This window comes from Mesorhizobium sp. M1078, from assembly GCF_040318615.1.
Classification (GTDB): domain Bacteria; phylum Pseudomonadota; class Alphaproteobacteria; order Rhizobiales; family Rhizobiaceae; genus Mesorhizobium.
Genome location: NZ_JAMYMP010000028.1, coordinates 1 through 57,089 on the forward strand (window position 1 = coordinate 1; position 57,089 = coordinate 57,089).

The following is a 57,089-nucleotide window of genomic DNA, read 5'->3' on the forward strand; positions in this document are numbered from 1 at the left end:
CTCCGGTAGCACCAGTCGCGCCGGTCGAGCCCGTTGCACCGGTCGCGCCGGTATCACCGGTTGCTCCGGTCGAGCCAGTCGCTCCAGTAGAGCCGGTTGCTCCGGTCGAACCTGTCGCTCCCGTATCGCCGGTCGCACCTGTGGCTCCGGTTGAACCAGTAGAGCCAGTCGCTCCGGTATCGCCGGTCGAACCTGTGGCGCCCGTTGCACCGGTCGAACCAGAAGCACCCGTCGCGCCAGTCCCACCAGAAGCGCCCGTGGCGCCGGTCGCGCCAGTTGCGCCCGTTGCACCGGTCCCACCCGAAGCACCTGTCGCGCCCGTCGCACCGGTCACACCTGAAGCACCCGTGGCGCCAGTGGCGCCCGTTGCACCGGTCCCGCCTGAAGCACCCGTGGCACCTGTCGCGCCAGTCGCACCCGCGCCTGTGGCGCCCGTCGCGCCGGTCGCACCCGTTGCGCCCGCGCCGGTCGCGCCTGTGGCTCCGGTCGGACCGGTGGGGCCTGCCGGGCCTGTCGCGCCTTGGCTCGTAACAGCCAGGTTGCCGCCAACAAATGTATCACCGTTTTTGCCGTTGTTGGTAGAATCGGGGCTGAACGCGAACGCAGTTCCGCCGGCGTTGTGTATAAGCGTGCCATATATGTTAAAGCCGCTGTCATATATTGCATAGTCATGCAAAGTATCTGGGATCGAAATCGTTATAGCAAAATTTGGGGCAACAGTATTAGCCGAGGATGGAAGAACGAAGCTGCCGACAACGGTGTTGGTTGTTGTATCGATAATGTAAAATGTATTGATGCTCTTACTGCTTCCGGATGAGACAGTACCAGTGAGCGTCAAATTGCCCCCTGCCAGGACCCCAGTGTAGGCCGCCACGCCAACGGATGTCATCGGCGGCAAGCGCGAGCCGGCCGAGTTTTCGGGCATCTCCCATGAGCCGCCCAGCTTGGCTGCGCCAACCAGCGACCTGGATGCGCAAACGTCCGCGCCGATGGCCTCTTGCAGCGCCGTTACGAAGGTCTCGCCCGCAACCCCCGATGCCGTCTCGCAGCTCCACAGCCGCAGTTCACCGTCCGCGGCAAGCGCCCTGCCGATTGCGGCAAGATCCTCAGCATCTTCCTTCAGTGTAGCGGCCGACCACTCTCCGGCTGTGAAGCTAACCCGGCCAGGCGCGCCATGCGCCATAATATGGATCGCGTCGAGCCCTTCATGCCCTGCGAGCGCCGCAGCGATCTGCCGCGCCGCCGGCCAGCGGCCGTCGAGCACAATCGCTTGAACCTCGGGGCGCACGTTGCCGAGAACCGTCTGCAGGTCGGAGACTGAAGGATCGACAAAAAGAATTTCAGAGGCACGGGCCATGACTGGCTCCTGTTGGCTTCGAACTCAGTTCAAGCGGAAACCGCCCACCGGCCTGGCCGGCGAGCGCTCGGGATCAGCGGCTTGAGAGGCCTCATCTTCCGGACGGTCCGACGGCGCCGTCGGGATGTTCGACAGCGGGGCTCTCTACGCGGAGGAAGCTGCAGGCCTGGAAATTCCCGCCATCGTCAAACGTGCCAATCGCCAATGAACCGGCTGCGGCCGGAACCTTGACGGTGACAGCGACGGCGAGGCTTCGCTTGACGGCCTTGGGAAGAATGACTTGACCGACGACGGCGCTCTTGGCGGTGTCCAGGATAAAATATGGCACATTTTCGGTCGTGTCGCCGATGGGCAAGACGCCTCTCACGGCAACTTCCATGACCGCAAACCCCGTTATATAGCTCATGATTTCCTCCTCCGTCGGCAGCGGCTGCGCCGCCGTTTGTCTTGTTTCGTGCCTAGGTTTCTATCGCTGCCGAGCGTCCGCGCCAGCTGAGGCCTGTCGCAGCTTCTACCGGCGCTCGAGCCGCGTGCATTGAGCAGCCAGCAGCTCCGCACACCAACGGGCGCCGTGCAGGGCGACGAGCAATACTTCTCAAGCGCCAGGCAATCTTTGCTGGCGGTCAGGTGCAGATAATTGGGGGATTGATCGAAGCAGAAACCTGCGTTGCGGACGCATCGTTTCGCACTTGGTATCACACCGACCACAGCCAACTCCCAACACGCGTGTCAACTTGCGAGGGAAATCGACTACTTGCGAGGGAACATCAGGTTGGGAAAACGTTGGATGACGTCTTCCTTGCGCCAAACACTTTCTGCGCCCTCACGCACGAAGTGGCACTTGCTCCAGATACTCTCCTGGCTTCGCAGACAGCGCGAACCGACAGGCCTACTGCCCGGTCCACGGAAACCCTCCCATACATAAGACATTAGTAAATTATAAAATTAGCAACTTGTAAATAACCTGTTTACAATTTGTTAATTGCCCAACCACGATTTACTACCTTGGAAAACATCGAGATGGCGCGGATACGGCCAAATGCATCGAAAAATCCGGGGCTTAAGATACACCACCTTCGTTATCGACGAACGCTTGATATCGCGGCGGGGGTGTACGTAGCGATCGAGCCTACAGGGCAATTCGCAAAGCCTCGCCCAAGGTGACCGCGAGACCCTTGCTGCGGCGGAAGGTGCTGGCTAACAATGGATCACGCTGAGGTAGCATCCAGATGGCCAAGGCAGGGGAAAATGTGCATGGGACATGAAGGCCGGATAAGTCCGCACTGGAACGGATCCCTGTCCCCGACGGCACCATGGCACAAATGTAACCGCTTCAGCCCGCAGTCATGGGGGTCGAAAGTCAGCATATGACAGGCGGTAAGCGCCTCTGCCTTAACATGATCGTCAAGAACGAGATGGCGAACCTTCAATGCTGTCTCGGGGCGGTTGTCGACCACATCGACTGCTGGGTCATCGGCGACACCGGCTCGAACGACGGAACCCAGGATTTCATCAAGGCGTTCTTTGCCGTCCACAACCTGCCTGGCGAGCTGCATGAGTTCCCGTTCCACAATTTCGAGCAGGCCCGCAACGCCGCGCTCGATCACGCCTATGCCTCGCCGCTCGCCTATGACTATCTGCTGTTCGACGATGCCGACATGGAGCTGATGGTTGAGGATACGGGGTTCCGCGAGGGGCTCGACGGCCCGGGCTACCGGCTGTTGCAGCGGTCGGATTCCGGCCTGGCCTATTGGAACACGCGCCTTGTCAAACGCGACGCCGGTGCCCGCTACCATGGCGTGACCCACGAATATCTCGACGTGCCCGGTGGCGTGCAGGAACTGAGGGGTGCCTGGTACAAGGACCACGCCAGCGGCTCGAACCGGGTGGACAAGTTCGAGCGTGATGCCAGGCTTTTGCTGGACGCCCTTGAGAACGATCCGGAAAATCAGCGCTACTGGTTCTACCTGGCGCAGTCCTACCGCGACGCTGGGCGGACGGCGGAGGCGGCGGTGGCCTACGCCAAGCGTGCCGCGATGGGCGGCTGGGACGAGGAGGCGTGGAATGCCCGCCTGCAGGAGGCGCGCTGCCTGCGCAAACTCGGCGACGAGGCTGGCTTTGTTCAACAGGCGCTTGCCGCCTTCAATCAACGGCCGCAACGCGCCGAGCCACTTTATGACCTGGCACGGTTTTACCGCGAGAAGGGGATGAACGACGCCAGCGTGTTGTTCTCCGAAGCAGGGCTGGCGATCAAGCGGCCGGAGCAGGACATCCTGTTCCTCGAGGATTTCGTCTACACGACAGGCCTGCGCGAAGAGTATGCGATCGCGGCGAATTATGCGCGCGACCCGGTGCGCAAGGATCGCGGTTTCGCGACGTGCAACTGGTTAGCGCTGGACCGTAGTATCGGCGATGGACCCAGGGATCTCGCGTGGTCCAACCTGTTCTTCTATGTGCAGCCAGCCAAGACAACGATGCCGTCGTTCAGCGCTCATCCGATCGTTTTCGCTGCGCCCGAGGGCTACAGGCCGTCAAGCCCCTCGGTGGCGCGCCTGGGCAAGGAGATTGTGCTTGCTCAGGCAGCGGTGAACTACACCACAAGCGAAGACGGCGTCCATCTCCGGACGAAAGGCGGCGAGGCGATCCTCGCTCGGAATTTCCTTCTGCGGTTGACCAATGGGCTCGCCGTCCGATCGACAACCGAGATGCTGCCGCCGACAAACATGCGCGAGGCCGGCGTCGAGGACCTGCGTCTGTTCGCCTGGAAAGGTAAGCTGTGGGGCTCGGCCTCCGTCCGCGATCTGGCGGACAGCGAGGGCAAGCAGGTCATCATGCGCGTCGGCGACAGCGAAACCGGCCACCACCGGATGACCGACCTGCGCGTGCTGCCCGCGACGGGGCCGAGTGCGCACGACAGGAAATGGATGACGCAGGTCACATCAGGCGAAGCCGGCGAGGAGCGGCTGCAGTTGGTCTGTTTCGGCGATCCAATTCGGGTGGCGGATGAGCGAGCTGAAACGATCAGCGAGACCTCTCCTGGAATTGCGGCCCAACGATTCGGCGGCGTAAGCCAACAGGTCGCTTTCGCCGGCGGTTGGCTAATGTTGATTCACGAGGTGCAATGGAGACCCTCCGAGAACAGGCGATACTGCCTGCATCGGTTTGTTTGGTTCGACGCAATGAACCTGCTGCAAAAGGTGAGCCGTCCCTTTTACTTCAACGAAAAGGGCGCCGAGTTCGCTGCCGGATTGGCTTGGCATCCCGATGAGAAGCGCTTGCTGATTTCCTACAGCGTTGCCGACAGCGAGTGCTGGATCGCGACCGTCGATGAGGCGGATGTGGGAGGGATGCTAGAGGATGTGGATCGCCTGTCTTCGGGGGTGGCTGATCCAGGAACGAAGCAGACACTGTCGACGCCGGTCTTTCGCGCCCCTCCAACGAAAGCCGCGATCAAGCCTGGCCGCGCCGACGGTGGGGCCATGGGTGATGCAAACCGGGCGCCGTTGGAAGGTAAGGACTTCGGCACCGGCAGCATGAAGTCGACAGAAGAGATCTTTCATGAGCTCGCGCCGTTTCTGCGCGACGTGGATTCTCCGCTGGAACGACGGCAACGATCGCGCCAGTTCGACGCGCGGATTTATCCCTTCCTTGGCAGCGACGACACCGCACTTCCGCAGATCAACTGCTTCTATGAAGTGATGTCCGACAAAGCTGAGCATCGTACCTTGATTGGCGCCACAACGTCGATGCGAGCGGCTGGCCATCCGGTGCGGGTGTGGAGCTATGCGCCAGAGAAGCTCGAATTCCTCGTCCGGCGCGGGATCGAGGTCCGCAATGCCGACGACGTCATGCCGCGGGCCCTGTTCGAGCGCATAGTCGCCGGCTCCGAGATCAGATATTTCAGCGATATTTTCCGCTACGCCCTGCTCTACGAACATGGCGGCCTGTGGATGGATTCCGACGTGATCCTGCTGCGGCCGTTCCCCTTTCGCGGCGATCACTTTTTCAATCTGCAATGGCGGGGAGCACACAAGGGCCACTTCATCTGCGGCAACGTCATATACGCCAAGCCCTACAGCCGCCACCTCAGGGCGCTATACGAATTGTCGCTCGAGCGTTTCCAAGAAGCGCGCGGCAAGGAGTTCGGTGACATCGGCCCGAAGCTGCTCTCCGACTACATCGCGACCGTAGCCGGCGCCGAGCTGCGCGACCGGGTATTCAGCCCGATGTTCTTCAACGCGATCGATTGGACCGAGATCGACAGGTTCGATAGGCCGTTATCGGAATTGACCGATTATCTGAACGATGCCCGCGTGTTCGGTATCCACCTGTGGACGGCCCGCAACGACGCCCGGCCGGGCGGCGAGGGGGCACCGTTGATCTCGCAGCTGATCAACCCACTCGATAGTTTCCCGGCATTCACAACTCTCGCCGACCGCTTCAATACCGACAAGAACCGGCATACGGGCAACCGTCATGCCTATGCCAGGGTCTACGATCGCCTGCTGTCGGGCAGAAGGCTGGCCATGCGGCGGCTCATGGAAATCGGGCTTTGCCGCAGGCTGGCGGACAACCAGAGCGAGACACCTTCGGTCGCGCTATGGCAGAGCTACTTTCCGTTTTGCCAGGTGGTCGGCGTCGACCTGACGGACTTTTCCCGCCTGAACAATGAACGTTTCAAGTCGTTCGTCGGCGACCAATCCAAGCTGGATGATCTGCGCGGAGTCGCGGCGAAACTCGAGCCGCGCTCGTTCGACGCGATCATCGACGACGGCAGCCACGCCTCGTTCGACGAGCAGCTCACCCTGCGCGAGTTCTTCCCGCTGCTCGCGGAGGGCGGCTGGTATTTCATCGAAGACCTCGACTGGCAGCCGCCGGGCGAGGATCTTGGCAAGATCACGCTGACGAAGAACTTGCTGCGGGAAATCCAGCAGTACGGCAGCGCGCGGTCGGTCGATCCGCTGGGCGTGAGCGCGCTTGCCGGTCAGTTCGCCGAGATCCTGTTCTTCGACAGCCACTACGAGTTGAATCGGGCGAAACTGCTGGGAGGCCTGGTGGCTATCCGCAAGGGCGCGTTGGGCATGTCCGCCAGGCGAAATCTTGCACCAGCGCGTGAGTGAGCAGAGCGCCGTGAAAGTCGCTGTCTACACCATCGCCTTGAACGAAGCCGCAAACGCGGAGCGCTGGGCCAATTCGGCCGTCGACGCCGACTATCGCATTGTCGCCGACACGGGCAGCACCGACGATACGGTGGAACGGCTGACCGCTGCCGGCGTTACCGTGCACAGGATAGCGGTCCGCCCATGGCGTTTCGACGATGCCCGCAACGCCGCGATGGCACTGATCCCGCACGACGTGGATGTGTGCTGCACAATGGACATGGACCGGTTCCTTGAACCTGGCTGGCGGGCAAAGCTCGAGGCTGTCTGGACTCGCGAGACGACAGCCCTTTATTGTCAGACAGTGTACAGAGCGAGCGTCGACGACCCGACCCCACTTCGCAACTGGCCAGCGAAAAACTTTCATCATCGCTGGGGATATCGTTTCAAGAGGCCTGTTCACGAAGCCCTGGTCTTCACGGGAGAGAGGGAGGTCACGGCCAGCAGCAGCGACATTGTCATGTTCGAGGTGCAGGACCTTACCAAGCCAACAAGGAGTAGTTACCTGCCGCTGATGGAAGTGGCGCACAAGGAAGACCCCGCCGACGCACAAATCTGCTTCTGGCTCGGGCGAGACCTGATGTGGGCCAACCAGAAGGATCGGGCTGTCGAGTTGCTTGAGCGCTATCTTGCCTTGCCGACAAGCACGTGGGGCGAAGAACGAGCCGAGGCCATGCGTTATATCGCGCGTATGCGCCCGGAACAGAGCTTGTCCTGGCTGGACAAGGCGCGGATGGAAGCGCCGCACCGCCGCGAGATCTGGGCCGACCTGGCCGAAGAGCTCCACGGCAAAGCGGACTGGTTGAATCTGTTTTGGGCTTGCACCAACGGTATCGAGAGGACGCACCGCACCGGAAGCTATCTGGACGATCAGAACTGCTGGGGATTTCGGCTGTTTGACCTCGGCGCCATCGCGTCATGGCATCTCAATGCGATGGACCGTGCGGTAGAATGGGGGCAAAGGGCACTTGAACTCGACTCAGTTAACCAGAGACTCAAGAACAATCTAGAGTTTTTCGTTCGGCTGCGGGAGGAGGAGCGGACCGGAGATATCGAGACACGAGCACCCACAGATGCCGCAGCCACGCAACGCGGCTGAGCCGCAAATGCAGATCTACTGCGAAGGGCTAATCTGGTTCATGCGACTCTGCGTGGGCGCCTGCTTCGCAGGATGTCACTTCATGTGTTGATCCGAACCGATTCCTCGGGTCGTTCATCGCTGATCGCCAGAGGTGGAAGGCACACATACGCTTTCAGCGACGGCATTACCCCATTCATGATGCAGTCAATTCCAGCATTGTTCAGCCTCAGGCCGAATCCCGCGAAATCGATGATCATCGGCCGTATTGGAAGGCACCAGTCGAGCAGCGCGCGTGCCCCGTTTGGAGAAACTGAATAACATACAAGACCCAAAAGATGGTGTGCTCGCAGAAGAACGGGTTCCGTTTCGGCCTCTTGAAAATCCTGGACATGTGTCATCACCTCTCCAGAAAAGAACTCAAGCCTCGCGCCAGTTCCGCCTGGGAGGGCATCCAGCCAAGCGTAACACCGCAGGCTTGCGCTCCAAAGGATGAAGTCCCAGTCACGAATGTTAGCCAACAGTGAATGCATGTGCGGTTCGAAATGACGAGAAAAGATGGCATCGTCTTCGGCCACGGTTATTGCCTCACTCCGTCGAACAGCTTCTTTCCAGAGCGCGACGTGAGAAACGGCGCAGCCCAAACTTCCAGCCGCGTAATCTAGATCCGGCGAGATGATTTTGTCCTGTACAAGCCGATCACGGTCCACAAGTCGACCATCAGTTCCAGGAAATCTCCGAATACTTCTAAGATGATCGTTCGTCTTACGAAATCTCTCGAGACGATCAACGCTGCGATCAAGGTTGATTACGTGAACGTGATCTATCATTCGTCTCACCGTATCCTCGCCAGGCAGTGATTTTCGTTCTCACATGTAACGGACTGAGCGCGACCAATTCAAAAATCGTTGACTGGACGACGCAGGCATCTCCGTCAAAAGTATGGATCAATCTCCAAGACCTCGGTAATTGTGGCAAACTTTCGCGTTGCCGACTCGGAAAAAGCGATAGCCCTGTCGCGCCGTTTCGTAAAAAGAGCGTCAAACTCAACGGCGTCGCCGTCGAAATGCGGAATTTGCTTGATGTGCCGTAGGGAAAATCCGAAAAGTCCAAGCATATCGATGATATCACCGAGTAGTTTCTGACCTTTGTATATAGGGACTACGTGCGTCTCCAGTTCGATGGCCAGGCAATTTTCCAGAAGGTGCCCAAAGCCCAGCAGAACTTCGTATTCAAGACCTTGAACATCTATCTTCATCACGTCCGGCGACGGAGCGGCGTGCCTTCGGAACAAATCGTCATATCGAACGCATTCGACGTCCTGCGTGCCGACCACGACAAAAATTGGCGCTACCGAATACTGCTGCAGCACGTCGAAGTTTGGCTCCCTCAAGGAGGAGCAGCTTGTATCCGCTGTAATGTGGAGCTTCTGAACGCCTGTGGTGTGGGCCAGCGCCTTTTCTATTACCTGAGCGCCGGGGATTCGGCCAAGGGTTTGCCTTAGCACTGCAGCCTCCGACGGTATGGGTTCGAAAACCACCGGCGTAATCTGATCGGCTCTCAGCATCCACTTGAGTTGCAGGCCCCCTTGGCCACCGACATCGACAAGCGTAATGCGCTCCTCTGCTGGCGTACGGGACAATTCAGGATACGCGTCAAACGTCTCAACCAGAACGCTGACGAGGACGAACTGTTCGCGTCCAGTGCCAGCATAGAAGGGGTGGCGGTTTTTGGAGCAGCCGATGGACAGGGTTGAATGGCAGCTCAGGAATGTCGCCTCTACCTCAAGTAGCCCCTCGGAACTCTTTTCAACCGCTATGCTCCTGCAAATGCCATCATTGACTATGGACCCGTCCGCAGAAATTTCCGCTACATCGATGGAGCCATAGTGATGGATGTAGAAATTGGCGGTAGCGTCAGGGCGAAATTTCAGCAAACATTTCAGCCTGATAGTTCTAAATAGAAAAGCTGAATTATGGAGGCGCAACAGGTGCCAGTTGTGCCGCTCCGTATCCGAGACGACAAGGGATCCGTCTTCAAGGCGAACTGATATTTCATTCGCCACCTGCCAACTTGAAAAAGCATCCCCTGTGTATGTTCGCGAAAAAATGGCCTCGCCCACTCCTCATCCCCCATTTCCCGAGCCTTCGCCTTCGTGGACTGACATGGTATTTTAAAACGTGGCGGTCGGATATTGGGAATCGAAGCGCGGCGGCGGGATATCGTTACACTGTTTGGGGGCGACAGCTTGATTTCCGCTGCGCTGACCGGATCGGACCCGCCAGCAATAACTATGCCGCCATGACGCGGCCGACCAGTGTACCCCCGAAGTTGCTTTGCGCTCCAATCGACTATCAGCCGCACCTTGCTGATCCTCGAAAGCGAATTTTGCCAACATAGACAAGAAAGGGTTCGGTCGGCGACCCGGTCTAGAACTCCCCCTTAACTTGTTGCCCTCATATCGGATGCCATTTCAACGGAGCGCACGCCATATTGATGGCACAATCGACATCGTCATGCGGCTTTGAGGCCGAAACACGAAAGTCGATAGTGTCAATCAAAAGTGGATAACAACTGGGTACCGAGACCTTGGGGTTATCGAATCGTAGAGATCTGGTTCTTCTTTGCTCAAAATTGGACACAGTCGTGCTAATGTACGGGCTGCGCGCCGATCGGTCGCACAGGATGTCAAGTCGTCGTCCGGCATCGGCAGTTGATACTACGCACACATCGATAAGTGACCAAATACAAAGGCCGTGGCGGGGGCAAGTTGATGGGTGTCGATATATACGTTATGGATTTTCTCCTGAAATTCCGCGGGCGGTCTCTTGGCGAAACCTTGTGGTTAGGACGTCAAGGTTACCACATTCACGACAGCACCTTGGGAAACTCCGTCCTTCGTTCATATGACAGACGAGTATCGATCGAAAATATCAAGGGAGAAACGGGATATTGCGAGGAATTATTCAAGTATCTGGGAAGCAAGGCGATAAGGTCACTCGATTATTCTGACTTCGAAGGAGCCGAGATCACTCACGACTTGAACGATCCGATTCCTGATGAACTTGCAAATCAATTCGACTGTATTTTCGACGGCGGGACGATTGAGCATGTGTTTGATACGCGAATGGCATTTTCGAACGTAAAGAGGATGCTAAGAGTCGGCGGCATATTCTTGATGGTGGACGGCGCAAATAACTTTCTTGGACATGGCCTTTACCAGTTTAGTCCTGACTTGTTATGGCGAACATTCTCTCGCGAAAACGGGTTCGAGATAGAGCTGATGCAATTGGTCGACGACGTGGGGAAGCCCAATCCACGAGACGTTCCCGACCCGGCTGTTCTCGGACAGCGCTCAAACATGACAATGAGCACTGCTAGAACATACGTCCTCATGGCAGCCAGGAAGACATTCGAGATTTCTGACGGCGAGCAGAAAGTTTACCAAAGTGATTACCTTGCGGCGTGGCAAAGGTCAGGAACGGATGATTGAGCGCGCAGCCAGCAAGGCGTTCGCAAACCGCGGCCAAAAGCTTGTTTGACACGCGCCGTGCGTCCCGACCCTTTGCCTTACGGATCAGGTATTCTAAGTTCGAGCGGTCGGACATCAGGAACCCAATTGCGGCGACGAGATTTCGTTACACTGTTTGCGGGCGCAGCGATCCGCAACTTGATCCCAGCGGCATTGACGCAGCCGGGAAGAGCAGGCACAAGCTACGCGGTGTCCGTGCCGCCCCTTGCCGTTCCCTCCACCCTACTAACCGCCCCGATCGAACTCGCCGGCGACTGGGGTCACATGCTTCCGCGCTCCGCAGATCAGGTCGTCGAGCGCACGCGGCACGCCTGCCTGGATGGCGTCCGCCTGCTCTCCGATCGCCAGCCGACGCGACTTCGTGTCGACGAGCACACTTCCGGGCAGCCGGCGATCTGGCTGCACCCCGACGGCAGCAGCATGGCGTGGATCATTGTCGACATAGGCGAACGCGACTGGTCAAAGCTCGCCTACCAATTCGGCCATGAGCTCGGCCACGTCATGGCCAACAGCTGGCAGGCGGACGCCAAGCCGGCGCCGCCCTGTCAGTGGCTCGAGGAGGCGTTGGTCGAGGCCTTCTCGCTGCGCGGTCTCGGTCGCTTGGCAAAGGACTGGAAAGAGAATCCGCCATTTGCCGGCGACAACGCGTTCGGCGATGCCATCGCGGCGTATCGCGACAACATCGTCCGCGGCTACGCGGCGCTCGCCGACAGCCAGGGGCTGAGCCGCGACGCCGCTGCCTGGTTCGGCGACCATCGAGGCGAGATCGAAATACCCGGCCTCAATCCGTTTGCTCAAGCAATGTCCCGAACCATCCTGACTGAGTACGAGGCGGCGCCCGACTGCATCGAGGCGCTGGGCGCAATCAACCGATGGCCCGGCCGCACAGGTGTACCGATCGCCGAGTATCTGAAGCGATGGGAGGCGAGTTGCGCCGAACTGCAAGCCTCGCCCCGACTGCCGGTCCGGCTGCGCGAACTGCTGCACATTGCTTGATCGGTAAGGGGGTGACGAACAAACCAGCCATCTCTGATCTTCGGAACTGCACCGAAGGAGGCAATTGCGAGCGTTGACGCGCACGAGACAGCATCCTTCCGCGAAGCCTTGCACGGGCCGCGGCAGACCAATGGCGGCCATTGAGGCTTCCTTGATCGTCTCCCGAAGACGTTCGACTTGGCCGGCATGATCACCGGATTGATCCGAAGCAGGCACTCCCCCCTTTGCGAGCGTACTGCTTTAGAATGATCTAATATAGTCGATTGCATGGCAGTCGTCGTTCCCGGAGCGGTATATGGTGTGTAATCGTTGGTTGCCAAACCATTAATTCAAAGTGGTGCGCCGGGAGAGCTTGTCATGAAACTATCGAACCTGATCAAACGTTACGACAATGTGGAAAGAGCCACCGAGGAACTCGAGACAGAGCTAGTCGAGGCTTTGAACATCTCCCTGAGCCTTGACGAGGTGTCACCATCAGACGACGGCAGTGCCTCGAAAGACAGCCTCGCAATAGGGACCGATGCCCTGCAACCCGAGGGCACTCCCAATGAAACCCCTCGCCAGCTAACTTCGCATACGCAGAGCTGGCTGGCTGCTTTGAGCTCATTTGAGATGCTCTTTCAGGATGCGGAAGGCCATTTGGAGGATGTCAAAGCCAAGCTAATGGAGGTTGCAACTTCGCACCACTACACACGCGAATTTTTTCAGATCCTTCAAGCGGACTTCTTTCGTGCCAACGAACTGGAAGTGGCAAATGCCAACCTGACGAGAGAACACATGGTCCTGTCCGAACAGCTGCACGATGCGATGAGGAAGCAACGTGAGCACGACAGCGCGTTCGGAGCCATACAGCAGCGCGAAGTATGCTTGGTCCAGGACAGGGACGCTCTTCGTAGTGCGCTCGCCGCCGTAAGGCTGGAACTTGTAGAAGCGGCCAATACCATCGCATTAAGGGAGGCGGACTTCGGCGAGGCGGCCAAAGCTCTTTCGGCCAGAACAGCCGAGGCCGATAGACGGGCGCGCGAAAACGATACCTTGCGAGAAAAGCATGTCAGACTCTCGATCGACCTCGACAAGGCGCAAAAGCGGGAAGCTGAGGCGAGGCGGAGGCTTGATGAGCTGTCGACGATCCACGCCAACGATGCGGTGCGGCATTCCGAACTGCTGGCTGCGCTCGGCAAGAGCGAGAAGGACGAAACGCGGTTGCAGAAGTCGCTTGAGATCGCGCAGGCGAAACTGTCGGAAATGGCAGAGGCCGCACGCATCATGGAAGATGACACGGGAGCCGAACGTGCTCGCAGTCTCGCAGAGATGCGAGGTTTGCGATCTGAAATTCAAAGTCTTCAATCGCGACTGGATGCGGCAACGAACGAGGCAAGCGTAGCATCCAGTGAAATCGCCAGGCTGACGGCTCAATGGAGCGATACCATGGCCGAAAAGCAGGTTGCGGATGAAAGGTATTCTGATCTCTTGAAAGAGAGCGAAGCCCACATGACGAACCTTTCGAAGCTGACTGCGGACCTCTCGCACATCTCGGCGCAATACGCCTCCGAGCAGATGCAGCACGAAGTCCAGAGGCAGGAATGCGAAGATTTGCGGGCAGAAATTGTTGCGCTTGGTACGCGGGTCAAGGAGTTGCTGCCCTATGAGCGTTTGCACAAAGTAACGAGCGCAAGGGAGCGTGAGGGCGTTGTTGGTGTTGGCAGCATGGCAGTGGAACCAACCCGCTCCACAACCAGACGACGTTCCCGCCCGAGCTTGCGTGCAGCGTCGTAGGGAGCGACGGCGGTACTGATGCTGGTGGTCACAAAGTGATCCTTTTGGGCGCACAATCCAGCGCCCGGCGTTCCGTTCACACTTGGCTCTATTAGAACCGAAGACAGCAAAGCAGGCGTGCGAACTTTGTCTGGCCCGCTCGTTTTTTCCGACCTCAAGGAAGCAGCGACGCAACCGCCGCATCACAGTTCCGCAGCGCAGCAAGCGCGGGTAGTTGAAGTCGATCTTGCCTTCGAGAAGTTTGGCAGCGACACATCTGCTTCACCACCAGCAGAGATCACGAAGGTCATAGAGGAGGCCCTTCGAGCGCAGGGCTGATGGGTTGACAATTGATCCGGTGTGATCGTGCTGCGGTGCTACTACAACCATGAACGCCCGACGGGCGCATCACCCATTCAACGCTTCGACTTCGTCAGGTCGCAACTTTGAGTGTGAGATCGTCGAGCCCGCGCCTGGGCATGGTCGAGAAGGACGTCGAGGTCCTGCTCAATGGGACATTCTTGCCGATCTTTCATCTTTGACGAAACCCCGGCCGGCGTGGACGTCGGAACCAAACGTGAGGTCTACGGCCTTTTTTGCCGAGCTGTTGAGTGGCGCAGCGATCCTTTGATCTCGTCCTACCTGACGGAGGTCTATGAGTCAGCGATCGCCGTGTTGTCACCTGTCGCGGACGCGCTGCCTGAACTTTCGAAAACCCCGGTTCAGTCAGCCAGGACGACGTCCTGGCTGCCGCCATTGACAACTAGAGGAGAACTCCATTTCTGACACGGGCGCAATCAGGTGCGGACTGCAGCGTGTCCGTTTTGGTCGCCTTACAGTCGGCTTCGCCTATCAAGTTTCGTGGATGGCCGGGGCGCGCGCGTGTGCCTGGCGTGGTCGCGGACCGTTATCCCGATGGCGACGCCCAGACCTACGGCAAGGCCCACGACAATCTTGGCGACCATATCGAGGGCGAAGGCGCGGACAGGGCGCCACGCGTATTGCGGCTCGCTGCGAGCGGTTGGGGGAGAGATCGTCAAAGATTGTTTTCCGGCAGTTGCGCGACCTGACCTTCTGGCAACTGGGCTCGCTCGGCGGCGCGACCTGGCCGAAGATCGCTTCCGTCGGACCGATCATCGTTTTGGCGGTGGCGGCGATGCCGTTCCTGGCCAAAGGCCTCAACGCGCTGGCGCTCGGCGAGGCGACGGCCGGCCATCTTGGTATCCAGGTACCACGGCTGAAATACACCGCGATCGTTAGCGTCTCGCAGCGGTCGGCGCCTCTGTCGCAGTCAGCGGAGGCATCGGTTTTGTCGGCATCCTCGTGCCGCATCTGCTGCGGCGGCTGATCGGCCCGGACATTCGCTATCTCTTGCCGGCATCGGCGCTGCTTGGCGCCTGCATGCTGCTGATCGCCGATGCCGTTGCCCGATTGGTCGTGGCGCAGGCCGAGCTGCCGATCGGCATCGTCACCGCGATCGCCGGCGCGCCGTTCTTCCTCTGGATTCTGCTGCGCAAGCGCGGCGTAGTCGACTTGTGAGATTTGAAACCTATGAGGCCGGCATGATCGAAGCACGCGATGTCTCGGTAGCGATCGGCGGCAAGCGCATTGTTACCAATGTCGATTTCGTCGCGAGGCCGGGCCAAATTGCCGCCATCGTCGGACCGAACGGCTCGGGTAAGACGACCTTTTTGAAGGCGTTGTCGGGCGATCTGGCGTTTGCGGGGACAGTGGCCGTCAACGGGCGCGATCTCACGGCGATGAAGCCGGTGGAGGCCGCGACCGTGCGTGCCGTGCTGGCGCAGGCATGGTCCGATCCTGATCGAACCGTATTCGATGTGAACGGGCGCTGAGTGCCGAAGCCGCCTGCGCAGTCCGGTTGGGGTCCGACCGCGCCGTCCTATTCTGGGACAGCGCGGTCAACGTTTCGCTAAAATGGTATGAGGTAATTAAGTGCGTGCTAATTGAATCGCCGTTCGCGATTCGGTGCATGCATGCTTGTCCCAGCAGTTGGTTTCGCTGCGCTGGGTTGGTGGTGCTGTGAAAACTGATTCATTTCAGCGCTAACAAAGTGACACCGCTCTTGCATAGATATTTGCCGGCTGACCCCGGTCCTGATCCGATCATTGATCCAGGTCAGGCTCGCCGGGCTCGAGGTGGTCGGGGTATCGCCCGGCGAGCTGTCTACCAAGCACGGAACGCTCTGGCCGCGGGGACGGCCCGGCTTTCTTTGGGGGTAGAGAGCAGCCGGGCCTAACCGGCTGGGGACTGGGGACATGGCCGGCTGCCAAGTTATATATGCTGATGCTAATATGAACGCACCACACCTTTATGGACTAAGCGAAGGTGGAGCATGCTCGACGAGTCGGTGGCGACCTGTTGTGAGCGTGTTTGAAGCGCCTCACTGCTCAACGGTGTTTCACCACAAAAGCCAAGACCAAGGCGCTGGCCTGGGCGAAAAAGATCGGCGACAGGTGAGGGTCGACGAGATCACCCCGAAGCGCTAATCGCCATTCTGGGCGGAAAAGTTTGGGGCCGGCGCCCTCCTTTTGAACCTGAACAAACCAGAAGGGCGCCGAGCCTTTTTACCAGACAGCGCTTTGAGGGAAGCGGCGCCGAGTAGCAGGAGTGTATCTCTCTCGTTAGAGTTGTTGGAACACAGCCTTTTGGACGATGGCCCGCAGCGAACACTTGAGAAGATGGCCGGCGCCTGGTCCGCCGCAGTTGAAGTCATGACCTATTCGGTCGATCGGCGTTATGGCGTCATCACCTAGGAGGCCCCGCGCGCAAGCTGGCTGCTGCCGGGATCGCTTGACATCTTGGGGTGGAGAGTGGTCAGCGGGAACGCGCGCCCGCAGAACCCTCCGAGTGAATTCGAGAACACCGACTACACGCTGAGTTCGGAGCCCCTGGACTAACATCGACGCTGGCCTAATCCACCTGTTGGATGAACTCGTGGGTGCTGAGTGTCTCAATGGTGTTGTACGTCGGTGAGTTGACAGCGCCGCCATTGACTAAGCGATGCTCTTTCGTTCTCGGCCTATCTGTCGGCCACTCATGGCGTCGAAGCCGACCATATTCTGGTATTCAACCACGGTATTCCTGTCCGCTGGTGCCACAGCATCTGTAGCGTCCAAGTTCCTGCGTCATTTCTCGTCCTATTCGGCCAGTCGCCGCGATCCCCAGGGCAGCATCGCCGATCATGTGCAAACGCAAGCCTCGGCCCGGCTACCCAATAACAGTGGGGAGATCGTTGCTTGCAAAGACAGCATCATCGGGCGTGTGAGGCACCTGCGCCGCGAGGAAGGCTTGCGTCATTCCTCTGCAAGATTTCAGGGAGGCGCTTGCCGCCCAAGGGTGGCGCGGTTTAAGACGATCCCCGGCGATTTGTCGATGCTGCGTGGCCGGCTTGTCGGGCATCATCGGCCGCCTTTAGATGAGACACCGCCGTCTCGACGGGTAGGCTCGGCGGTGTTCGGTTTTTCTTCGGTTCTCTTCGTCCAAAGCGTGTGGAAAAGCGCGAATGAAAACAGGAAATATCCAACCTGGAATATGATCAAAATCAGCAAGGTCCATGCAAGCGACTTCCAGAACGAACCCGTTGCTAGGTAAATCCATAACGCCACCACGGTCGACGTGGCAAACATCCCGACCAGGAATCGCGGAAAAAACATTTATGTTCAATGCCGCCCCATAATTGGACCGACCGGTCTCTCGTCTACTCCCAGAAGCATTTAAGATTTCACTAAATTAATTATTGCGCAAGCGCCATGCTGAGTTAATGAGTCCTGCGCCAATCTGGATGACGCCGGCCAGCACGGTTGCAGCCAGCAGATACTACAGGACGTGGTCGCGGACCACCGTGACACAGGACCACCGCTGTGGCCGCCGTGGCCGCTGAAATCATGCCCGGCCGGCCGCCGGTTATTACGGAAATCACGCAATCGAAAACGAAGCATAGAGCCCGATTTTTGGTCAACGCCGGCAATGATCGAGAACGCGATCGCCTCGGGGATAAGCGCCGGCGCGACAACGAGGCCTGCGAGCAGGTCACCTCGGATGTTGCCGAACCACTGGTCGCGATAGCCATGCAAAGAAAACATTGGATTCCGGTCAAATTACTAACCGCACGGACCAAACGGGGCCTGTCCTGCAAAAAGCGTCATGCGGTTGAGTTGTCCGGCGGATTGGCGGCCGGAAGAGCCACCCGGAGTTTCACCGGGTCCAATCGAGATGACGCACTTAACACATATCCCGCACCGCGGAGCCGGTTCGATGCGCAACGCGCCGTCAGGTGATCACTGCGAGCTCGTCATTTGAGACCGTCTCGAGGCCATTCGCGCCGTGCTACGCGAGGCGGATATCTGGATCATTCATGAAGTCGATCCTCAGATGCTGCTTAAACCTGGCGGCTATATCATCGCGCGCACGAGGCAGATCCTCTTCTTTCAGCCGCGCTACATGGTTCACATGCTGGGCGCTGATCCGGCCGCGCTTTTGGAGGCGCTTCTGAAGGTCGTGGTCATGAAGGATGCGAATGGGATTACGGTGAGATGACCCTTCTCGGGCCGCTGTTCGACCGCTATCGTCACCATGAATTGTCGGCGCTCGGGTGAGAGCTCGATTGATCTACGCCGCAATCGCCGCCAAGTTGACCTGAGGACCGCGCGCGGGCTGCTTCGCAACGGCACGGGCGGTCAAGTCGGCGGCAGCGGGCCGCAATTCGGTTCAAACGAAGTTGGGTTGCGCAGGGGAGAGATGCAGGAATAATTTGTTGCCATGTCGGACCTCACGATCCTCCCCGTCTCCATTTCCTCTGACCTCGGCGCTCTCGCTCTCGAAGTCAGGCGCAAGGTGTTCATGGTGGAGGGAACGTGCCGGAGGCACTGGAACGGGACCGCTACGACGTAGACGCCATTCACCTCGTCGCAATGCAAGACGGCGATGTGGTCGGCACGCTGAGCTGCGCCATGCAGCTCGGCCATTAATATGAGGATCGCCAGTGCGTTGACGAAGCCGGTCATGACCGAGCGTGAGACGAAGCGCATCACGTAGCCAAGCTTGATGAGCCGTCAGCATGGACGACGATGCAGCCGTCGCATCGAGCAGTGACTGCTACGGCGAGCGCAATCAGCTCCCGCGTCTTGACCGAAAGCTTCTGCGTTATCTCACCGGCAGTGCTGAGAATCTTGTAGCCTTTGAGCGTATCCGGCGTGCGTCTGCCCCAATTCGCGGATGCGGCCAAGCAGCTGTTTGTGATGGCCATTCCGATCGATCATCACGACCGAGCTCCTTCGTTGGTGGAAGCGATGATCCACAAAAGCGAAGTTGCCACGCAAAGGAAATTGCCGATCCGCGTTTAGGCCCTATGCATTTTCGTCTGGGGTGGACCGTCGGGCTCGAGAGCGCAGGATTTCTTGCGATGCCAGCGGCGAGGAGTCGCGCTGCCGCCTGCACGCGCGGCGTGTTGCGAACCTCGGCGTGAATGCCCATCCAGATCTCGCGCGCCGGGACGGGCAGGGGAGTGTTCACCCAAACGAGGACAGTCGTGTTGTCTCCGATGTAGCGCGGCAGGCAGGCTAGGCCGGCGCCGGCTACCGCCGCATGTGCGTGTGCTTCGCGACTATCCGTCTAGCACGGTGCTAACTGCGTCGTAAGCGATCTCTTCGAGCCAGGCGAGATGGGCAATCGCATCCAGCTCGCCACTCGTTGCAATGATGGCATGACCTGCAAAGCCTGCCCCGAAGTCTGGCTCGCGATGCCGGCTGAGATAGGCTGAGGCGGCGTAAAGACCAAAGGCCAAGCCACCGAGTCGCCGCTGGACAACCTCGCCTTGGCCCTGGCCTTCCGGTTGGGCTTTACGCGGGCCTTAGTCGCCGCGCCGCCCGTTGGGGCGGGACCAGATCAGGGAGAAGGTGTCACCTTCCTCGCCGTCGCAGAGGTTGGCGTAGATGGGCGTTGAAGTTCGGATCGTCGAGCTTGGGCCCAGATAGTCGCGTCTCCCCCGGGAGACATCGCCTCCGGTGGACAGCTTATCGGAACCGAATCTCGCGCGTTGTCACTTCGCGGGTCGGGTCAAAGCGGGTATCCTGCTATAATAAGACGTGGAACGACTTAGCATAACCGGCGCGGGGACCGATAGTCCCAGGTTCTTCAATATTGATTCGTGGCTCGCCGCACCGAGTACGCTTTCGAGATCTCCATGCCACTTGCTGGAGACGGGGCTTCCTGCCCTGGTCGGCACAAGCGCAACGTTGCGTCCGCGCAATTGGTGCATACTCGGCATGATGCCGGTCAGCAGCGACAAACGATGCTATCAACCAAACGCATGAAACTCACCGGTACATACACCGGCTACTTGGGTTTTTCCTCAAGCTTTTCATCCCCGAAAGAATTGCCTCCAAGCTGCGGCTCGATATCCGAAGCTTGACGATCCTATCCCAGATCCGCCTCACGTCCGCACCCTCAGCGCCTGCTCCAGCCTGTCGGCAATCTGTGTGACAATATAGGCAATCACCATATAGATCACGACGGCAATCACGAAGGCTTCAAGGTAGTAGTAGTTCAGAGCCGCGGTCAACTGGGACTGGGCGAAGATATCGACAACCTCTATGGCGAATCCGAGAGAAAGGGCCTTCATGATGACCATCATGGAAGTTGTCAGGTCAGGAATTGCCGTGAGGGCCACCTGGGGAAATAGGATACGTCGGAACAGTTGGCCGCTCGTATAGCCCAGCGAATGGGCTGCGTCCGACTGACCGGTGTCGAATGCATTCAGGGCTCCTTTGATAATCTCCGATTGGAACGCGGCGACACAGCCGGTAATCGCAACTACAAGGATGACCCAATTTGGAGTTTCGTGGGCGTTGAAGTTGATCCCGAGCAATGAGAACAGGAACTGGAATGCGGGCGGCAAACCGAAATAGGCGAGGAAGATCACGATGACCATGGGAACGCCCTTGAAGACGATCTTGTAAGTCATGATGAGCTCTCGCAGCACCGGCACCCGTCTGTATTCGATAAGCGCGAATATGCTGCCGACTATCGTCGACAGGACGAAAATCATGAGCGCCATTCCAATTGTCACGGGTACGGCACTCAGAATTTCCTGCGTGTCCTGGAGCAAAATATCGGTATCAAACATCGTTGAATACCCTTACGTCAGACGCTCGCAAGGAGCTGGTTCTTGATCGGAGTTGTTGTCGTCGCCTCAGGCGCTTGCATCGGAGATCGAAGCTCGAAGAAGCGTACGATGAGCCATGCGACCAGGCACATCAGCGAATAGATGACCGCCAGGACGAGGTAGGTTTCGAACTGGAACTGGTTGTAGTCGCGCTCCATGATCAGATGCGCAGTCGCCATGACGTCGGCCGCCCCGATGTACATGACCAGCGCAACGTTATGGATCAGGTAGATGATGGAGTTCCCATAGCCCGGCAAAGCGAAGTGCACCGCTTGCGGGCCGATGACGCGAGTAATTTTCTGTCGGAACGTATATCCAAGGCTGTCGGCCGCATCGTGCTGGCCGCGATCGACGGCCAGGTATGCGGGCCGCATGACTTCCGACAGATAGCCGCCGTGGTAGAGGCTCAACCCCACCATGGCAGCCATCGTCGCTGAAATAAAATCTTTGGCGCCGAATAGGATCACCAACAGCGGAAGCCCATAAAACGTGACGAACAACTGCAGTACGACAGGAACACTGCGGGCATAGGACACGTAGAGGTCCACCAGGTGACTGATGACTGGCACTCTGCGGACCCGGAGGGTTGTCGCGATGAGAGCCAGGCAGGACCCGGAAATGAGGGCTGTAAACGTGATGGCGAGCGTCAGCGGCAGTGCCGAGAGCAACTCGGGAATCATAGCAGATACATCCACTTTGAAACGCTCCTTCTTGCAATTCAGCCTTGCCGCTGACTAGCGCATATGGTCGTCGACGGCCGTGCTATTTCATGTACTGGACGATGCCCTCGCCGAACCACTTCTGCGAGAGCTTTTCGATCGTGCCGTCGTCTTTCAATTCCTTGAGAACCTTGTTCACATCGTCGGCCAGAACCTTGTTCTCGTCAGATCGGTGGATCAGCATGTAGGTGTTGTTGCTGAACACTGGTTCGGACGCCACGATATCGAGTTTCTTTTGCTCGATGACGGTCTGCTCACCGAGATTCGACGGCAGGACGAGAGCGTCGAACTTGCCGTTCTGAACTTCGTCAAGCCGGTTCGGGTAGGGGATACCGGCACTCGATGCCGTGACTTCGAGCTTGTATTGCGGGTTTTCTTTCTGCCAATTCATGATGAATTTGTAGGTCCCGCCGCCGGCCGTGGTCGGAACGATCCTCTTGCCGACCAGGTCTTTCATTTCCTTAATGCCGCTGTCTTTCTTGCTGTAGATCTTCATCAGGCTGGCGCCCATGGGATTTTCCGGAATGAGGAACTGCTTGGAGCGCTCGGGCGACTTGTAGTAGCCACCGACCGCGATGTCGTACTTGCCCGTGGCGAGGCCGGTTTCCTGGGCAATGTCGGAGACACCTTCCATTTCGAACTTGTACTGCGGCAGCTTTGCGTTGATCGCCTTCAGAAGATCGGGCTCATAGCCTTGCGGCTCGACGCCGATCGCGCCCCATGCCAGTGGCTTGGATTCGGCAGACGTGGCGATCTTGATCGTCCGAACGGTCTGGCCATGGCTGATCCCCGCTGTTGCAAGGGCAATTGCGATGCCGCCAGCGATGGCCAGGGCATAGCGGCGAGAAAAACTGGATATGATTGCAGACATTTCTTAAGGTTCCCTTCTTGTTGGATTATTGAAAAGCGAGTTCTGACTGCAGAAATTGAGCAAGTCGTGGGCTGGACGGTGCGTCGAAGATATCAGCCGGGCTGCCATCGGCGGCGACCACGCCACGGTCCATGAAGACGATCCGGTTGGAGATGTTCCTTGCGAATTGCATCTCGTGGGTCACAAGCAGCGAAGTGATCCCTGACGAGGTGACGTCCTTGATCACCTTCAGGACTTCACCGACGAGTTCTGGATCCAGCGATGACGTAGGCTCATCGAAGAGTATCACGTCGGGACGAACCGCCAGGGCGCGCGCAATGCCGGTGCGCTGGAGCTGGCCGCCCGACAGTTGGGAGGGATAGCTGTCTCGCTTCGGGGTGAGGCCGACCCGCTCGAGCTCCCGCAAGGCGATCTCCCGCGCCTCGTCCGCGGACTTGCGCTGCACGACGACCAGTGGATCCATCACGTTCTGCAGGACCGTCATGTTCTTGAAGACGTTGAATTGTTGAAAGACCATCGCCGTTCGCAACCGGATCGCCTGGACAGCTGTTTTGTCGGCACGCTGGTAATCCATCCGGATCTGATCGAACGCGATGGTTCCTGACGACGGCTTGGCCAGGTAGTTGATGCATTTCAGCAACGTGGTCTTGCCGGTGCCGCTGGGGCCGATGATCGAAACCACGTCACCCCGCTTTACCGAGAGATTGACGCCGTTCAGAACCTGCGTGCTTCCGTAAGACAGCTTTACATCTTTGAGTTCAAGCATTGCTGGTTGGCCCTTCGGAAAGTGTGAGACGGACTGCTTCGACCGCATGCGACATCATCACCCGCTTTCCGCATGGCCGAGAACGTGCATCAGCCGGTTCGCCCAGCCGAAGATCGATATGGCGTGGATCAGGTCGATAATCTCGCGGTCGTCCATGCCGACTGATCGAAGCGCGGCGATATCGTCTGCCGTCGCTTCCGACGGGGCCGCCGACAGGCGGCGGGCAAAACTGTAGATTGCCGCATCGCGTGGGCCGAGCGCTTCAGGTTTATCGAGATAGAGCGCGGTGACCACTTCGTCGTTCTTGGTCAGCTCTGCATGCCTGCGAGCGTGAACAACGGCGCAGAATTTGCAGCCATTGACGGTGGACGCACCTAATGCACCAAGCTCGCGGTCAGGGCGGGCAAGCCCGCCTTCGACATACATGATTGCGTTGAACAGAACCGTGCGGGCAAGGTAGCTCTCAGGGTCATGCGCAAGGGTGCGCACATATTCTGAAACTTTCTTGGCTGATGGCGTGACCTTCATCGCTTCAAGCTGTTCCGGCGTGGCCTCGGATAGCTCGACCGGCGCTATGTACGGATGCCAATTCAAGGGCTTCAGGCGCACCGCGGAAATCATGCCGTCCTCAACAATCGCAGGCCGGTTGCCACCCGCGTCTGGAAATTGACGAAGGCGATGAGCTCGGAAAGGGCGACGATCTGAGGATTGTTCAATCCAGCTTGGGCGAGCAGGGCGATGTGGCCCGCTTCCGCCTTTTTCGGTGTCAGCGTAATCAGGTCCACATGACGTGCGATGGTCGCCAATGGCTCTTCCAAATCCGTTTCCCCCTGGGCTAAGGCCAGAAGCTGCTCAGTCGGATCGAGCTGAGCCAGCTGCACATCATATTCGGCCATCAGGACCGGATCGGCATTCAGAGCGGCCATGCGACGGGCCAGAGCAACCCTCAAATTGGGCGCAAGCCCTTGGTCGTTTGCTGGCTGCAGAACGGACAGGCGGCATTCTTCTGCCCCTCGCACGAATTCCGGCCGAAATCGCCGTGCGGCGAAAAGGGCGTCGTCCGGGGAAATACCGGCGGCCTTGTCCATTGCGTCGATCACAACGCGGCCTCCTTCTGTAGCAAGGGTGTGGAATCGACCCATTCGTCGCCCAGAAGTTCGGGCGTGTCGTAAGCAATCAGATTGTCGAAGTGGGTTTCGACATCTTCGGCAAACAGCGATGCGGCAATGCCGCGGACCATACGGTCGGCACCGGCGCTGACGGCTGGGATATCGCCGGAGACCTTGCCGTGCGTCAGCATGGCGGCGTCGTTGAAGCAGTGGATATGCGACAGCATCGGGCAGGAGCCGGGAACGCGTTCGCGAAATTCGAAGGCGGGACCAAGATCCGGCGCGTCCGACATGCCTGCACGCGGCAGCCCCATATCCGGCGTATATCGGCCATCCGACCAGGTGCGGATATGTGGCGCGAGGGCTGCAAATTCCGGGCGGCCGTCGAAGTCATTTGAGAAGCCGGTTGCCGCGATCAGGAAATCGTAGCGCATCGGACCTTGTGTGGTTTCGACCAGGAGGCTTCCCGCATCTTCCTTGACCGCGACGATGCCGCAGTCGAGAAAGAACCGAGCATTCGAATGCCGAGACACGCGAAGCGTCGATGAACGCGGCGGCGGCGTCTGGGTGGAGGCGGTGTAGTCGAAGAACTTCCACTTCCAGGCATCGGGCAATTCATGCATGCCGAGTACAACACCCGGGCTGCCGATGCCGGTCAGCTTGTTGATGCGCGGCATCTCCTTGCGCCGGATCAACATGTCGACAGAGCCGGCGCCCGCCTCGAGTGCGGTCGCAGCATTGTCCATGGAAGAGGCACCGGCGCCGATAACTGCCACACGCTTGCCTTTCAGCGCATCGAAATCGATGTCGTCGGCAGAATGGGCCCAATAGGCGCGATCGATGCCGTTGAGGAAATCGGGCACGGCAAAACCGCCCAAACCGGACCGACCGGTGGCCAGAACGAGACGACGGGTTAGAACCCGGCCGGTTTCCGCGCCCTCGATGTCGATCGCAATCAGATCTCCAACGGGTGCCAGTCCGGTCATGCGCGCGCTGTTTCGCACTGGCAGACCAAGAACCCTGCGGTACCAGACCAGGTAGTCCATCCACTGGCCCTTGGGGATCTTGTCCAGCGACAGCCAGGCCTCGACGCCCCATTGCGCCGTGAACCAGGCGCGGAACGTCAATTGTGGCAGGCCGAGCGACGGACCGTTGAGCGTCTTCGGCGACCGGAGCGTTTGCATGCGGGCAAACGTTACCCATGGTCCTTCGAGCCCGGCCGGAGCCGCATCGTAAGCGACGACGTTGGTAATCCCGGTAAGCACCAGCTTTGCAATGGCTGCAAGTCCGCACATGCCAGCGCCAATGACAACGACATCACGGACCGGGGCGCCCTCATGCATGCGTGTGGGGACCCAAGGCTTGGCAGGCAGCTCAAGCAAGTCGAGATCCTGCGCGAGCTGGGCTTCCAACGCGGCAAGGCCTGTCGATGCTGCCGGGGTGGGAGTATGCTTCATATTCCAGTTCCGTTATTTGTGCCCGACGCGGGATCGTTCACCAATTGGCTGGCCAAGGCCGGATCGAGCTTCTTGAAACCAACGATCGATCGTTCAGCCACCGCTTCGACCGCATCCATCAGCGCCTGCGCGACTGGGCGAAGGGGACGTTTTGAGGCAGCCACAACGCCCCAATAAAAGAGAACGGTTACATCGATCGGGCGAATGACGACCCCAGGCAGGGCGACGCCATAGGCCGTGAGGGGATCGATGACGGCCGCGACACCAGTATGGCGCACGATCTGCAACGCGCCGTAGGCAGTATTGGTCCGGATCACCGGGCCGGTGTCGATGCCCCGGGCAGCGAGTGCCTTGGCGACATGCAACTGAAACCGCAGCGGATTGAGCAACGTAGCCACGCGACGACCCGCAAAAGCCGAAAGCGGTATGACATCAAGTTCAGCCAGCGCATCGTCCTCCCGCACGGCAGCAACATCAGGCGCCGAATAGAGCCGTAGGACATCCAGACCGGGCGTATCGAGCGGCAGGCTTGAAAACCCGATCTCGGCACGTCCGCTGCGCACTTCCTGGGCGACGATCGAGGGAAGAAACTGCCCGAGATGCGTCTCGTGCGGAAGCTCGACACCCTTGAGCTCGGCCAGGGCCGCCGGGATCAAGCCGGTGCCGATCGCGGAAGTTGTGACAATCTGCAGGATCCGACCCCGGCCGGCGGCGATCATCTTGGCCCGCGCTGCAAGTTCGGTGAAAGACATCAACAATCGCCGCGCTTCCTCCTCGAATGCGACACCCTCTTCAGACAGCTGCACCCGTCGACCGATCCGATGCAGCAATTCGAAGCCAAGTTCGGCCTCGAGCTCCTGAATGGTGCGTGTCACCGAAGGTTGGGAACGCCCGAGCATGTCAGCCGCCTTGGTAATGCTGCCGCTGGCAGCAACCGCAAGGAAGGTCTGAAGGTCCCGGGTTTCCATGTTCTCCCTACATGCGTAATTCGTATGATTGACATCGTCTCATTCATTTTTGATATATGTCAAGCGGAAACTAATGTTCACAGCGGCGCTTGCCGGCTCAGCGCCGGAGCCATTGATCGAAACGGCTGGGGCAACCGACGTGACTCCAATTCGGAACCTCGTAATGAAAAAACTTGTAGGCCGGGACGGCAAGGATTCTCGAACCATAAAGCCTGCAAGAGGAGGAATGTTATGCGCGTGAGTATTCTGGGCGCCGGAGCAATTGCCTATGGCCTTGCGGCATATTTGGCACAATCGGGACACTCGCCAACACTTTGGTCACCGTCGGGACACCGCACCAGAACGTTGGCTACTGGCGAATTATTGAAGGCGACGGGGGATATCGAGACAACGGTGCCGGTGCGCATTGCCAAGGATTGTAAAGATGCTATCGACCACGCGGACGTGGTGGTGATCGCGCTTCCGGCTTACGGCCACAAGATGGTGATGGATGCCGCCGTCCCTCACCTGGCAGATGGTATTCCTGTCATCGTCAGTTCGCACAGTTCGTTCGGCGCGCTGTATCTCTCCAAGCGGTTAGCCGAGCGCAAGGTCAGGTTGCCGATCGTCGTTTGGGGCACAACGCTCTTGACCGGCCGCCAGCTCGGACCAACAGAAGTCCAGGTCACTTCCATTCGCCAGAAGCTTGATGTTGCGACGCTGCCTTTCGATGCGCTCGACCAAGGGTACGAGCTTTGCACGGCCTTGTTCGGCGATCGCTTCGTCAAGCGGGATGGTCTGCTGGCTATTGCGCTCAGCAACCTCAATCCGCAGAACCATCTGGGAATTGCCCTTCTCAATCTCACACGCATGGAGAAGGCCGAGCAGTGGAGCCAGGGGGGAAATGTCACTCCTGCCGTTGGCCGCTTTATCGAGGCTCTGGATGCCGAACGGTTGGCCATAGCTGCCCATTTCGGTATCGCGGTTCGTACCGTCCAGGAACATTTTTCATTGTCGTTCCACGTCCCCATGAGCACTGTTTCGGAAATGAACCAGGAGATGGATCGTCAAGGCCGCGGCGGGTTTGGCCCGACAACCATCGAGAGCCGCTATATTCTCGAGGATGTTCCGTTCGGCCTGCTACCGACTGCCGTTCTGGGGAAGATCAGCGGAAATCCGGCGACACTCCATGAATCCGGAATTTCCATCTTGTCGGCGGCTTATGGCCGGGATCTCAGACGAGACAATGATATTCTTCCTGCACTCGGCATCGAGGAAATGACAAAGGCGGATCTTGAAGCCCTTTGCCGCAAGGGGTTTTGAGCGCGCTCGCGGCCAATGCGGCGTGATTACGCTTTGGGGAAGCTAGCGCGACGCTCCTGTTACATCATTGCGAGCTGATTCTAACCAACGACATCCGAAGGGGACCAACACAGGTTGGATATTATCAAACTGTGTTGGTTCGAGTTGGCTATTTCACCTGCTTGATCTCCCCCGGCGCCAAACGGCGCCGGATAAGACGTGCCGTATCGATCACATCATGCGTTTGATGTCGGTGTACGCGCCATTCGTCTTCAGCGTCACGGTGACGTCGGCACCGGTGCGGTTGCGCCAGAACCAACCGTGATTGCCGTCAAAGGCTGCCTCAAGTACGCCCTCGTCCTCTGCAGCACCGCGTCCCTTCTCGTATGAGATGTTTTCGCCGCCGCCGTCACCATGGGTGTCGAAGTTCACCGCCGCGCCATTGGCTGTCCAAGAGTAGTTTGCCTTTGCGCCCTTGGCCATGACGAGCTTGATCTCAGCTCCTTCGCCGGGCTTGAGGGTGACCGACATTTCGTCCGTCCGCAGTTCCTGGGCAGAGGCGGAACCAATCACCAGTTCAGCGAAGACGCGCTCCAGAAGACTCGACTGCTGATCTTGGCCTGGCACTGCGGTCGGCGTGCCGTTTTGCAATTCGCGAAGGCGGTCTTGCTCGGCCTCTTCGGCGAGTTGTGTCTTGATCTCGCCCATCTCGGTGAGCTCGAGCGCTCGCCCAACGCCGGTGGGATCGATGGCGTATTCGGCCGGCAGCACGATGGTCACAAGGATGGCCGCTGCCGCGACAATGGCGATGAGGGTAGATCGGAGGAGCTGCATGGATGTCGGCAGTTCAGCGCGGGTCGGGATGTCTGTGTTGTACATGGGAGAATTCCTTTTTTGATCTTTACTTGGAGTTTCAGGAGACGACCCAGCCGGTAAGCTGATAGCCGATCAGCACAAACCCGGCGGTCATCATGATGGTGTTGGCGGTGTAGGCGTGGCGCCAGAAACTGTCGGTCCGGCGCCAGTAGCCCATGACGATAAGGATAGCAGCGAGTGCCAGAAGCTGACCGACCTCAACGCCGACGTTGAAGGCAAGTAGGTTGGGCACGAGCCCGTCGGGCGAGATGTTGTATTCGATGATCTTCGTCGACAGGCCGAAGCCGTGGAAAAAGCCGAAGATCAGCGTCGCGATCTTGGTGTTCGGCTGGAAGCCGAGCCACCTCTGGAAGGCACCCATATTGTCGAGCGCCTTGTAGACGACCGACAGGCCGATGATCGCGTCGATGATGTAGCTGTTGATGCCAACGTTGAAATAGACGCCAAGCAGCATGGTCGTGGAATGGCCGAGCGCGAACAGGCTCACATAGATGCCAATGTGCTTCATCCGGTAGAGGAAGAAGATCACGCCGAACAGGAACAGGACGTGGTCGTATCCCGTCACCATGTGCTTGGCGCCGAGATAGATGAAGGGCAGCAGATTGATGCCCGTAATCTCCTGGATATAGCCCTTGTCGCCTTCGGCAACGGCATGGGCGAGGGCAGTCCCCCCAAGCAATGGGAGGGTCAGGAGAGCAATGAGCACAGGAAGGGCCAACCGCCAGCGCGCGCAAGGCGTGCGTGGCGGACCCTTGTAGAAGGATCCTTGCATGAGAATTCCAATCGTCGTCGTTGAGGATGGCCGCGCGTGCGGCCGCGATCATGCGATGACGATCTGCCTGGGAGGGCGCTCTAGCCGGAAACGGATTTCGAGGTCGGCAAACGAAGGCGGGTAAACCAGCCAGCTCCGGCCTATCGGCGGTGCTGGCTGCGCGAAGCCCGGAAGCGTGCTCGCCGTTTCATGGGTGTGGTCGGCCGGATTGTGGCCGTGGGTATGACCAAAGCTCTGCTCATCGGCTTCGCCATCGTCATGGCTGTGGCCGTGTTTTCCGATCTGTGCTGTCAGCTCTGCGTGACGCGCTGCCTCGGCGGCAGCGAGCGCAATCGGGCTATGCGAGGCCGAACTACCCACTGGGGAGAGCAGCACGCCGAGAGTCATCGCGAACGCGACGATGAGACGAAAGGCTGTGCTAGGGATCCAATTCGGCATGCTTAACGATTATTCTCTAAAATCCTAACGAATGGTGGCATGCACCAGAATCGAGGCCATTTTGAGGCTTGGAATATCCTCTCTGGGGGGATAGCATCAAGGGCATGAATGAGCGTCCCCACGTCCACGAAACCCATCCTGCCATCATCAAGCGGCTGAAGCGCGCCGACGGCCATCTGCGCGGGATCGTCGAGATGATCGAGGCCGGGCGACCGTGCCTCGACATCGCCCAGCAACTTCATGCCGTGGAGAAGGCCATCGCCCAGGCCAAGAAGACGCTGATCCAGGACCACCTCAACCACTGCCTTGAGGACGTCGTCGGACCGCTGGCGCTCGAGCAGCGCCGCTCGATCGACGAGTTCAAGGATATCACCAAGTACCTGTGAGAAGCGCCATGATGGACAAAGTTCGCGATTGGTTCGGGTTCGGCCCGATGACGCAAGGCATGGGCGGCCACGGACATGATCACGGCGAGGGCGGCCATGGCCACACGCATGGCGTCATCGACCCGACGATCGCCACGACGACGCGCGGCATCTGGGCGATCAAATGGTCATTCGTCGTTCTGGCCATCACGGCGGCGCTGCAGTTGGTGGTTGTGTTCCTCTCCGGCAGCGTGGCGCTGCTGGCCGACACGATCCACAATGTCGGCGACGCGGTCACCGCCATCCCATTGTGGGTCGCCTTCATGCTGGCCCGTCGCAAACCGAGCAAGACGTTCACCTACGGGCTGGGCCGCGTCGAAGATCTGGCCGGCATTCTGATTGTCCTCATCATCTTGTTCAGCGCCATCGTTGCCGGCTACGAGGCGATCGACCGGTTGATCAATCCGCAGCCGATCGCATTTCTTGGCTGGGTCGCCATAGCCGGCATTATAGGTTTCTTAGGCAACGAGGCCGTTGCAGTGTTCCGTATCCGGGTCGGCCGCGAGATCAACAGCGCGGCGCTGATCGCCGACGGCTACCATGCGCGCACCGACGGCTTTACCAGTCTGGCGGTTGTGCTGGGTGCTATCGGCGTATGGCTGGGGTTTCCGCTGGCCGATCCGATCATCGGGCTCTTGATCACGGTGGCCATCTTCGCGATCGTCTGGCAGTCTTCGAAGGCAGTCCTCACGCGCATGCTCGACGGTGTCGAGCCCGGCATCGTCGATGAAATCCATCATGCCGCCGAGCATGTGTCCGGTATCGAACGTGTCCAAAGCGTGCAGGCGCGCTGGATCGGCCATCGCCTGCATGCCGACGTCGCCATCAGTGTCGCCGACGCGGCGACGGCCAAGGACGTGATGGGCGTCACCGAAGCCCTCAAGGAGGAACTGTTCGCCCACTTGCCGGCGTTGGCTGAAGCGAATGTTCGTCTGGAGAGTTCGGCCGGGTCTGCCGCGACGGGCACGGAACCCTCTCACTCACATGGTCATCATGCGCCGGAGCCCTTCAAGGTCGACTGCGATCTGGCTGCCGGGACATTGGAAATCGTCGACACGCCGGCTGGCGAGCGGATGCGGCTGACCATCGACCGGCATGCCGACGATCTGATGGCAACGGTGATCATCGATAGGCCTGGCGGGCCGGAGACGCTTCGCCTCGAACCCGTCGCCGACAACCATCATCGCCTTGAGAGCACCGTGGCTCCTGCTGAGCCGCATGAGTTCCAGGCGAGGTTGGTCTTGGCCGCGAAGGGTCGCGAGCAGGTGCTGCCGTTCAAAATGGTCGAGCCGGAAGGCCACCATCACTGAGATCAGGCCCGCCATTCAATCGCCACGGATCAACGACCCATCGCTCCTCCAAGAAGACAGACATATGCTGCAAGTCCTTGCCAATCGCACTTATCGCCATCTTTTCCTGGCCCAGGTCATCGCCCTGATTGGCACTGGCCTTGCCACCGTGGCGCTCGGGCTGCTGGCCTATGACCTTGCCGGCGCCGATGCCGGCGCGGTGCTCGGCACGGCGCTTGCCATCAAGATGATCGCCTATGTCGGCGTGGCGCCCGTTGCCGCCGCGTTCGCCGAGCGCCTACCACGCCGTACCATGCTGGTTTCGCTCGACCTCATCAGGGCAGGGGTTGCCGTATTCCTGCCCTTCGTCACCGAAGTCTGGCAGATATATCTTCTCATCTTCATCCTGCAGTCGGCGTCAGCCGGCTTCACCCCGACCTTCCAGGCTTCGATCCCTGACGTGCTGCCCGAAGAGAAGGACTACACACGGGCCTTGTCGCTGTCGCGGCTGGCCTACGACCTGGAAAGCGTCGTCAGCCCCATCCTCGCGGCGGCGCTGCTTTCGGTCATAAGCTTCCATAGCCTGTTCGCCGGCACGGTTGTCGGGTTCCTGGCGTCAGCGGCGCTGGTCGTCTCCGTGGTGCTGCCCAGCCCGCAGCCCTCCGAGCCGCGCGGCATTTACGAGCGCACCACACGCGGCATCCGTAACTATCTGGCGACGCCGCGTTTGCGCGGTTTGCTGGCCCTTAATCTTGCCGTCGCGGCGGCCAGCGCCATGGTGATCGTCAACACGGTGGTCCTGGTGCAGGCAAAATTCGACCTTTCCCAGAGCGACACGGCATTTGCCCTTGCCGCCTTCGGTGGCGGCTCGATGATCGCGGCGCTGGTCCTGCCGCGGCTGCTGGACAGCATCCCGGATCGGGTTGCGATGTTGTCAGGCGCCGGCCTGCTGGTTGCCGGCGTGTTCGCAGGGCCGTTCGCCATCAGCTATCAGCTGCTCTTGCCGCTCTGGTTCGTGCTCGGGCTCGGCTATTCGCTGGCGCAGACCCCGTCTGGGCGGCTGATCAAGCGCTCGGCCGATCCCGTCGACCGGCCGGCATTGTTTGCCGCGCAATTCGCGCTTTCGCACGCCTGCTGGCTCATCACCTATCCGATCGCCGGACTCGTCGGCGCGGCGATGGGCCTGCCCTTCACCTTTATCCTGCTTGGCGTCATTGGCGCCGCGGCACTCTTTGCCGCGATGTGGTTGTGGCCGCGTCACGATCCCGACGTTCTCAGCCACGCCCATGACGATCTGTCTGACGGGCATTCGCACCTCGAGGACGCCGTCTGGACCGAAGCAGGCTTCGAGCATGCGCATGGTTATGTCGTTAACGATAGGCACCCAAAATGGCCGAAAGCGAGCTGAGCGGCCCCAATGCTGGGAGATGTTGGTGCCTTCGGCGCACTGTTCCTCACCGCGTTCGCCGCAGCGACAATTCTGCCGCTGCAGTCAGAGGCGGTGCTGGCCGGCCTGCTGCTGACCGGAAGCCAGTCACCGGCGGCGCTGATCCTGGTCGCGACGATCGGCAACGTGCTTGGTTCGGTTGTCAACTGGCTGCTCGGCCGCTGCATCGACCGCTTTCGCGACCGCAAATGGTTTCCGGTCAAGCCCACTGCGCTCGATCGCGCCGCGGCGCGCTACCGCCGTTACGGACGATGGAGCCTGTTGCTGAGCTGGGTTCCCGTCATCGGCGATTCGCTGACGATGATGGCCGGTGTTCTGCGCGAGCCGCTCTGGAGCTTCGTTGCGATCGTCACGATGGCGAAAGCCGGCCGCTATCTCGCGCTCTCGGCGGCGGTGCTGAACTGGCTGTAGGCCGCAACCGCGACCAAGTGGGTCGCTGGGGTAAAACTCTCAAACGGTTTTCCGACTTTTTGTCTTATGTCTATACAAATTAGCAAGCGTGCACATGATCGTTGCCAATCAAACAAAAAGGGGAACTAACATGATGACTCTCGACCGCCGCAATTTCCTGGCCTCCACAGCCGGCCTGGCCTTCATTGCCGCGTTTCCGCGCGCCGCGTACTCGGAGGGGCATGAAACGTTGAAGGTCGCCATTGCCGCCGAAACCGGCGATCTCGACCTGCTGCAAAACGTCTCCACGCTGAGTTCCTACACGGTCGTGTTCGACGCCCTCATACACTATGGCCAGGACGGCGCGCTCGAGCCCGGGCTCGCCACCAAGTGGGCTGTCGCCGACGACCAGCTTTCGATCGCCTTCGACCTGCGCGAAGGTGTTGCCTTCAGTGACGGCACGCCCTTCGATTCGACCGCCGCCGAATGGAATCTCAAACGCTGGCTGGGCGTCGCGGATTTCTCATGGATCGGTGTGTCCGACGGATTCGACAGCATCGTCACCGATGGACCCAGCAAGTTGACGATCAAGCTGAAGCGTCCGGTGCCCGCCGCCTTGCTGGAGCTCACCATCGTGCGTCCGGTGCGCTTCCTGTCGCCGAAGGCTGTCGACGCCGGCGGCAAGCAGACCGCTCCGGTCGGCACCGGACCGTGGATCGTCGAAAGCTACGATTCCTCCGGCACCGTGCTGGTGCGCAACGACAAATACTGGGGCGAGAAGCCACTGTTTGCTCGCATGGAGCTGAAGGTGGTTCCCGACGAACTCGCCCGCGCCAACGCCCTGCGTTCCGGCGACCTCGACGTGATCGGCGGCGACTGGGTGGCGACGCTGTCGCCACGCCGCGCCCGCGCGCTTGAAAAGGACGGTATGAAAGTGGTGGCCGAGGCCGGCACCGCAACCATGCTGCTCGGTTATTCGCCGAAGGCCAAGATGATGGCCGACAAGGCCGTGCGCGAGGCCATCTATGTCTCGGTCGACCGCGCTGCGATCGCCAAGGTGTTGTTCGAAGGCTACGCAGATCCGGCGGCGGATCTCTTCCCGGCCAACGTGCCTTCGTCGGGCAAGCGGCATGACGTGCCGGTACGCGACGTCGCCGCGGCCAGGAAAATCCTTGCCGATGGCGGTTGGAGCGAAAGCGGAGGCGCCTGGAGCAAGGAGGGCGCGCCGCTGGCGATCGATTTCCTCGTATCGGAGGAATCGCTGCCGGGTTCGCGCCGCATCGCCGAGATGATCCAGGGTCAGCTGTCCGAGGTCGGCTTCCAGGTTCAGGTCTCGTCAGTCGACAACGCCACCATGCACGACCGTCGCCCGGCGTTCGAATATGATCTTGCCTTCTTCACCACCTATGGCGCGCCCTATGATCCGCACGGCACGCTCGGCAACGCGTTCGTATCCACCGCCGACAGCGGGCCGGACGGCAAGATCTATGTTTCCCCGGAGCTTGATGGCGTGGTCAAGGCCGCGCTCGAAGCGAGCGGCGACGAACGCGAAGCCAAGATGCAGGCGCTCTACGACTGGCTGCACGACAACCGGGCGATCTGCCCGCTCGTTGTCAGCCAGCGGCTGTGGGCGCACAATCCTCGCGTCGAGAACTTTGCGCTTCCCGCGACGGACTACGACCTGCCGTTCAAGGCGATCACGCTGAAGGCCTGAACGCCTCGAACCTCCTGGGGGAGTGCCGATGAGACGCACGATTCTGCGAAGGATGTTGCTTGCCTGTCTGCTTGTCGTGGCGGCATCGGCATTGACCTTTACCCTGGTTGCCGCGGCGCCGGGCAACGTCGCCGCGCTCATGGCCGAGCGTGCGGCAGGCCCGGGCGCGGATGCCGAAATGATCAAGAAGATCGGCGAGGACCTCGGGCTCTATGATCCGCTGCCGGTCCGCTACGGCCGATGGCTTTTCAGCGCCATCACCGGCGATCTCGGCCTCTCGCTGCGCACCGGCAAGCCGATCGCGCAGGAATTCGCCGCCAGAATCCCAATGACGGCGGCGCTGCTTGCGGGCGGCGGCATTCTCGCCTTTTTCCTGTCGGTGGCGCTCGGCGTTGCCGGTGCGGTCAGCAATGGTGGCGCGTTGGACCGGTTCCTCCACGCCTTCTCGCTGGTCGGCGCCTCGACGCCGAACTTCTTCGTGGCGGCGCTGCTGGTCATCGTCTTTTCGGTGATGCTGGGCTGGCTGCCCACCTTCGGCGTCAGTGGCTTCACCTCGTGGCTCTTGCCGTGGGTGACAATCGCCCTGTTTCCGGCATCGGTGCTGAGCCGCGTCGTCCGCGTCAACCTCCAGGAGGCCATGTCGCGACCCTTCGCCACGACGGGCTTCGCGAAGGGCTACACGAGGACACAGGTGCTGATGCGCGAGGCTCTGCCCAACATCGCCATCCCGTTCCTGACCACCTTCGGCGCCCAGTTCACGCTGATGATCATCGGTTCGATCGTGGTTGAAACGGTGTTTGCGCTGCGCGGCGTCGGCGCCTTCTTTATCGATGCAATCCGCTTCCGCGACTTCGTCGGCATGCAGTCGGTTCTGTTGCTGTTCGTGGTGTTCTTCGTTGTCGTCAACCTGATGGTTGACGTGATCTGCATGTTTGTCGACCCGCGCATGCGTAGGGCGAGAGGAGCTTGATCCGATGAACACGTCCTTGTTCAGGAGCATGAAGGACTGGCCCTGGCTGGTGCTGCTGCCAGTCGTCTTCTTTGTCGCGGTCGGTGTGCTCGGTCCCTCGATCATGCCTTACGATCCCGGCGCGCAAGACTACGACGTCACGCTTGCGGGACCGAGCTGGGCTCACTGGCTGGGCACCGACTATCTCGGCCGCGATATTCTGAGCCGCATCATCGGCGGCGCCCGCATATCGCTGGTGGCGATGGTGATCGTGCTGGTGGCCGCACTTGCCATCGGCGTCAGCATCGGTTCGTTCGCCGGTTATGTCGGCGGGCGCGTCGAGCTGGTGTTGATCAGCCTCATCGACATCGCGCTGGCGCTGCCAAGCCTGGTGATCGCGCTGGCGCTGATCGGCATTCTCGGCACCGGCTACTGGTCGATGATCACGGCGCTGACGCTGGCGTGGTGGGCGAACTATGCCCGCATGAGCCGCGCCGTGGTCACCGCCGAATTGCAACAGCCCTATATCGAAGCGGCAAGGGTGATGGGCGCCAGCCATCTGTGGATCTTTGTGCGCCATATCCTGCCGCATGTCCTGGCCCTCGTCGTGGTCTATGCCAGCGCCGATGCTGGCGCCCTTGTCCTGGCCATCGCGACGCTGAGCTTCCTCGGCCTGGGCGTCGCGCCGCCGGCGCCGGAATGGGGCCAGATGCTGGTCGACGGCATGAGCTACATTGAGGAATACCCGAGGCTGGTCGTCCTTCCGGGCCTTGCGCTCACTTTGGTGGTGGTCAGCTTCAATCTGCTGGGCGAGACCTTCGCGTTGCAAAAGGTGCCGAGGCCGGTGCGCGGCGGTTTGCTGCGCAAGCGTCGCAAGGCGCGCGCCGTTGAGGAAGCGGAGCGGAACGCCGTCGAAACGGGAACAGCCGCGCCATGAGCGACGAGCCGATCTACTCCATAGAAAACATGGTCATTGATCTCTACGCCACGACCGTTTCCGTGCGCGCGGTCGATGGGGTGTCGTTCAACGTCCGTCCCGGCGAGACAGTCGCCGTCGTCGGCGAGAGCGGTTCGGGCAAGACCGTCATGACGCTTGGGCCGCTCGGCCTGCTGCCCGAGGGCGTCACCGTCGACATCAAGGGATCGGCCCGAGCCGAAGCGAGCGAACTGGTCGGAATGGAGTCCAGGCGCTTGTCTGACCTTCGCGGCCGCTATTTCGGCGTCATTTTCCAGGACCCGATGAGCGCGCTGAACCCGATGCTGAAGATCGGACCGCAACTGGCGCGCCAGGCGCGCCGCTTTGCCAATCTCTCGCATGCGGATGCCCGCAAGGAAGCGGTCTCGCTGCTCGCCCGCACCGGCATCCCTGACCCGGAAGACCGCTACGATCGCTATCCGCATGAACTGTCTGGCGGCATGCTGCAGCGCGCCATGATCGCACTGGCCCTGGCAAGCCGGCCGCGCGTTCTGATCGCCGACGAGCCGACCACTGCGCTGGACGCCACGGTGCAGGCGCAGATCCTGGAGCTCATCCGCCAGATCCAGCGCGAGGAAGGCATCGCGGTCGTGCTGATCACGCACGACATCGGCGTCGTCGCCTCGGTCGCGGACCGGGTCATGGTGCTCTATGCCGGGCAGGTGGCGGAGGAGGGGACCGCGATGGATGTGCTGACGCGGCCGACGCATCCCTATACACGCGGGCTGCTTGCCTCTGTACCGGATTTCCGCGCCGACGAAACCGCCGCGACCAAGGAAATACCAGGTTTGCCGCCGAACCAGATCAGGCTGGAGCCGGGCTGCCGTTTCGCAGCCCGCTGCGAACTGGTTGAGCCCGAATGCCGCGTGCATCGGCCGCCGCTCCAGACGATCTCGACGGGCGGGACGCCGCACAAGGTGGGATGCCCGGTGGTGCTGAGGCGGGAAGGGATAGCGGTCCATGGCTGACATTGCGGCGATTGAGGTCAAGGGCCTGAAGGTCCATTTCGCCAACCGCTCCGGCACAGGCGCCGTGCGGGCGGTCGACGGCATCGACCTGACCATTCCGTGTGGTGCCTTCCATGGCATCGTTGGCGAATCCGGTTGTGGCAAGACCACGCTGGCTCGCAGCGTCGTCGGCCTGCAGAAGGAGACTGAGGGTACGGTGCTGATCTCGGGGCGGGATCGCGCCCAGTGGCTGAAGTCGGACCGCAAATCGTTCAGCCGCGAGGTCCAGTTCGTCTTCCAGGATCCGCTGGGCTCGATGAGCCGTCGCCAGACCGTCTACCAGACGCTGGAAGAGCCGCTGCAGATCCATCGCCTCGGATCTTCGGCCGAGCGCCGGCGCCGTATCGGCGAGCTGCTGGATCTGGTGGCGCTGCCAGCGACCGTGCTCGACCGCCTGCCGCGTTCGCTTTCCGGCGGCCAGCGCCAGCGCGTTTCGATCGCTCGCGCGCTTGCGCTGAAGCCATCGATCCTGGTTTGCGACGAACCGCTCAGCGCGCTTGACGTTTCGATCCGGGCGCAGATCGTCAACCTGTTCACATCATTGCAGAAACAGCTTGGCCTTACCATCGTCATCGTTGCGCATGACCTGGCGATCGTGCGCGAGGTCTGCTCAAACGTGACGGTGATGTATCTTGGCCGCATCGCGGAAGCCGGCGTGACGCGGCCGCTGTTTCGCGAGCCGGCCCATCCCTACAGCCAGGCACTGCTTTCGGCGGTTCCTTCGCCGGATCCTCGTATCGAGGCCGGCCGTCGCCGAATCATCCTCGCGGGCGATCCTCCAAGCCCCAGCGCGCCGCCACCGGGATGCCGCTTCAACACCCGCTGTCCTGTGGCGATCGATGTCTGCCGGGCCGAGGAGCCGATGTTGCGCTCGGTGCCGCATGGCGGGGTCGCGGCCTGCCACCTGGCCGACGGCGAGCGGCGGCCGGTGATTTGAGTGCCGACTTGATCTGCCCTCGTTGCCCAGGCCGCCGCCGGCTTCAGTCACTCAATTCGTTGGTTTCATGTGGTATGCTGGCGGTATTCCGCTTCAAGGTCGGCGTGATCCCGGTGCTAGCGGCATGTTCGATCCTGGGCGTGCTTTTCGGCGTCGCGGCGGGCTCGATCTAGGCCGATCTTTCTGCTCGGATGCGAGCATCGCAGTCTATTTCGTATCGGGGCTGTCTGATGGGCGAGCAAGTAGGAGGCGAGGTATAATGGGCACGATGCGAGTGGCTGTGGTCTGGCGCGGTGACCGGGAGGCGCGTCGCACGGCGACACCGCAGAACAACCGGTTTCATCGCGTGTTCGAGGAACTCGCTGCGATCGGTGTTCACGCCGAACCGGCCGTTTATGACGAAGAGTTTGCCGAGGAGGTTCGGACCCAGCTCCTGGCGACGGACGGCGTGCTGGTCTGGGTCGATCCCTTGCACGAGGGAAAAACCCGTGCGGTGCTTGACCCGCTGCTGCGCGACGTGGCGGCACGCGGCCCCTGGGTGAGTGCACATCCAGACGTGATCCTGAATATGGGCGTGAAGGAAGTTCTGCACCGTACGAAGCATCTCGGATGGGGAACCGATACTTACCTCTACGGCTCCGCCGAGGCTTTTCGCGAGGCGTTTCCGGAGCGGCTTCGAACGGCCGGTCCACGGGTGCTGAAGCAGAACCGCGGCAATGGCGGCCAGGGAGTATGGAAGGTCGAGCTGATCGGTTCGCTTCCTGGCGGAGAGCCGGCGGTTCGGGTGCTGCACGCGCGACGAGGCAGTACGCCGGAAGAACTCGCACTGCCGGATTTCATGGCGCGCTGCGAGGTGTATTTGACACCCGATGGCTGCATCGTGGATCAGCCATTCCAACCGCGTTTACCCGACGGGATGATCCGCTGTTACATGGGCGCCGACAAGGTGGTCGGCTTTGGCCACCAGTTCATCAAGGCCCTAATCCCACCACCTCCTGAAGGGCCAGATTCCGAGGCTGCGCAACCAGGGCCGCGGATAATGCATCCCGCCACGGCCGAATCGTTTCAGGCGCTGCGGACCAATATGGAAACCGGGTGGACGCCGCAAATGATGGCTGTGCTAGGCATCGATGCCAGGTCGCTGCCGATCATTTGGGATGCCGATTTTCTCTACGGACCACGGACTGTGTCAGGTGAAGACACGTATGTGCTTTGTGAGATCAACGTCAGCTCGGTCTTTGCCATCCCCGATCAAGCGCCGGCCGAAATAGCTCGACTCGTTGCCATGCGATTTTGAATCGACGAAGATTGGCGGTCCGAGTGGGGCTCTGGCCGAACGCGGTTCGGCGGTCAGTCCGATGGTCGCCGGACCCCTGCTTGCCGTTTCCGGTTTCGGCTGACCAATTCTCATCGCGGTGGCTTAAACACCATCTACGAAATCCTTTTGCTCACGACGTTTCGCAAGATTCGGCCGCCCGAGGAACGTTAGCCTCAACCGGCGCGAGATCTGGATTTGGAAGCTCTTGCTAGGGTGACCGACCCGGAAGAGCTGAACCCGCCATCCGCTGGAACAGGTCGTCGACCTGGGCCGGCGAGAGGCTGGCGTCCTCGGCGATCCACCAGGCAAGCACCGAGAGAAAGGCTCCCGATATGAACTGGACGACGAATTCCAGCGGCACGCCCGCGTCGCCGATCCGCTTGCCAGACAGTTCGGTTCGCACTGCGCGCCGTATGCGTTCACGCAATTGATCGTGGATCGTGTCGCCGCTGCTCGCAAGTAGCGCCTTGTGAAGCGACCGGAACGCCCGCGCGTGCTCGAACATCGGCAGGCTGAATTCGAATGGGCGGTTGCCTGTCTTTTCGTCTGCCGACACGCGCCTGCTCAGCGACAGCAGATGCGCCTCAAGGGCCGCGCTGCGCAATTCGTCCTTGCCGGCATAGTGCGTATAGAAGGTCGACCTGCCGACATCAGCTTTCTGGCAGATGTCTTCCACGGTGAGAGCCGCATAGCCGCACTCTGGGATCAGGGCAATCAGCGCGTCCTGCAGCATGGCGCGCGTGCGCGCGACACGACGGTCGATCGTACCCCTGTGGTCGGGCCGCTCGATTTTAATGGTCATTGCTCTTTCCACCGTGCGGTTTCGGACGTTCAGCGGTCCGTTGTCCAGCAACAGCGCTACTGGACAATCTGTCCAGTATGATACGCCGAGTCCAGAAGCTCAAGAATGCCTTGAGCACTCCGGAAACGGACGAGGAGGCAAAAGGAAATGCACCAATTTGGTCATCGGGCTGGAAACGGACAGCATTCGCGAAAGGGCGTTATTATGCTTGCCGTGCTCGTCAAACTGTCGCTGGTCGCCGGTTTTCTGCTAATGCTTCATTTCGGGAACGGCTATCTCAATGCCGGTGCTTGGACGGCTGCAGTCCACGGCCTCATCCTCGCCGCGGTCGTGGCATTCGCACTCTGGGGCGGCTTTCGTCACATGCGGACTGCCGGCGCGCATGGCGCCGGCGAAAGGGGCATCGGCATCGTCCTGCATAGGGCGGTCGGCTATGACCTGCTTGCGCGCGTCCTGACTTGGGGCCGCGAGGACCGGTTCCGTGAATTCATGCTGCGTCTGGCAAGGCTCCAGCCCGGCGAGGCGATGCTCGATGTCGCCTGCGGTACGGGCACGCTTGCCATAGCCGCGAGACAGTTGGTCGGAGCGGTCGGACGCGTCACGGGCGTCGACGCATCGGTCGAAATGGTCGAGAGGGCGCGCGTCAAGGCTACGCGAGCCGGCGTTGATCTGACCTTCGTCCAGGCGACGGCCCAGGAACTTCCCTTCGAAGATGGCCAATTCGACATCGTGATCGGTACGCTCATGCTGCATCACCTGCCGAAACCCGACCGATCGACCTTCTTTCGTGAAGCGGAGCGGGTTCTGAAGCCGGGAGGCCGACTGCTGCTTATCGACTTCGGAAGGCCGCTGCACGAATCCACATTGCCGAGGCTCCATCGGCACGGGCATATCGACATGAATGCGGTCGGAACTCTACTGGTCGAGACAGGCTTCAGGGTCGACGATACCGGCGCCGTCGGGACCATGAACCTCGATTATGTGCGCGCGACCACGGACAAGATCCTGCCTGCCTGAGCGCGGCATGCCGCGGCGACCGGACCGGGCGCGCCGCCGCCAGGAAGACGCGCGGGCCGGTAGTCGCGGGCCGCGCTGCATTGTGTGCGCAGCCGCCGCGGCGCTATCTTGCCGATTGGCTATCCCGGCCTGCTTCGATACGCGAGTCTACCGAATGCCCAAGACCTACTTGTCCTTGACGCTTGCGGCCGCATGGTTGGCATCACCGCTTGCGCATGCCGATGGCGTCGACCGGGCGCTGGATGCCTTCCACGCGACATGCCTGGCGCACGGCCCCGACTTCGAGCGAACCGCGACATTGGCAAAGACGCGCGGATGGACGCCGCTCGTCGACGGCGCGGCACTTGCTCCTGTGGATGCCATGAAGGCCTTCCGCGGATGGCAGGTCACCGGCGACGACCTTCCGGCCGGAACGATGGTCGCGGTGACCAGGGCGACCATGGACGGCAGGTCCGTCCAGACCTGCTCGCTCAAGCTTTTCGATGTCGACCGCGCCGAGTTTGAAAAACGGTTCTTCCACCGCACCGACGCCGAAAAAATCGGCGAGGAGAGGAAGGGCAGGCAGGTTTCCCGGCTGTTCATACTGATCGCGGGCAATCGCAAGCAGCTCGTGCATTTGACGTCGCCAGCCGTTCGGGGCACAGCGAACGCCATCATAGCAAGTTCGATCGTCGATGATTGAAAAGGCTTCGCGGGCCGCGTCCCAATTTAGCCTGCTTGCGCTGCCAGATCACTCGGTTGGCGCGCAATGACGAGAAAGCGAGCGCAAATGCGACTGACCAGCACGATTTTTGGCGTGGCGCTCCTGCTCGCCTCCACCGTCGCGGCCGGCGCTCATCCTCATGTCTTCGCGGAAGCCCGTTTGGACCTAACGGTTGGCGCTGACAAGTCGGTCAAGTCGCTCAAGCATCTCTGGCGGTTCGACGAGCTCTTCTCCTCGACGGTGCTGATGGAGTTCGACAAGAATTCCGACCTTACTCTCGACGCCGAAGAACTCGACGCCGCCGCCCTCACCATCCATGCCTCACTGGAAGAATACAATTATTTCCAAATGGTCACTGTGGAAGGCAAGGACGTGGCGATGACGCCGCCGGCGAGGCTGGTCACTAGCTACGAGAACAATCAACTCGTCATCCAATTCGAGACGCAGCCGAAAGACACGCTGGCGCTCGCCGGCAAGGTGAGCATCGGCGTCTACGATCCGACCTTCTACACCGCGATCGATTTCACCGATGACGATAAGATCGCCGTGGCTGGCCTACCGAAAGATTGCACGAGGGCCGTCGTCCGCCCCGATCCGAATACCGCAATCGCACAGAATCAGACGAAATTGACGGATGCCTTCTTCAGCGATCCGACCGGAACCGATCTCGGCAAGATATTCGCGACACGCCTTGAATTGACGTGCGGTTGAAGCGGCGGAACGGATAGAACGTGTTTTTCCAAACCCTGGTCGAGTTTCAACGCACGATATACTTGGCGCTCGCCGAACAGATCAAATTGCTGTCAGCCGGGGGCGACTGGCTGGCGTTCACTGCCTTCCTGCCGATGGGTGTCCTGTTCGGAGCTGCGCATGCTTTGACACCCGGACACAGCAAAGCCGTGCTGGCTACCTATTTGGCCGGATCGGATGCCAGCATCCGTCGCGGCCTACTGGTGTCGCTGACACTCTCCTTCACCCATGTCACGATTGCCGTTGTGATTGCAGCCCTCTCGTTGCCATTAGTCTCGATTGCGCTGGGCAGCGTCGGCCGGGCGCCGCTTTTGGAGGATGTCAGTCGTGGCCTGCTCGGGTTAATTGGTCTGTGGATGCTTTGGCGGGCGCTCAGCCACGGTCATCACCATCAGCATGAAGGCGAGGTTGTGGGCGTCATGGCCGGCCTGATCCCATGTCCATTGACGCTCTTCGCGATGACCTTCGCGATCTCAAGAGGTGTTCCGGTCGCGGGCATACTCTTTGCAATCACCATGATGGCCGGCGTGGCACTGACGTTGTCTTGCGTGGCAGTTCTGTCGATCCTGTTTCGGGAACGGCTGGTGCATTTCTTCGACCGTCGGCCGCGCCTGTTCGATGTGATATCGCGAACTATCGAAGGTACCGCCGGCCTTATTCTTACTGGCGTGGCTGTCTGGCAAATCTCGTCGAAATGAGAAAGTTTGACCGACCGCCAAGGCCACAGCGATTCTCATAGGGATCACATTGCAATTAACGACGTCGTGCCATTAAGTGCCGGCACGCGTGGTTCGGGTTTGGGTTTAGAACATTGAGCGACCGTCAGAAGATCATTTGGATGATAGCGCTGGCGATCCTCGCCGGCATCGGGGTGATACTGCTAAATCACTGGATCAAAGGCGATCTCTATGCGGCGGATCCATTGACTTCGACTACCCAGATACGCCACATTTAGTTCGGCCGGCATGACCGGTTCTTTTTCTATCCGATTTCTGGCCCGCCGGTTCGCGCCGGCGGATTTTTTGCGGGGGTAGGATACTCAGCGCGGATTTGGCTATCTTGCCCCTGATTGTCAGAGGCGGAGCTGCGGTGATCGCTCCGCAATGATGGCCAACGGCGGTTCCACGACGGCGGCATACGCGCTTGAGAGATGAGAGTGGCTGTTTCATAAAGAGGATATCATGCCTGCGGACGATGGTAGTCTACGCGACATTCTTGGAATTCTGTTGGTTCTCCTACTCGTAGGCGCCAACGGTTTCTTTGTCGCCGCCGAATTTGCGCTGGTCGCGGTTAGACGAAGCCGCGTCGACGAATTGGCTACAGCTGGACGCTCGAACGCCAGCCTCCTTCAACGGGCTTTGGTGAATCTCGATGCGAACCTTGCAGCAACTCAGCTCGGCATCACCATCTCATCGCTGGCGCTCGGTTGGGTCGGCGAGCCTGCACTCGCTCATCTGATCGAGCCACTCCTCTTGGGAGTGATGGGGTCGCTGGCCACGGCAGCTTCGCACACCATTGCCGTCGCAATCGCCTTCATCATCATAACCGCGCTACACATTGTCCTGGGTGAACTAGCGCCGAAAAGTCTGGCGCTCCAGCGCAGCGAGAGCACGGCACTTCGGGTCGTCCGCCCTCTCGGTCTGTTCCTGTTCCTGCTCAGGCCGGCGATCCTTGTTCTCAACGGTCTCGGCAATCTGGTGCTGCGTCTGTGCGGTCTGCGTCCGGGCACAGGCGAGGAGTCCTTGCATTCGCCCGAAGAGCTGAAGCTGCTCGTGGCGGCAAGCCAGGAGGCAGGGCTCCTTCATCAGACGCAACAGGAACTGGTCGAGCGTGTCTTCAACATCGGCGATCGGCGCATTGCCGACATCATGACACCGCGACGCGATATCGACTGGATCGATACCGACGACATCCCTGACGAGATTCTGCGCACCATCCGGCAATGTCGCCATGAGCAGCTTCTGGTCGGCCGTGGGGGGATAGACGAACCGCTTGGCATGATTCTGAAGAAGGACCTTCTCGACCAGGTGTTCGACGGCAAAATGCTTGACCCGATGGCGGTCATCCGAGAACCTTTGATCGTTCACGAGGCAACGCCGATTTTCCGTGTACTCGATCAGTTCAAGCGGACGCCGGTGCGCCTGGCGATCGTCATCGACGAATATGGCGCTCTGGAGGGGATCGTCACCCAGACCGATCTGCTCGAAGCCATCGCAGGCGACCTTCCTGACCTGGACAATGAGGACCCTGATGTCATCGAGCGCGATGACGGGTCCTTGCTCATCGACGGAATGATGCTGGCGCACGATGCGTTCGCTCGCCTAGGATTCCGATCGGGGTCTGCCGAAGGGGATTTTCACACGATCGCTGGGTTCGCCTTGTCCCGCCTTGGGCACTTGCCGGAAGCCGGTGAGCACTTTGACTACGAGGGCTGGCGCTTCGAGATCCTCGATATGGATGGAAGGCGGATCGACAAGCTGCTCGCTCGCCGTGAGCCGCCTACATCCAAGCCGGCAACCAGTTGAGACTGACCGCGCGACAGGCCGGTAAGCCGGCCGGCCTTTTGCGCGCGAATATTCCCACTTTTCGAACCCATGCTCCCACAGTAGTCCCTATCCACAAACGCCCGTCAGTTCGCCCAGGACGCGTATGCGCTGGAGTCACAGTGACTGGTGAGCGTCTTCGCGTCGCGCTATGTGATCAATGGAACCGACAGTTGAGGGTCTAAATGGACGCCAAGAGCGCCGTCTGGCTGATTATTGGGGTCCTCGTGGTGCTAGTGGTGGCCTTTCTCACCGCAATGGCATTCGGGCTGCTATGAGTCAGCCAGGCTGATCGACACTCGCCACAGGCCGTTGTGGCGCCGGGGCGGTGGCACCCCCATTATTACCACAGCGACTGCGCGACGGAGGGACATGTCGGTTGCGTGTCGACGAACGACCACAGATGCGGCATGCGGCAATTTTTTGCGGCGAAGAATGATTTTTGAATCGTGTACAGAAGTCATGGCCAAAACCAATCCCAAATCCCCTGATTTTCCGCCGCCGCGCCGTTGACCCGCTTTGAGAAAGCCGAGTTCGCGAAGCTTTGCGATCCGAAAGGCCGTCGCAAATCAACTTGCACCGACAGATGCCTCGCTGGTCTGTGATCTGGTAACGGCGAGGTCGCGCTCATTGCCATGCGAGCCCTGTTCAAGCGCGCTGTGGCCGATTGCAGCGACTCGGAATTTCTTTCGACGAAACGACATCTGCTGTCGATCACCAGCGGCATTGACCGGACAACGGCGGCCACGCAAAAGATGGCCGCGCAATTGGGCGTCTAAGCCCGTCGCTCGCCATTTCATCGGCCGATCTTGATGCGCGGGAGCAATATTGGATATTGAAGATCGGCACTTAACCAGTAGGTAATTTGCAATCAGCCAGTTGTGCTAACTCCACGATAGTGCTCTTCTGTCCGAATTATCTTGGGAGGGCGATATGAAATCTACAATTCTTGCCGCCATGGCGGCTTTGACCATGTTGGCATTTTCGGTGGATACCTTCGCACACCGCGGCGGCACCGATGCCAATGGGTGCCATACCAACCACAAGACTGGCGAGTATCACTGCCACTGATATCAGGACCAGATTGCGTGATTTGGGTTCGTGCGAGTAGGCATATTCGCGGCGCCTAGATAGCAGCGTTGCTCACCGTGGGGGGCGCAGATGAGAATTCGAAGGCTGTTCCACTTGGGCACATTGATGCTTGCGGCGGCATCAGCTACGCCATGTCATGCGCAGGGGACTTTCGGAGGAAATGACTGCACCGAAGATTGTTCCGGGCATAAAGCTGGCTACGACTGGGCTGAGCAAAATCAGATTTCCAACGACAGCGACTGCAGCTCAAACAGCCAATCATTTAATGAGGGCTGCCAAACATTCGTCGAAGACCCGTCTCGCGGTTCGGACGAAGACGATGAAGGCGAAGAGATAGACGACTGAGATACAGCGCTGATTCGGATAAGGATCCAGCCGGCGGCTCCGTCGTGTAGGCGCGGTCGCTTTTGGTGTGGCATCTTTCATCGGCTGCGCTCATGCCGAAGACGCGTGCGACCCAAACTACGCGGGAGCCTGCGTTCCAATCGCCAGCGACGTCGATTGCTCCTCCGGAAAGGGCAATGGTCCGCCTAGGTACGCGGCCCGGTCACTGTTGTCGGCACGGATATCTATGATCTGGACCGCGACGGCGATGGGATCGGCTGCGAAAACGTCTAGAGCCACGCTACGGCTTGGACGGCCCTGTCCCGTTCCACTGGATGAACGCCACTTCCTTCCCGGTGACTTCCCGCACGGCTTTCAACAGCACCTCATGCAGGACGCGCGTCTGCCGGTAGTGGTCGCTATGGGGCGATATAAACGGCTTGATGATACTTAAGTGCAGTGCCTCCGCTGCCGTCACAAAGCGCTCAATTTCAGCCTGTGATAATTGCTGCGAACCTTTCGACCTGGCCATGTCCTATCCTCGAAATCTCTCTGTGTGCCAGACGACCTTGCCGTCGATCTTCATCGGCTTGTGGATCATCAAGCGCTTCGGCAGATGCTCGGGATGCACCTCCAGCAAGGTAATTTTGATCTGTGGCTTGCAGCGGTTGCAGTCGAATTTCAGCTTCTGAGGATCGACGCCTCCGCCATAGACCATCATCAGGTCGGCCGACCGGCAGTAGCGGACGTTGCCGCAACTGCACTCAGCCTTTACAAGCATGTTGTGCCGGGTCGCCTTTTCCAGCGTGTCGATCGGGTCGTGCGCCATAACGCCTAAAAGAGGAACATATTCCTCATCAGTCAAGATCATCTTGACTCTGTCGTTCTCATTTTGTTCACTGTCGGCACGATAGCCACAGGACGCGAGCCATGCAGCTCAGTTTAGAGATCAAGGGCGCTCTGCCTGAAGAAAAACAGCGAGGGATCGAAGCCGCAAAATCTGTCTTTGCCGCAGCTGGGATATCGCCTGAGCAGGCGGCCGATGGAATGTTCGCGTTGGAAGGCTGGGATGACGCCAGCTTTTCGGCCGACGAAGAGCCTAATGATGATGACGACAACGCGGCGAGCGTTTGGATGGATGCGAACAAGGCGGCAATTGCTGCATGCTGCGCCGATTGGCCTGTGGACGCAGTCCCGGAAAACCACCTTTTCTTACAACTGGTAGAGTGACACCAGCCGCCGGAAGCCGTGGCCGCAGCGAAGGAGAGAAACTAATGATTGAGGTGCTTTACACCGCCGAGAAACGGCAAGACGAGCTGATTGCCAATATTATGCGCGACCGCCCGGAAATCGAGAAGGCGGTCAAGAAGGCATGCAAGGTCTTAAACAAGCTTACTCCGGACGGTGCCCTATATGCGAGTGGCTGGATTATTGCCGATCTAATCGTCAGCCTCATGCCTAGCGAGGAAGAGGCAAGGGAGTTGTCCCGCATCGTGCAAGGCCAGATCCAACGCGAATTCAAGACCGCATACACTAACTTGGCGCGCGGGACTGTGAATTAGCGGGGTTTGCGAAATCAGGGGCAAGTAATGTGCGGTCGCTTCACCAGATACCTGTCATGGTCTGAAATCCACCGGCTATACCGACTGACGGCGCCGACAGAAACCGGCCGCAATGACGAGCCACGCTACAACATTGCGCCGACCCAGGATGTCCCGTTCGTAACAGCCGGCGAAGACGGCAATCACAAGCTCCGCGAAGGGCGCTGGTGGCTGGTCCCCTTCTGGGCAAAGGAGATGCCGAAGGCGGCGATGTTTAATGCGAGAATTGAGGGCATCGAAACAGCTCCGGCCTTTCGCGACGCCTTCAAATCGAAGCGCTGCCTGATCCCGGCGGATGGCTTCTACGAATGGACCATTTCACCGGCGGACGGCAAGAAAGATCCATGGCACATTTACCAGCCAGACCACGCGCCCTTCTCGTTCGCCGGCCTCTGGGCCTACAATTCCAATCTCGACATCACCAGCTGCACCATCATCACAGAGCCTGCGGGCGACCCGATGAAGCAGTTGCACGATCGGCAGCCGCTCATCCTCGACCAAGCCTACTATGACGCGTGGTTGGATCCTGCGACACCCAAGGACAGTCTCAAGGACATTCTCCGCCACGACATCGACGGCGAGCTTCAATTCAATCGCGTTGGTCGTGAAGTGAATACGAGCGCCCTCAACAAATTGCCCAACGACTATCCCGGCCTGGTCGGGCCGATCAACCCGTTATGAGCGACGAACCGAGCCGGCTTGCCGAAGGCATGACAGCGCCGCCGCGCGACCGACGACGCGTTGCCAATCATCCGTGCGAGCACCCCGGCTGCGATAAGGATGGAGGTTTCGGCTTTGCCCGGCCGCGGCAGCCATCGCACTGGTTCTGCCTGAAGCATCGCGACGACGGGGAACGGTTCCTCTAGGAGGTTTGAATGTCGGACAATATGCTGCCCACGCAGACTAAGCCGAAGCTGATTGTGGTCGTTGCGTTTGATCGAGGCGAAGACGGCGAGCTTTTTGCCGCTTACGGTCCCACCGACCAGCAGAGCGAAGAACGCGCAGTCCGCACGGCTAAGGCTCTGTCGTCAGGCCACGTTGGTGTCATAGCCTGGAGCCGTGATGCAGACCCAGCGCTCGGTGACTATGGGCCGCCCACGACGCTATTCGTCTGCGGCGACGTTCCGGACATGGATTAGCCAGACGTCAAACGGGTCGGGTCGGCCCAAGGCCTATCGTGCGTGTGTTGCCTAGTTTGCCGACCTTGCGAGACTCGGCCGGGCCAGCATCGCCCCGCCAGTGGTTGATGCTGCCCCACATGTGCCTCATCTCACACGCCCGCTGCACTACCTCCACTTCGTCGCCGACTGCTGCACCTCAATGGCCATGACGTGCGCGACTCTTTCAGACCAACTCGCCGATGTATCGGCCAATCCTATCGTCGCCGATCAGCGGCGACACAGTCGAGAAAAGCAAATGCGCGCGAACGATGCCGGTCGCATCCATATCCTGAATGCAAACGATGACCGCCGCGGACGGGGACAGTCGGTCCCGCGTCCCGTCCTGCGGCCGGCGCTATGCTGACGCTCCTACGGCTGTCCTGTTAACCGCCCGCGGCGGGGGCGAATTTCCTCCGTCCCGCGCGCGACAATGTCCGCATTCGCGGATGCGCGCAGGACTGCGGCTTATACGCCGTTCTTCCTTTGAGCGCCGACGATCGCCGGCGCGGGATGCTTGGGCATGGAACCGAATCCCAGGCAGGGTATTGAATCGGACCATGGACCCGAGATCCGCATGTCGGCTGTAGATGGCACCCTCAGCATCAGCAAAAGGCGCACACGGCGCAGAGACTCAGAATCTATCCCTACATATCCGCTGCCGGCATTTCGGTCCTTCCAGCTCTGCACATTGACTGACCACATACCGGTGGGCGGGGATTGGCTCTTCGAGATGAAGTTCGATGGCTATCGTGCCCAAGTCGCCATCTCCGGCTCGAACGTTGTCGTCTATACCCGCAATGGCCACGACTGGACCCGACAGTTCAAGGTCATCCTGCCGCCGCTTCAGAGACTGACCAAAGGCGCGGTTTTGATCGATGGTGAGATCGTCGCCATCGACAGCCAAGGCCGCTCGAACTTCTCCATGCTGAAAACCGGCATTGCCGCGGGTATGCCCCTCAAATTCTACGCCTTCGATCTGCTTGAACTCGATGGCGAAGATCTGTCGAACCAGCCACTCCTAAAGCGCAAGGAACGACTTGAGTCCCTGCTTGGCGCGCGCGGCCCTGACGACCGCCTGCAATTCTCCAGCCACATCGTCGACCAGGGCAAAAGGGTGTTCGACGCTATGTGCGAGGGCGGCCACGAAGGCGTCATCGCCAAGCGCGCCGACAGCTCCTACGTCGGCGACCGCACCTCGAGTTGGCTCAAGATCAAGTGCACGAAGCGACAGGAATTCGTTGTCGGTGGCTATCGCCCAAGTGAAACAGGACATGGCATGGCCTCGCTGATCCTCGGCACTTACGACAATGGCAAGCTCATCTATCGCGGCCGCGTCGGAACGGGGTTCACCGCGGCGATGCGCAAGGACATCCTTGCGAAGCTCGAGAAACGCCGTCTTGAGAAACCGGCTTTCGCCTCCGTCCCGAGAGACATTGCCCGACGTGCCAAATGGGTGAAGCCCGAACTTGTTGCCGAGGTTACCTATGCCGAAGTGACACCGGACGGCAGCTTGCGGCATCCAAGCTTTGAGGGCATGCGCGAAGACAAGCGAGCCGACCAGGTCGTGATGGAAATGCCGAAGACGCCGGCAACTCTTGGCTCCGCCAATCTCGATGCGGGAATTGGCAAGGAGATCGCCGCTGCTGTCGGCGTCAAGCTGACGCATCCAGACAAGATCATGTATCCGGGGACCAAGGTGACCAAGGCCACGCTCGCCGCTTACTACGCCGTGGTCGCCGAGAAGATGCTGCCGCACATCCAGGATCGACCGCTGTCGCTGGTGCGCGATACCGACGGCGACCTGCAGCAGACCTTCTTTCAGAAGCACAGACTGCCAGGCATGCCCAAGGCTATCCATGACGGCCAGCTGGAGAAGATGTCCGGTAAGGAAAGCCGCATCTTGTGGGTCGATGACTTGGCTGGGTTGATCGCAGGTGTCCAGATGAACGTGCTCGAATTCCACATCTGGGGAAGCCGTCGCCAGCAGCCGGATCTGCCGCACCGCATGATCTTCGACATCGACCCCGACGAGGGCTTGGGCTTTGCTGCCGTCAAGCAGGCAGCCCTCGACATTCGGAGCATTCTGGAAGCGCTTGGACTGCAGTCGTGGCCGTTGCTGTCCGGCGGCAAGGGCGTTCATGTGGTCGTGCCACTCATCCCGGAGGCAGACTGGGACGACGTCAAGAGCTTCTGCCAAGATTTCGCCGAACTACTGGCCCGCACAGATCCGTCGCGCTTCGTCGCCAACATGAGCAAGATGAAGCGCAAGGGCCGAATGTTTCTCGACTACTTGCGCAACGGCCAGGGCTCCACCGCAATCTGTCCCTGGTCGACCCGGGCACGCGCGGGGGCCTCATGCGCGGTGCCCGTCAGTTGGGAGGAGTTGCCCACTTGCGAAAGCGCCAACGGTTTCGATGTTTTCGCCGCCGCCGCGCGGGCTCAGTTGCCCGAAGCCTGGGAGGGCTATTCCGACGTCGAACAAACGCTTACCGACCGCATCCGCCACGCAGTCCGGTAGCAATAATTACTAGATGGTCAGCGACATTTGCTGATTTGGCGCGGACCGCCTTTGCCCAAATTCGAGAGCGTCCCCCTTCTGCGGGAGGTCCCCGCAACGCCGTCTAGAGTGAGAGTACGGACCGGTTTGCCGTGACGGGTTGAGGGCTGGAGGAGAGGCCTCCGGCGCCCGTCGCGGAGAACCGCGATGTCCAGACATTACGCTCGCGCCGGCGCTGACCGGACAAGCCTCTATGACGATATCACCAACAAGATCATCGCGGAGCTGGAAGCCGGCCGCTTCCCCTGGGTGCAGCCCTGGGGAACGACGGCGGGGCAAGCGCCCCTCGCCATGCCGGCCAATGCCACGACTGGCCGCGCCTATTCGGGGATCAACGTGCTAATCCTGTGGGGTGCGGTCGTAGAGCATGGCTTTCCCGTCCAAAGCTGGCTGACTTTCCGCCAGGCGCTATCGCTGGGCGGCCATGTCCGCAAGGGCGAACACGGGACCACCGTCGTCTATGCTGACCGCTTCATTCCTGACGACGAGAAGCGTCGCGCCCGGGAAACCGGCGAGGCAGCACAGGCCATACCGTTCCTTAAGCGCTTCACCGTGTTCAACGTCGCGCAATGCGAAAATCTGCCAGACGATCTGGCCGCGGCTCCGCCTGCACCGGAACCCGGACTGATCGAGCCTACAGTCGAGGCGCTGATCAAGGCGACAGGTATCGATTTCCGCATCGGCGGCAGCAGTGCCTATTATGTGCCGGCGCAGGACTACGTGCGGGTGCCGCCCCCGCAGGCGTATTTCGAGACCATCGACTGGCACCGCACCGCCCTGCACGAGCTTGGCCATGCGACCGGCCATCCCTCCCGCGTCGGCCGTGACCTCGGCGGCGCCTTCGGCACCAAGAGATATGCTTTCGAGGAACTGGTCGCAGAGATGAACGCGGCCTTCTGCTGCGCCTCTCTAGGTATTGTGCCGACCGTGCGCCACGCCGATTACATGTCCTCCTGGCTCGAGGTCCTGCGCGAAGACAACCGCGCCATCGTGCGTGCCGCCTCCCAGGCCAGCAAGGCGGCCGACTGGTTGCTCGCCTTCCTGCCGCAACCTGACGGTGCAGCCAGGACAGCCCGGGCTGACGTCGATGAGGCCGAGACCGAGAGGAGGGCGGCATGATCGTTCTCACCGAGGAACTGCGTGCCTGCTCGCCAACGGCCGCGAGCGCGACGCCGAACACGTACCGGTCGTGAAGTTCTTCAATCCAATCGGGGAGGAGCCTGACTCGCAACAGTGCTGGATGCCGATGGCGACACCATGTTCGGTCTCGCCGATCTCGGCTATCCGGAGCAGGGCAGTTTCTCGCTACCTTGGGATGACGTCGATCCGGCTGCCCTTCGGCACGGGCATCGAGCGCGACATCCTCTTTGCCACCGACCTGCCGATTTCGGTCTGGGCAGAGGCCGCCCGCCGGGCTGGAAGCCTTCGCGACGCGGAACGTATCCTCTATCACGCTGCGCAGTCTGGCCGCGATGGCGCGTGAGATCTCAGCTTGAAATCCGCAAAGCCGCAGATGCGCAAAGTCGTGTCTGCGGCCCTGTCCCCCCTCTGGATCCTCGGTGTGCGGCGCAGTCCTCAGAGTGAGAGGGCTGCGCCCGTCTTTTTTGACGGGTTTGGAGGTCGAGAGAGTCTCGGCCGCCCGTCGCGGAGACAATCCCATGGCTACGCCCAAGCAGAAGATCACCCTCAACGCTTCACGTGACATCCCCTTCAACAAGCTGGTGCTGAGCCAGTCCAATGTCCGGCGCATCAAGCGCGGGGAAACGATAGAGGACCTCGCTGGGTCGATCGCACGGCGCGGCCTGCTCCAGAGCCTCAACGTCCGGCCAGTGCTGGATGTAGAGGGTAACGAGACCGGCATGTTCGAGGTACCGGCTGGCGGGCGCCGCTATCGCGCGCTGGAACTGCTGGTCAAGCAGAAGCGCATGATCAAGACCGAGCCAGTTCCCTGCGTTGTCAGCGACGCCCACAGCGCGGTCCCGATCGAGGAGGATTCGCTGGCCGAGAATTTTCAGCGCGAAGATTTACATCCGCTCGATATGTTTCGAGCCTTCCAGACACTTCATGACCAAGGCGCGAGCCACGAGGAGATTGCGGCATGCTTCTTCGTCTCCGCAACGTTCGTGCAGCAGCGCCTGAGGCTGGCCAGGGTTTCGGCCAAGCTGCAGGAGGTTTACGAGCAGGATGGTATGAAGCTCGAGCAACTCATGGCCTTTACCGTGACCGACGATCACACGCGTCAGGAGCAGGTCTGGGAGGCGCTCGAAAACTCCTGGTCGAAGGAGCCGCAGCAGATCCGGCGCCTACTGACGGAGACCACGGTGCGCGCGAGCGATCGCCGGGCGCTGTTCGTCGGTGTCGAGGCCTATGTCGCCGCCGGCGGCGTGGTGCTGCGTGACCTGTTCGAGGCTGACAATGGCGGCTGGCTGCAGGACCCGGCTCTGCTCGACCGCTTGGTCCGCGACAAGCTGAAGTCGATCGCCGACAAAATCGCGGCGGAGGGCTGGAAGTGGATCGTCGTCGATGTCGATCTGCCTTATGGCCATAATCACGGTCTGCGGGCACTGGCCGGCACCCCCGTCGATCTGACCGACGCGGAGCGGGCGGAACGCGAAGCCCTGCGCGCGGAGTACGAACGGCTGGAAGCCGAGTATGGTGAATCCGACGAACTCCCCGACGCGGTAGATCAACGTCTCGGCGAGATCGAGTCTGTGCTGGAGGCGTTCGAGAGCCGCCCGATGAACTACGATCCCGCCGATATCGGCCGCGCCGGTGCCTTCATCAGCATCGACCGTGACGGTGACCTGGTCGTCGATCGCGGATATGTGCGCCCCGAGGACGAAGCGCCGGAAGCGGACGACGGCGACGCCGCCGAGCCCGGCGGCGTGACCGGGAGCGAGGAGGGCAGCGACGATCCTTCGGTTCGCCGCGCCACCATCACCATCGGCGCCCAAACGTCCGAGCCCGATGAGGATGACGGCGACGCCATCAAGCCGCTGCCCGAACGCCTGGTGATCGAGCTCACCGCGTATCGCACGTTGGCGCTGCGCAATGCCGTGGCCGAGAACCAGCATGTGGCCATCACGGCGCTGTTGCATCGGCTCGTCCTCGACACCTTCGGTCATCGCTCCGCGACCGGCTGCCTCGAGGCGTTCGTCCGACATGTCCACTTGCCGACGCAAGACGCCGAGCTGAAAGACAGCCCCGCGGCCAAGGCGATCGACGAACGCCATGAGGCGTGGAAGGGCGACATTCCGCTCGGTGACGACCAGACTCTGTGGGCTTGGCTCGACAGTCTCGATGAAGCCAGTCAGCACACACTGCTGGCGCATTGCGTCAGCTACGGGATCAACGCGCTGTTCGAGCGACCTAACCCCTATGGCAGCGGCGTTTCCCAGCACGGGCTGGAGCAGCGCTTGCGCGAAGCCGACCGGCTCTCCCACGCCACCGGGCTCGACATGGTGGATGCGGGCTGGCGGCCGACGGTCGATAATTATCTCGGCTGGGTCACCAAGTCCCGCATCCTCGAAGCCGTGCGCGAAGGTGCCGGCGAGCAGGCGGCTCAACTCATCGACCACCTCAAGAAGGGCGACATGGCCAAGGAGGCCGAACGCCTCCTAGCCGATAGTGGCTGGCTACCCGAACCGCTCCGTCTGATCGATCACGACGCACCGCCCGCGCAGCCGGGCGAGGGCGAGGAACCTGACCTGCCCGAATTCCTCGCCGGCGATGACGAAGACGACTCGGCGGCAGCCGATGAGGTCATCGCAC

Annotated in this window: 52 protein-coding genes, 5 pseudogenes and 1 other annotated feature (1 of these 58 running past the window's edge); of the genes and pseudogenes, 35 read left to right on the top strand and 22 right to left on the bottom strand. The window is 60.3% G+C overall.

The window, feature by feature from the left end; genetic code table 11:
* Positions 1-1,357: DUF4347 domain-containing protein (locus NKH38_RS25805; RefSeq protein ID WP_352904581.1), on the bottom strand; the 1,357-nt coding region annotated here is incomplete at its 3' end.
* Positions 1,358-1,448: 91 nt separating this feature from the next.
* Positions 1,449-1,763: a hypothetical protein gene (locus tag NKH38_RS25810; protein ID WP_155923361.1), complete on the bottom strand. Its 315-nt coding sequence runs from the start codon at positions 1,761-1,763 to the stop codon at positions 1,449-1,451.
* Between the two features lie 991 nt (positions 1,764-2,754).
* Here NKH38_RS25810 and NKH38_RS25815 point away from each other — a divergent pair.
* Together NKH38_RS25815 and NKH38_RS25820 are read left to right on the top strand one after the other, a co-directional pair.
* Complete coding sequence (locus NKH38_RS25815; RefSeq protein ID WP_352764108.1) at positions 2,755-6,477, top strand: glycosyltransferase; 3,723 nt, start codon at positions 2,755-2,757, stop codon at positions 6,475-6,477.
* Positions 6,478-6,487: 10 nt separating this feature from the next.
* The gene (locus tag NKH38_RS25820) at positions 6,488-7,615 is read left to right on the top strand and encodes a tetratricopeptide repeat-containing glycosyltransferase (protein ID WP_023730056.1); all 1,128 of its coding nucleotides are present in this window, start codon (positions 6,488-6,490) and stop codon (positions 7,613-7,615) included.
* An 80-nt stretch (positions 7,616-7,695) separates the two neighbouring features.
* Here NKH38_RS25820 and NKH38_RS25825 read toward each other — a convergent pair whose 3' ends face one another.
* Positions 7,696-8,424, bottom strand: coding sequence for a glycosyltransferase family 25 protein (locus NKH38_RS25825; protein ID WP_081726976.1), 729 nt, complete (start codon positions 8,422-8,424; stop codon positions 7,696-7,698).
* A gap of 104 nt (positions 8,425-8,528) precedes the next feature.
* On the bottom strand, positions 8,529-9,716 hold the full coding sequence (locus NKH38_RS25830; RefSeq protein WP_156941378.1) for an FkbM family methyltransferase: 1,188 nt from the start codon (positions 9,714-9,716) through the stop codon (positions 8,529-8,531).
* A 615-nt stretch (positions 9,717-10,331) separates the two neighbouring features.
* On the opposite strand from NKH38_RS25830, the gene NKH38_RS25835 reads away from it, so the two are divergent.
* The 6 genes and pseudogenes from NKH38_RS25835 (at position 10,332) to NKH38_RS25855 (ending at position 15,730) form a co-directional block, all read left to right on the top strand.
* Positions 10,332-11,087 carry a methyltransferase domain-containing protein gene (locus NKH38_RS25835; protein ID WP_050589264.1) on the top strand — a complete coding sequence of 252 codons (756 nt, stop codon included), beginning with the start codon at positions 10,332-10,334 and terminating at the stop codon, positions 11,085-11,087.
* A gap of 303 nt (positions 11,088-11,390) precedes the next feature.
* Entirely contained in the window at positions 11,391-12,122 is a 732-nt protein-coding gene (locus NKH38_RS25840; protein ID WP_352764104.1) for a hypothetical protein, read from the top strand.
* Between the two features lie 357 nt (positions 12,123-12,479).
* On the top strand, positions 12,480-13,898 hold the full coding sequence (locus NKH38_RS25845; RefSeq protein WP_352764102.1) for a coiled-coil domain-containing protein: 1,419 nt from the start codon (positions 12,480-12,482) through the stop codon (positions 13,896-13,898).
* Positions 13,899-14,402: 504 nt separating this feature from the next.
* Positions 14,403-14,663, top strand: a pseudogene (locus NKH38_RS33470) (hypothetical protein); the annotation flags it as partial.
* 265 nt (positions 14,664-14,928) lie between these two features.
* Positions 14,929-15,416, top strand: a pseudogene (locus NKH38_RS25850) (FecCD family ABC transporter permease); the annotation flags it as partial.
* 23 nt (positions 15,417-15,439) lie between these two features.
* On the top strand, positions 15,440-15,730 hold the full coding sequence (locus NKH38_RS25855; RefSeq protein ID WP_352764100.1) for an ATP-binding cassette domain-containing protein: 291 nt from the start codon (positions 15,440-15,442) through the stop codon (positions 15,728-15,730).
* Positions 15,731-17,296: 1,566 nt separating this feature from the next.
* On the opposite strand, the gene NKH38_RS33475 is transcribed toward NKH38_RS25855, so the two are convergent.
* The gene (locus NKH38_RS33475; protein WP_023699083.1) at positions 17,297-17,551 is read right to left on the bottom strand and encodes an exopolysaccharide production repressor protein; all 255 of its coding nucleotides are present in this window, start codon (positions 17,549-17,551) and stop codon (positions 17,297-17,299) included.
* 166 nt (positions 17,552-17,717) lie between these two features.
* Positions 17,718-17,980, bottom strand: a pseudogene (locus tag NKH38_RS25865) (SulP family inorganic anion transporter); the annotation flags it as partial.
* 70 nt (positions 17,981-18,050) lie between these two features.
* Positions 18,051-18,106 (bottom strand) — a sequence feature (sul1 is cis-regulatory element that is thought to sense ions involved in sulfur or methionine metabolism; They are found in Alphaproteobacteria).
* A 106-nt stretch (positions 18,107-18,212) separates the two neighbouring features.
* On the opposite strand from NKH38_RS25865, the gene NKH38_RS25870 reads away from it, so the two are divergent.
* Positions 18,213-18,434: a DUF302 domain-containing protein gene (locus NKH38_RS25870; RefSeq protein WP_502896648.1), complete on the top strand. Its 222-nt coding sequence runs from the start codon at positions 18,213-18,215 to the stop codon at positions 18,432-18,434.
* A gap of 490 nt (positions 18,435-18,924) precedes the next feature.
* On the opposite strand, the gene NKH38_RS25875 is transcribed toward NKH38_RS25870, so the two are convergent.
* The 10 genes and pseudogenes from NKH38_RS25875 to NKH38_RS25920 all read right to left on the bottom strand — a co-directional run bounded on the left by NKH38_RS25875 (position 18,925) and on the right by NKH38_RS25920 (position 26,950).
* Positions 18,925-19,143 carry a carboxymuconolactone decarboxylase family protein gene (locus NKH38_RS25875; RefSeq protein WP_352764097.1) on the bottom strand — a complete coding sequence of 73 codons (219 nt, stop codon included), beginning with the start codon at positions 19,141-19,143 and terminating at the stop codon, positions 18,925-18,927.
* Between the two features lie 603 nt (positions 19,144-19,746).
* Positions 19,747-19,875: pseudogene (locus NKH38_RS25880) on the bottom strand (DUF736 family protein); the annotation flags it as partial.
* A 453-nt stretch (positions 19,876-20,328) separates the two neighbouring features.
* Positions 20,329-21,021 (bottom strand): amino acid ABC transporter permease, encoded by a 693-nt coding sequence (locus tag NKH38_RS25885; RefSeq protein ID WP_352445343.1) that lies wholly within the window; start codon positions 21,019-21,021, stop codon positions 20,329-20,331.
* 17 nt (positions 21,022-21,038) lie between these two features.
* Entirely contained in the window at positions 21,039-21,755 is a 717-nt protein-coding gene (locus NKH38_RS25890; protein WP_352764095.1) for an amino acid ABC transporter permease, read from the bottom strand.
* 67 nt (positions 21,756-21,822) lie between these two features.
* On the bottom strand, positions 21,823-22,650 hold the full coding sequence (locus NKH38_RS25895) for a transporter substrate-binding domain-containing protein (RefSeq protein ID WP_352445346.1): 828 nt from the start codon (positions 22,648-22,650) through the stop codon (positions 21,823-21,825).
* A gap of 25 nt (positions 22,651-22,675) precedes the next feature.
* Positions 22,676-23,416: an amino acid ABC transporter ATP-binding protein gene (locus NKH38_RS25900; protein ID WP_352445348.1), complete on the bottom strand. Its 741-nt coding sequence runs from the start codon at positions 23,414-23,416 to the stop codon at positions 22,676-22,678.
* A 57-nt stretch (positions 23,417-23,473) separates the two neighbouring features.
* Positions 23,474-24,037, bottom strand: a complete 564-nt coding sequence (locus NKH38_RS25905; RefSeq protein ID WP_352445350.1) for a peroxidase-related enzyme — start codon at positions 24,035-24,037, stop codon at positions 23,474-23,476.
* On the bottom strand, positions 24,034-24,516 hold the full coding sequence (locus NKH38_RS25910; protein WP_352460629.1) for a CMD domain-containing protein: 483 nt from the start codon (positions 24,514-24,516) through the stop codon (positions 24,034-24,036). The genes NKH38_RS25905 and NKH38_RS25910 overlap by 4 nt, the downstream gene beginning before the upstream one ends.
* Positions 24,513-25,982 (bottom strand): NAD(P)-binding domain-containing protein, encoded by a 1,470-nt coding sequence (locus tag NKH38_RS25915; RefSeq protein ID WP_352504255.1) that lies wholly within the window; start codon positions 25,980-25,982, stop codon positions 24,513-24,515. The genes NKH38_RS25910 and NKH38_RS25915 overlap by 4 nt, the downstream gene beginning before the upstream one ends.
* Complete coding sequence (locus NKH38_RS25920) at positions 25,979-26,950, bottom strand: LysR family transcriptional regulator (RefSeq protein WP_023669872.1); 972 nt, start codon at positions 26,948-26,950, stop codon at positions 25,979-25,981. The genes NKH38_RS25915 and NKH38_RS25920 overlap by 4 nt, the downstream gene beginning before the upstream one ends.
* Positions 26,951-27,181: 231 nt before the next feature.
* Here NKH38_RS25920 and NKH38_RS25925 point away from each other — a divergent pair, with 231 nt between their 5' ends.
* Positions 27,182-28,252, top strand: a complete 1,071-nt coding sequence (locus NKH38_RS25925; RefSeq protein ID WP_352504256.1) for an NAD/NADP octopine/nopaline dehydrogenase family protein — start codon at positions 27,182-27,184, stop codon at positions 28,250-28,252.
* 210 nt (positions 28,253-28,462) lie between these two features.
* Here NKH38_RS25925 and NKH38_RS25930 read toward each other — a convergent pair whose 3' ends face one another.
* From NKH38_RS25930 to NKH38_RS25940, 3 genes are read right to left on the bottom strand one after another with little or no spacing between them, the layout of a single operon-like run.
* Positions 28,463-29,110, bottom strand: a complete 648-nt coding sequence (locus NKH38_RS25930; RefSeq protein ID WP_023669873.1) for a hypothetical protein — start codon at positions 29,108-29,110, stop codon at positions 28,463-28,465.
* A 34-nt stretch (positions 29,111-29,144) separates the two neighbouring features.
* Positions 29,145-29,879 carry a HupE/UreJ family protein gene (locus NKH38_RS25935; RefSeq protein ID WP_031202371.1) on the bottom strand — a complete coding sequence of 245 codons (735 nt, stop codon included), beginning with the start codon at positions 29,877-29,879 and terminating at the stop codon, positions 29,145-29,147.
* Between the two features lie 48 nt (positions 29,880-29,927).
* Positions 29,928-30,317, bottom strand: a complete 390-nt coding sequence (locus NKH38_RS25940) for a hypothetical protein (protein WP_023696825.1) — start codon at positions 30,315-30,317, stop codon at positions 29,928-29,930.
* Between the two features lie 104 nt (positions 30,318-30,421).
* On the opposite strand from NKH38_RS25940, the gene NKH38_RS25945 reads away from it, so the two are divergent.
* The 10 genes from NKH38_RS25945 (at position 30,422) to NKH38_RS25990 (ending at position 40,748) form a co-directional block, all read left to right on the top strand.
* Positions 30,422-30,703 carry a metal-sensing transcriptional repressor gene (locus NKH38_RS25945; RefSeq protein WP_023669876.1) on the top strand — a complete coding sequence of 94 codons (282 nt, stop codon included), beginning with the start codon at positions 30,422-30,424 and terminating at the stop codon, positions 30,701-30,703.
* Between the two features lie 8 nt (positions 30,704-30,711).
* Complete coding sequence (locus tag NKH38_RS25950; protein WP_023686263.1) at positions 30,712-32,052, top strand: cation diffusion facilitator family transporter; 1,341 nt, start codon at positions 30,712-30,714, stop codon at positions 32,050-32,052.
* Between the two features lie 64 nt (positions 32,053-32,116).
* Positions 32,117-33,439, top strand: coding sequence for an MFS transporter (locus NKH38_RS25955; RefSeq protein ID WP_352504259.1), 1,323 nt, complete (start codon positions 32,117-32,119; stop codon positions 33,437-33,439).
* Positions 33,440-33,448: 9 nt separating this feature from the next.
* On the top strand, positions 33,449-33,889 hold the full coding sequence (locus NKH38_RS25960) for a YqaA family protein (protein WP_352504260.1): 441 nt from the start codon (positions 33,449-33,451) through the stop codon (positions 33,887-33,889).
* Positions 33,890-34,019: 130 nt separating this feature from the next.
* Positions 34,020-35,582 carry an ABC transporter substrate-binding protein gene (locus tag NKH38_RS25965; protein WP_023683322.1) on the top strand — a complete coding sequence of 521 codons (1,563 nt, stop codon included), beginning with the start codon at positions 34,020-34,022 and terminating at the stop codon, positions 35,580-35,582.
* Between the two features lie 28 nt (positions 35,583-35,610).
* Positions 35,611-36,552: an ABC transporter permease gene (locus tag NKH38_RS25970; RefSeq protein WP_352764089.1), complete on the top strand. Its 942-nt coding sequence runs from the start codon at positions 35,611-35,613 to the stop codon at positions 36,550-36,552.
* 4 nt (positions 36,553-36,556) lie between these two features.
* Positions 36,557-37,468, top strand: coding sequence for an ABC transporter permease (locus tag NKH38_RS25975; RefSeq protein ID WP_023669882.1), 912 nt, complete (start codon positions 36,557-36,559; stop codon positions 37,466-37,468).
* Positions 37,465-38,475 (top strand): ABC transporter ATP-binding protein, encoded by a 1,011-nt coding sequence (locus tag NKH38_RS25980; RefSeq protein ID WP_352764086.1) that lies wholly within the window; start codon positions 37,465-37,467, stop codon positions 38,473-38,475. Before NKH38_RS25975 ends, NKH38_RS25980 begins: the two co-directional genes overlap by 4 nt.
* Positions 38,468-39,451, top strand: coding sequence for an oligopeptide/dipeptide ABC transporter ATP-binding protein (locus NKH38_RS25985; RefSeq protein ID WP_352504263.1), 984 nt, complete (start codon positions 38,468-38,470; stop codon positions 39,449-39,451). The genes NKH38_RS25980 and NKH38_RS25985 overlap by 8 nt, the downstream gene beginning before the upstream one ends.
* A gap of 259 nt (positions 39,452-39,710) precedes the next feature.
* Positions 39,711-40,748 (top strand): Cj0069 family protein, encoded by a 1,038-nt coding sequence (locus tag NKH38_RS25990; protein WP_352764084.1) that lies wholly within the window; start codon positions 39,711-39,713, stop codon positions 40,746-40,748.
* Positions 40,749-40,977: 229 nt separating this feature from the next.
* Here NKH38_RS25990 and NKH38_RS25995 read toward each other — a convergent pair whose 3' ends face one another.
* Positions 40,978-41,571, bottom strand: coding sequence for a TetR/AcrR family transcriptional regulator (locus NKH38_RS25995; RefSeq protein ID WP_023703909.1), 594 nt, complete (start codon positions 41,569-41,571; stop codon positions 40,978-40,980).
* 204 nt (positions 41,572-41,775) lie between these two features.
* On the opposite strand from NKH38_RS25995, the gene NKH38_RS26000 reads away from it, so the two are divergent.
* The 7 genes from NKH38_RS26000 to NKH38_RS26030 all read left to right on the top strand — a co-directional run bounded on the left by NKH38_RS26000 (position 41,776) and on the right by NKH38_RS26030 (position 48,021).
* The gene (locus tag NKH38_RS26000; RefSeq protein WP_352764082.1) at positions 41,776-42,588 is read left to right on the top strand and encodes a class I SAM-dependent methyltransferase; all 813 of its coding nucleotides are present in this window, start codon (positions 41,776-41,778) and stop codon (positions 42,586-42,588) included.
* A gap of 154 nt (positions 42,589-42,742) precedes the next feature.
* A complete protein-coding gene (locus tag NKH38_RS26005; protein ID WP_023685957.1) occupies positions 42,743-43,270 on the top strand; it encodes a hypothetical protein in 528 nt (175 codons plus the stop codon).
* An 87-nt stretch (positions 43,271-43,357) separates the two neighbouring features.
* On the top strand, positions 43,358-44,002 hold the full coding sequence (locus NKH38_RS26010) for a DUF1007 family protein (protein ID WP_023696813.1): 645 nt from the start codon (positions 43,358-43,360) through the stop codon (positions 44,000-44,002).
* A gap of 20 nt (positions 44,003-44,022) precedes the next feature.
* Positions 44,023-44,739 (top strand): HoxN/HupN/NixA family nickel/cobalt transporter, encoded by a 717-nt coding sequence (locus NKH38_RS26015; RefSeq protein WP_023669894.1) that lies wholly within the window; start codon positions 44,023-44,025, stop codon positions 44,737-44,739.
* 483 nt (positions 44,740-45,222) lie between these two features.
* Positions 45,223-46,566 carry a hemolysin family protein gene (locus NKH38_RS26020; RefSeq protein ID WP_352504267.1) on the top strand — a complete coding sequence of 448 codons (1,344 nt, stop codon included), beginning with the start codon at positions 45,223-45,225 and terminating at the stop codon, positions 46,564-46,566.
* A 951-nt stretch (positions 46,567-47,517) separates the two neighbouring features.
* A complete protein-coding gene (locus NKH38_RS26025) occupies positions 47,518-47,655 on the top strand; it encodes a YHYH domain-containing protein (RefSeq protein WP_352764079.1) in 138 nt (45 codons plus the stop codon).
* A 126-nt stretch (positions 47,656-47,781) separates the two neighbouring features.
* Positions 47,782-48,021 (top strand): hypothetical protein, encoded by a 240-nt coding sequence (locus NKH38_RS26030; RefSeq protein WP_156933401.1) that lies wholly within the window; start codon positions 47,782-47,784, stop codon positions 48,019-48,021.
* Positions 48,022-48,301: 280 nt separating this feature from the next.
* On the opposite strand, the gene NKH38_RS26035 is transcribed toward NKH38_RS26030, so the two are convergent.
* Entirely contained in the window at positions 48,302-48,532 is a 231-nt protein-coding gene (locus tag NKH38_RS26035; RefSeq protein WP_023696809.1) for a hypothetical protein, read from the bottom strand.
* A 3-nt stretch (positions 48,533-48,535) separates the two neighbouring features.
* Positions 48,536-48,865, bottom strand: a complete 330-nt coding sequence (locus NKH38_RS26040) for a hypothetical protein (RefSeq protein ID WP_352764076.1) — start codon at positions 48,863-48,865, stop codon at positions 48,536-48,538.
* A 65-nt stretch (positions 48,866-48,930) separates the two neighbouring features.
* Between NKH38_RS26040 and NKH38_RS26045 the strand changes: the two genes are divergently transcribed.
* From NKH38_RS26045 to NKH38_RS26080, 8 genes and pseudogenes are all read left to right on the top strand, one after another.
* Positions 48,931-49,230 carry a hypothetical protein gene (locus NKH38_RS26045; RefSeq protein WP_352504269.1) on the top strand — a complete coding sequence of 100 codons (300 nt, stop codon included), beginning with the start codon at positions 48,931-48,933 and terminating at the stop codon, positions 49,228-49,230.
* A gap of 44 nt (positions 49,231-49,274) precedes the next feature.
* The gene (locus NKH38_RS26050; RefSeq protein WP_352504270.1) at positions 49,275-49,562 is read left to right on the top strand and encodes a hypothetical protein; all 288 of its coding nucleotides are present in this window, start codon (positions 49,275-49,277) and stop codon (positions 49,560-49,562) included.
* Positions 49,563-49,589: 27 nt separating this feature from the next.
* Positions 49,590-50,282: an SOS response-associated peptidase gene (locus NKH38_RS26055; protein WP_352764073.1), complete on the top strand. Its 693-nt coding sequence runs from the start codon at positions 49,590-49,592 to the stop codon at positions 50,280-50,282.
* Positions 50,283-50,476: 194 nt separating this feature from the next.
* Positions 50,477-50,740 (top strand): hypothetical protein, encoded by a 264-nt coding sequence (locus tag NKH38_RS26060; RefSeq protein ID WP_023696803.1) that lies wholly within the window; start codon positions 50,477-50,479, stop codon positions 50,738-50,740.
* Positions 50,741-51,335: 595 nt separating this feature from the next.
* Positions 51,336-53,279, top strand: a complete 1,944-nt coding sequence (ligD, locus tag NKH38_RS26065) for a DNA ligase D (protein WP_352904588.1) — start codon at positions 51,336-51,338, stop codon at positions 53,277-53,279.
* Between the two features lie 186 nt (positions 53,280-53,465).
* Complete coding sequence (locus NKH38_RS26070) at positions 53,466-54,437, top strand: ArdC family protein (RefSeq protein WP_352764067.1); 972 nt, start codon at positions 53,466-53,468, stop codon at positions 54,435-54,437.
* A pseudogene (locus NKH38_RS26075) lies at positions 54,434-54,801 on the top strand (DUF2958 domain-containing protein). Before NKH38_RS26070 ends, NKH38_RS26075 begins: the two are co-directional and overlap by 4 nt.
* 175 nt (positions 54,802-54,976) lie before the next feature.
* Positions 54,977-57,089, top strand: partial view of a ParB/RepB/Spo0J family partition protein gene (locus NKH38_RS26080; RefSeq protein ID WP_352764065.1) — the 5' portion only. 20 nt of this gene lie beyond the right edge of the window; 2,113 of the gene's 2,133 nt are visible here — the first part of the coding sequence; it begins with the start codon at positions 54,977-54,979; the stop codon falls past the right edge of the window.

Excerpts from the sequence above, each read along its gene's own strand:
- NKH38_RS25810 (WP_155923361.1), bottom strand. The coding sequence starts at position 1,763 with ATGAGCTATATAACGGGGTTTGCGGTCATGGAAGTTGCCGTGAGAGGC.
- NKH38_RS25815 (WP_352764108.1), top strand. The coding sequence starts at position 2,755 with ATGATCGTCAAGAACGAGATGGCGAACCTTCAATGCTGTCTCGGGGCG.
- NKH38_RS25825 (WP_081726976.1), bottom strand. The coding sequence starts at position 8,424 with ATGATAGATCACGTTCACGTAATCAACCTTGATCGCAGCGTTGATCGT.
- NKH38_RS25840 (WP_352764104.1), top strand. The coding sequence starts at position 11,391 with ATGCTTCCGCGCTCCGCAGATCAGGTCGTCGAGCGCACGCGGCACGCC.
- NKH38_RS25845 (WP_352764102.1), top strand. The coding sequence starts at position 12,480 with ATGAAACTATCGAACCTGATCAAACGTTACGACAATGTGGAAAGAGCC.
- NKH38_RS25855 (WP_352764100.1), top strand. The coding sequence starts at position 15,440 with ATGATCGAAGCACGCGATGTCTCGGTAGCGATCGGCGGCAAGCGCATT.
- NKH38_RS33475 (WP_023699083.1), bottom strand. The coding sequence starts at position 17,551 with ATGTTTTTTCCGCGATTCCTGGTCGGGATGTTTGCCACGTCGACCGTG.
- NKH38_RS25875 (WP_352764097.1), bottom strand. The coding sequence starts at position 19,143 with ATGGCCATCACAAACAGCTGCTTGGCCGCATCCGCGAATTGGGGCAGA.
- NKH38_RS25885 (WP_352445343.1), bottom strand. The coding sequence starts at position 21,021 with ATGTTTGATACCGATATTTTGCTCCAGGACACGCAGGAAATTCTGAGT.
- NKH38_RS25895 (WP_352445346.1), bottom strand. The coding sequence starts at position 22,650 with ATGTCTGCAATCATATCCAGTTTTTCTCGCCGCTATGCCCTGGCCATC.
- NKH38_RS25900 (WP_352445348.1), bottom strand. The coding sequence starts at position 23,416 with ATGCTTGAACTCAAAGATGTAAAGCTGTCTTACGGAAGCACGCAGGTT.
- NKH38_RS25905 (WP_352445350.1), bottom strand. The coding sequence starts at position 24,037 with ATGATTTCCGCGGTGCGCCTGAAGCCCTTGAATTGGCATCCGTACATA.
- NKH38_RS25915 (WP_352504255.1), bottom strand. The coding sequence starts at position 25,982 with ATGAAGCATACTCCCACCCCGGCAGCATCGACAGGCCTTGCCGCGTTG.
- NKH38_RS25920 (WP_023669872.1), bottom strand. The coding sequence starts at position 26,950 with ATGGAAACCCGGGACCTTCAGACCTTCCTTGCGGTTGCTGCCAGCGGC.
- NKH38_RS25925 (WP_352504256.1), top strand. The coding sequence starts at position 27,182 with ATGCGCGTGAGTATTCTGGGCGCCGGAGCAATTGCCTATGGCCTTGCG.
- NKH38_RS25930 (WP_023669873.1), bottom strand. The coding sequence starts at position 29,110 with ATGTACAACACAGACATCCCGACCCGCGCTGAACTGCCGACATCCATG.
- NKH38_RS25935 (WP_031202371.1), bottom strand. The coding sequence starts at position 29,879 with ATGCAAGGATCCTTCTACAAGGGTCCGCCACGCACGCCTTGCGCGCGC.
- NKH38_RS25940 (WP_023696825.1), bottom strand. The coding sequence starts at position 30,317 with ATGCCGAATTGGATCCCTAGCACAGCCTTTCGTCTCATCGTCGCGTTC.
- NKH38_RS25945 (WP_023669876.1), top strand. The coding sequence starts at position 30,422 with ATGAATGAGCGTCCCCACGTCCACGAAACCCATCCTGCCATCATCAAG.
- NKH38_RS25950 (WP_023686263.1), top strand. The coding sequence starts at position 30,712 with ATGATGGACAAAGTTCGCGATTGGTTCGGGTTCGGCCCGATGACGCAA.
- NKH38_RS25955 (WP_352504259.1), top strand. The coding sequence starts at position 32,117 with ATGCTGCAAGTCCTTGCCAATCGCACTTATCGCCATCTTTTCCTGGCC.
- NKH38_RS25960 (WP_352504260.1), top strand. The coding sequence starts at position 33,449 with ATGCTGGGAGATGTTGGTGCCTTCGGCGCACTGTTCCTCACCGCGTTC.
- NKH38_RS25965 (WP_023683322.1), top strand. The coding sequence starts at position 34,020 with ATGATGACTCTCGACCGCCGCAATTTCCTGGCCTCCACAGCCGGCCTG.
- NKH38_RS25970 (WP_352764089.1), top strand. The coding sequence starts at position 35,611 with ATGAGACGCACGATTCTGCGAAGGATGTTGCTTGCCTGTCTGCTTGTC.
- NKH38_RS25975 (WP_023669882.1), top strand. The coding sequence starts at position 36,557 with ATGAACACGTCCTTGTTCAGGAGCATGAAGGACTGGCCCTGGCTGGTG.
- NKH38_RS25980 (WP_352764086.1), top strand. The coding sequence starts at position 37,465 with ATGAGCGACGAGCCGATCTACTCCATAGAAAACATGGTCATTGATCTC.
- NKH38_RS25985 (WP_352504263.1), top strand. The coding sequence starts at position 38,468 with ATGGCTGACATTGCGGCGATTGAGGTCAAGGGCCTGAAGGTCCATTTC.
- NKH38_RS25990 (WP_352764084.1), top strand. The coding sequence starts at position 39,711 with ATGGGCACGATGCGAGTGGCTGTGGTCTGGCGCGGTGACCGGGAGGCG.
- NKH38_RS25995 (WP_023703909.1), bottom strand. The coding sequence starts at position 41,571 with ATGACCATTAAAATCGAGCGGCCCGACCACAGGGGTACGATCGACCGT.
- NKH38_RS26000 (WP_352764082.1), top strand. The coding sequence starts at position 41,776 with ATGCTTGCCGTGCTCGTCAAACTGTCGCTGGTCGCCGGTTTTCTGCTA.
- NKH38_RS26005 (WP_023685957.1), top strand. The coding sequence starts at position 42,743 with ATGCCCAAGACCTACTTGTCCTTGACGCTTGCGGCCGCATGGTTGGCA.
- NKH38_RS26010 (WP_023696813.1), top strand. The coding sequence starts at position 43,358 with ATGCGACTGACCAGCACGATTTTTGGCGTGGCGCTCCTGCTCGCCTCC.
- NKH38_RS26020 (WP_352504267.1), top strand. The coding sequence starts at position 45,223 with ATGCCTGCGGACGATGGTAGTCTACGCGACATTCTTGGAATTCTGTTG.
- NKH38_RS26025 (WP_352764079.1), top strand. The coding sequence starts at position 47,518 with ATGAAATCTACAATTCTTGCCGCCATGGCGGCTTTGACCATGTTGGCA.
- NKH38_RS26030 (WP_156933401.1), top strand. The coding sequence starts at position 47,782 with ATGCTTGCGGCGGCATCAGCTACGCCATGTCATGCGCAGGGGACTTTC.
- NKH38_RS26035 (WP_023696809.1), bottom strand. The coding sequence starts at position 48,532 with ATGGCCAGGTCGAAAGGTTCGCAGCAATTATCACAGGCTGAAATTGAG.
- NKH38_RS26045 (WP_352504269.1), top strand. The coding sequence starts at position 48,931 with ATGCAGCTCAGTTTAGAGATCAAGGGCGCTCTGCCTGAAGAAAAACAG.
- NKH38_RS26050 (WP_352504270.1), top strand. The coding sequence starts at position 49,275 with ATGATTGAGGTGCTTTACACCGCCGAGAAACGGCAAGACGAGCTGATT.
- NKH38_RS26055 (WP_352764073.1), top strand. The coding sequence starts at position 49,590 with ATGTGCGGTCGCTTCACCAGATACCTGTCATGGTCTGAAATCCACCGG.
- NKH38_RS26060 (WP_023696803.1), top strand. The coding sequence starts at position 50,477 with ATGTCGGACAATATGCTGCCCACGCAGACTAAGCCGAAGCTGATTGTG.
- ligD (WP_352904588.1), top strand. The coding sequence starts at position 51,336 with ATGTCGGCTGTAGATGGCACCCTCAGCATCAGCAAAAGGCGCACACGG.
- NKH38_RS26070 (WP_352764067.1), top strand. The coding sequence starts at position 53,466 with ATGTCCAGACATTACGCTCGCGCCGGCGCTGACCGGACAAGCCTCTAT.